46 protein-coding genes and 4 pseudogenes are annotated in these 56,430 nt (G+C 70.6%); 27 read left to right on the top strand and 23 right to left on the bottom strand.

Going from position 1 to position 56,430, the window contains the following annotated elements; all coding sequences use genetic code 11:
* Together ACWD0Y_RS20185 and ACWD0Y_RS20180 are read left to right on the top strand one after the other, a co-directional pair.
* Positions 1-251, top strand: a pseudogene (locus tag ACWD0Y_RS20185) (DEAD/DEAH box helicase); the annotation flags it as partial.
* Between the two features lie 74 nt (positions 252-325).
* Positions 326-634, top strand: a complete 309-nt coding sequence (locus ACWD0Y_RS20180) for an SCO5918 family protein (RefSeq protein ID WP_450261692.1) — start codon at positions 326-328, stop codon at positions 632-634.
* A gap of 111 nt (positions 635-745) precedes the next feature.
* Here the strand turns inward: ACWD0Y_RS20180 and ACWD0Y_RS20175 are convergent, their stop codons facing one another.
* Positions 746-1,690 carry a DUF3048 domain-containing protein gene (locus ACWD0Y_RS20175; RefSeq protein ID WP_450261691.1) on the bottom strand — a complete coding sequence of 315 codons (945 nt, stop codon included), beginning with the start codon at positions 1,688-1,690 and terminating at the stop codon, positions 746-748.
* A gap of 199 nt (positions 1,691-1,889) precedes the next feature.
* Here ACWD0Y_RS20175 and ACWD0Y_RS20170 point away from each other — a divergent pair, with 199 nt between their 5' ends.
* Positions 1,890-3,974 carry a SpoIIE family protein phosphatase gene (locus ACWD0Y_RS20170; protein WP_450261690.1) on the top strand — a complete coding sequence of 695 codons (2,085 nt, stop codon included), beginning with the start codon at positions 1,890-1,892 and terminating at the stop codon, positions 3,972-3,974.
* A 147-nt stretch (positions 3,975-4,121) separates the two neighbouring features.
* Here the strand turns inward: ACWD0Y_RS20170 and ACWD0Y_RS20165 are convergent, their stop codons facing one another.
* Entirely contained in the window at positions 4,122-5,897 is a 1,776-nt protein-coding gene (locus tag ACWD0Y_RS20165; protein WP_450261689.1) for a ThuA domain-containing protein, read from the bottom strand.
* A gap of 22 nt (positions 5,898-5,919) precedes the next feature.
* Positions 5,920-8,799, bottom strand: a complete 2,880-nt coding sequence (locus tag ACWD0Y_RS20160; protein ID WP_450261688.1) for a PQQ-dependent sugar dehydrogenase — start codon at positions 8,797-8,799, stop codon at positions 5,920-5,922.
* Between the two features lie 442 nt (positions 8,800-9,241).
* Between ACWD0Y_RS20160 and ACWD0Y_RS20155 the strand changes: the two are divergent.
* The 5 genes and pseudogenes from ACWD0Y_RS20155 to ACWD0Y_RS20135 form a co-directional block, all read left to right on the top strand.
* Positions 9,242-9,874: pseudogene (locus tag ACWD0Y_RS20155) on the top strand (ATP-binding cassette domain-containing protein); the annotation flags it as partial.
* A 210-nt stretch (positions 9,875-10,084) separates the two neighbouring features.
* Positions 10,085-10,825 (top strand): annotated as a pseudogene (locus tag ACWD0Y_RS20150) (ABC transporter permease).
* A 28-nt stretch (positions 10,826-10,853) separates the two neighbouring features.
* A pseudogene (locus tag ACWD0Y_RS20145) lies at positions 10,854-11,416 on the top strand (ABC transporter permease).
* 63 nt (positions 11,417-11,479) lie between these two features.
* Positions 11,480-12,502, top strand: coding sequence for a LacI family DNA-binding transcriptional regulator (locus tag ACWD0Y_RS20140; protein ID WP_450261687.1), 1,023 nt, complete (start codon positions 11,480-11,482; stop codon positions 12,500-12,502).
* Positions 12,503-12,849: 347 nt separating this feature from the next.
* Entirely contained in the window at positions 12,850-13,260 is a 411-nt protein-coding gene (locus ACWD0Y_RS20135; protein ID WP_450261686.1) for a hypothetical protein, read from the top strand.
* Positions 13,261-13,531: 271 nt separating this feature from the next.
* Here ACWD0Y_RS20135 and ACWD0Y_RS20130 read toward each other — a convergent pair whose 3' ends face one another.
* Positions 13,532-13,981 carry a subtilase-type protease inhibitor gene (locus ACWD0Y_RS20130; protein ID WP_450261685.1) on the bottom strand — a complete coding sequence of 150 codons (450 nt, stop codon included), beginning with the start codon at positions 13,979-13,981 and terminating at the stop codon, positions 13,532-13,534.
* Between the two features lie 433 nt (positions 13,982-14,414).
* Here ACWD0Y_RS20130 and ACWD0Y_RS20125 point away from each other — a divergent pair, with 433 nt between their 5' ends.
* Positions 14,415-15,965: an extracellular catalytic domain type 1 short-chain-length polyhydroxyalkanoate depolymerase gene (locus tag ACWD0Y_RS20125; protein ID WP_450261684.1), complete on the top strand. Its 1,551-nt coding sequence runs from the start codon at positions 14,415-14,417 to the stop codon at positions 15,963-15,965.
* A 24-nt stretch (positions 15,966-15,989) separates the two neighbouring features.
* On the opposite strand, the gene ACWD0Y_RS20120 is transcribed toward ACWD0Y_RS20125, so the two are convergent.
* The 5 genes from ACWD0Y_RS20120 to ACWD0Y_RS20100 form a co-directional block, all read right to left on the bottom strand.
* Entirely contained in the window at positions 15,990-16,229 is a 240-nt protein-coding gene (locus ACWD0Y_RS20120) for a hypothetical protein (RefSeq protein ID WP_450261683.1), read from the bottom strand.
* 10 nt (positions 16,230-16,239) lie between these two features.
* Positions 16,240-16,920: a TNT domain-containing protein gene (locus ACWD0Y_RS20115; RefSeq protein WP_450261682.1), complete on the bottom strand. Its 681-nt coding sequence runs from the start codon at positions 16,918-16,920 to the stop codon at positions 16,240-16,242.
* Between the two features lie 107 nt (positions 16,921-17,027).
* The gene (locus ACWD0Y_RS20110) at positions 17,028-19,067 is read right to left on the bottom strand and encodes a CocE/NonD family hydrolase (RefSeq protein WP_450261681.1); all 2,040 of its coding nucleotides are present in this window, start codon (positions 19,065-19,067) and stop codon (positions 17,028-17,030) included.
* A 37-nt stretch (positions 19,068-19,104) separates the two neighbouring features.
* A complete protein-coding gene (locus ACWD0Y_RS20105) occupies positions 19,105-20,415 on the bottom strand; it encodes an ATP-grasp domain-containing protein (RefSeq protein ID WP_450261680.1) in 1,311 nt (436 codons plus the stop codon).
* 216 nt (positions 20,416-20,631) lie between these two features.
* The gene (locus ACWD0Y_RS20100; protein ID WP_450261694.1) at positions 20,632-21,648 is read right to left on the bottom strand and encodes a LacI family DNA-binding transcriptional regulator; all 1,017 of its coding nucleotides are present in this window, start codon (positions 21,646-21,648) and stop codon (positions 20,632-20,634) included.
* A gap of 285 nt (positions 21,649-21,933) precedes the next feature.
* On the opposite strand from ACWD0Y_RS20100, the gene ACWD0Y_RS20095 reads away from it, so the two are divergent.
* The 4 genes from ACWD0Y_RS20095 (at position 21,934) to ACWD0Y_RS20080 (ending at position 26,874) form a co-directional block, all read left to right on the top strand.
* On the top strand, positions 21,934-23,244 hold the full coding sequence (locus ACWD0Y_RS20095; RefSeq protein WP_450261679.1) for an ABC transporter substrate-binding protein: 1,311 nt from the start codon (positions 21,934-21,936) through the stop codon (positions 23,242-23,244).
* 99 nt (positions 23,245-23,343) lie between these two features.
* Entirely contained in the window at positions 23,344-24,363 is a 1,020-nt protein-coding gene (locus tag ACWD0Y_RS20090) for a carbohydrate ABC transporter permease (RefSeq protein ID WP_450261678.1), read from the top strand.
* 14 nt (positions 24,364-24,377) lie between these two features.
* Entirely contained in the window at positions 24,378-25,304 is a 927-nt protein-coding gene (locus tag ACWD0Y_RS20085) for a carbohydrate ABC transporter permease (RefSeq protein WP_450261677.1), read from the top strand.
* Positions 25,305-25,395: 91 nt separating this feature from the next.
* A complete protein-coding gene (locus tag ACWD0Y_RS20080; protein WP_450261676.1) occupies positions 25,396-26,874 on the top strand; it encodes a GH1 family beta-glucosidase in 1,479 nt (492 codons plus the stop codon).
* Between the two features lie 84 nt (positions 26,875-26,958).
* Here the strand turns inward: ACWD0Y_RS20080 and ACWD0Y_RS20075 are convergent, their stop codons facing one another.
* The 5 genes from ACWD0Y_RS20075 to ACWD0Y_RS20055 form a co-directional block, all read right to left on the bottom strand.
* Positions 26,959-27,942, bottom strand: a complete 984-nt coding sequence (locus tag ACWD0Y_RS20075) for an aldo/keto reductase (protein ID WP_450261675.1) — start codon at positions 27,940-27,942, stop codon at positions 26,959-26,961.
* Positions 27,943-27,994: 52 nt separating this feature from the next.
* Positions 27,995-28,984 carry a Gfo/Idh/MocA family protein gene (locus ACWD0Y_RS20070; RefSeq protein WP_450261674.1) on the bottom strand — a complete coding sequence of 330 codons (990 nt, stop codon included), beginning with the start codon at positions 28,982-28,984 and terminating at the stop codon, positions 27,995-27,997.
* Between the two features lie 489 nt (positions 28,985-29,473).
* The gene (locus tag ACWD0Y_RS20065; RefSeq protein ID WP_450261673.1) at positions 29,474-30,097 is read right to left on the bottom strand and encodes a class F sortase; all 624 of its coding nucleotides are present in this window, start codon (positions 30,095-30,097) and stop codon (positions 29,474-29,476) included.
* A gap of 3 nt (positions 30,098-30,100) precedes the next feature.
* On the bottom strand, positions 30,101-30,781 hold the full coding sequence (locus tag ACWD0Y_RS20060) for a DUF4142 domain-containing protein (RefSeq protein WP_450261672.1): 681 nt from the start codon (positions 30,779-30,781) through the stop codon (positions 30,101-30,103).
* 217 nt (positions 30,782-30,998) lie between these two features.
* Complete coding sequence (locus ACWD0Y_RS20055) at positions 30,999-31,415, bottom strand: MerR family transcriptional regulator (protein ID WP_450261671.1); 417 nt, start codon at positions 31,413-31,415, stop codon at positions 30,999-31,001.
* Positions 31,416-31,480: 65 nt separating this feature from the next.
* Between ACWD0Y_RS20055 and ACWD0Y_RS20050 the strand changes: the two genes are divergently transcribed.
* Together ACWD0Y_RS20050 and ACWD0Y_RS20045 are read left to right on the top strand one after the other, a co-directional pair.
* Positions 31,481-32,698, top strand: coding sequence for an MFS transporter (locus ACWD0Y_RS20050; protein ID WP_450261670.1), 1,218 nt, complete (start codon positions 31,481-31,483; stop codon positions 32,696-32,698).
* A gap of 405 nt (positions 32,699-33,103) precedes the next feature.
* Entirely contained in the window at positions 33,104-33,265 is a 162-nt protein-coding gene (locus tag ACWD0Y_RS20045) for a hypothetical protein (RefSeq protein ID WP_176710211.1), read from the top strand.
* Positions 33,266-33,796: 531 nt separating this feature from the next.
* Here ACWD0Y_RS20045 and ACWD0Y_RS20040 read toward each other — a convergent pair.
* Positions 33,797-33,970, bottom strand: coding sequence for a hypothetical protein (locus tag ACWD0Y_RS20040; protein ID WP_450261669.1), 174 nt, complete (start codon positions 33,968-33,970; stop codon positions 33,797-33,799).
* 183 nt (positions 33,971-34,153) lie between these two features.
* Here ACWD0Y_RS20040 and ACWD0Y_RS20035 point away from each other — a divergent pair, with 183 nt between their 5' ends.
* From ACWD0Y_RS20035 to efeB, 3 genes are all read left to right on the top strand, one after another.
* Complete coding sequence (locus ACWD0Y_RS20035; RefSeq protein WP_450261668.1) at positions 34,154-36,004, top strand: glycoside hydrolase family 15 protein; 1,851 nt, start codon at positions 34,154-34,156, stop codon at positions 36,002-36,004.
* 163 nt (positions 36,005-36,167) lie between these two features.
* Positions 36,168-36,752, top strand: coding sequence for a hypothetical protein (locus ACWD0Y_RS20030; protein ID WP_450261667.1), 585 nt, complete (start codon positions 36,168-36,170; stop codon positions 36,750-36,752).
* 536 nt (positions 36,753-37,288) lie between these two features.
* Positions 37,289-38,539, top strand: coding sequence for an iron uptake transporter deferrochelatase/peroxidase subunit (gene efeB, locus ACWD0Y_RS20025; RefSeq protein ID WP_450261666.1), 1,251 nt, complete (start codon positions 37,289-37,291; stop codon positions 38,537-38,539).
* Positions 38,540-38,567: 28 nt separating this feature from the next.
* Here the strand turns inward: efeB and ACWD0Y_RS20020 are convergent, their stop codons facing one another.
* The 3 genes from ACWD0Y_RS20020 to ACWD0Y_RS20010 all read right to left on the bottom strand — a co-directional run bounded on the left by ACWD0Y_RS20020 (position 38,568) and on the right by ACWD0Y_RS20010 (position 40,930).
* On the bottom strand, positions 38,568-39,737 hold the full coding sequence (locus ACWD0Y_RS20020; protein ID WP_450261665.1) for a type III polyketide synthase: 1,170 nt from the start codon (positions 39,735-39,737) through the stop codon (positions 38,568-38,570).
* 43 nt (positions 39,738-39,780) lie between these two features.
* A complete protein-coding gene (locus ACWD0Y_RS20015; protein ID WP_450261664.1) occupies positions 39,781-39,933 on the bottom strand; it encodes a hypothetical protein in 153 nt (50 codons plus the stop codon).
* 169 nt (positions 39,934-40,102) lie between these two features.
* Positions 40,103-40,930, bottom strand: coding sequence for a GntR family transcriptional regulator (locus tag ACWD0Y_RS20010; protein WP_450261663.1), 828 nt, complete (start codon positions 40,928-40,930; stop codon positions 40,103-40,105).
* A gap of 192 nt (positions 40,931-41,122) precedes the next feature.
* On the opposite strand from ACWD0Y_RS20010, the gene ACWD0Y_RS20005 reads away from it, so the two are divergent.
* The 5 genes from ACWD0Y_RS20005 (at position 41,123) to ACWD0Y_RS19985 (ending at position 47,138) form a co-directional block, all read left to right on the top strand.
* Complete coding sequence (locus tag ACWD0Y_RS20005) at positions 41,123-42,379, top strand: extracellular solute-binding protein (protein WP_450261662.1); 1,257 nt, start codon at positions 41,123-41,125, stop codon at positions 42,377-42,379.
* 25 nt (positions 42,380-42,404) lie between these two features.
* On the top strand, positions 42,405-43,298 hold the full coding sequence (locus ACWD0Y_RS20000) for a carbohydrate ABC transporter permease (protein ID WP_450261661.1): 894 nt from the start codon (positions 42,405-42,407) through the stop codon (positions 43,296-43,298).
* A gap of 104 nt (positions 43,299-43,402) precedes the next feature.
* The gene (locus tag ACWD0Y_RS19995) at positions 43,403-44,152 is read left to right on the top strand and encodes a carbohydrate ABC transporter permease (RefSeq protein WP_450261693.1); all 750 of its coding nucleotides are present in this window, start codon (positions 43,403-43,405) and stop codon (positions 44,150-44,152) included.
* 8 nt (positions 44,153-44,160) lie between these two features.
* Positions 44,161-45,678: a beta-N-acetylhexosaminidase gene (locus ACWD0Y_RS19990; protein WP_450261660.1), complete on the top strand. Its 1,518-nt coding sequence runs from the start codon at positions 44,161-44,163 to the stop codon at positions 45,676-45,678.
* Positions 45,675-47,138 (top strand): cellulose binding domain-containing protein, encoded by a 1,464-nt coding sequence (locus ACWD0Y_RS19985; protein WP_450261659.1) that lies wholly within the window; start codon positions 45,675-45,677, stop codon positions 47,136-47,138. The genes ACWD0Y_RS19990 and ACWD0Y_RS19985 overlap by 4 nt, the downstream gene beginning before the upstream one ends.
* A 275-nt stretch (positions 47,139-47,413) precedes the next feature.
* On the opposite strand, the gene ACWD0Y_RS19980 is transcribed toward ACWD0Y_RS19985, so the two are convergent.
* Positions 47,414-49,303 carry an ABC transporter ATP-binding protein gene (locus tag ACWD0Y_RS19980; RefSeq protein ID WP_450261658.1) on the bottom strand — a complete coding sequence of 630 codons (1,890 nt, stop codon included), beginning with the start codon at positions 49,301-49,303 and terminating at the stop codon, positions 47,414-47,416.
* A gap of 565 nt (positions 49,304-49,868) precedes the next feature.
* On the opposite strand from ACWD0Y_RS19980, the gene ACWD0Y_RS19975 reads away from it, so the two are divergent.
* From ACWD0Y_RS19975 to ACWD0Y_RS19965, 3 genes are all read left to right on the top strand, one after another.
* Positions 49,869-50,339, top strand: a complete 471-nt coding sequence (locus ACWD0Y_RS19975) for a GNAT family N-acetyltransferase (RefSeq protein WP_450261657.1) — start codon at positions 49,869-49,871, stop codon at positions 50,337-50,339.
* Between the two features lie 349 nt (positions 50,340-50,688).
* The gene (locus ACWD0Y_RS19970) at positions 50,689-50,940 is read left to right on the top strand and encodes a DUF397 domain-containing protein (protein WP_093803829.1); all 252 of its coding nucleotides are present in this window, start codon (positions 50,689-50,691) and stop codon (positions 50,938-50,940) included.
* A gap of 73 nt (positions 50,941-51,013) precedes the next feature.
* On the top strand, positions 51,014-51,940 hold the full coding sequence (locus ACWD0Y_RS19965) for a helix-turn-helix domain-containing protein (protein ID WP_450261656.1): 927 nt from the start codon (positions 51,014-51,016) through the stop codon (positions 51,938-51,940).
* A gap of 27 nt (positions 51,941-51,967) precedes the next feature.
* Here the strand turns inward: ACWD0Y_RS19965 and ACWD0Y_RS19960 are convergent, their stop codons facing one another.
* Together ACWD0Y_RS19960 and ACWD0Y_RS19955 are read right to left on the bottom strand one after the other, a co-directional pair.
* Positions 51,968-52,783, bottom strand: a complete 816-nt coding sequence (locus ACWD0Y_RS19960) for an SAM-dependent methyltransferase (RefSeq protein WP_450261655.1) — start codon at positions 52,781-52,783, stop codon at positions 51,968-51,970.
* A gap of 219 nt (positions 52,784-53,002) precedes the next feature.
* On the bottom strand, positions 53,003-53,494 hold the full coding sequence (locus tag ACWD0Y_RS19955; protein ID WP_450261654.1) for a sigma factor-like helix-turn-helix DNA-binding protein: 492 nt from the start codon (positions 53,492-53,494) through the stop codon (positions 53,003-53,005).
* Positions 53,495-54,288: 794 nt separating this feature from the next.
* On the opposite strand from ACWD0Y_RS19955, the gene ACWD0Y_RS19950 reads away from it, so the two are divergent.
* Entirely contained in the window at positions 54,289-54,720 is a 432-nt protein-coding gene (locus ACWD0Y_RS19950) for a PPOX class F420-dependent oxidoreductase (RefSeq protein ID WP_450261653.1), read from the top strand.
* Between the two features lie 99 nt (positions 54,721-54,819).
* Here ACWD0Y_RS19950 and ACWD0Y_RS19945 read toward each other — a convergent pair whose 3' ends face one another.
* Positions 54,820-55,254, bottom strand: a complete 435-nt coding sequence (locus tag ACWD0Y_RS19945; protein WP_450261652.1) for a protein-tyrosine phosphatase family protein — start codon at positions 55,252-55,254, stop codon at positions 54,820-54,822.
* Positions 55,255-55,322: 68 nt separating this feature from the next.
* The coding region (locus tag ACWD0Y_RS19940) for an amidohydrolase (RefSeq protein ID WP_450261651.1) at positions 55,323-56,430 on the bottom strand (1,108 nt) is incomplete at its 5' end.

Below are 56,430 nucleotides of genomic sequence, written 5' to 3'. Positions count from 1 at the left end.
GCATCACCCCGCACACCGCCCAGGTCCGCTCCGGCGACGCCGAGCTGACCCGGATCACCGGCGCGCAGGCCCCCTCCGGCATCCCCGTCACGATCGTCGCTCCCGTGGTGGAGCGCCCGAAGCGCGGCGAGTCGTCGTCCCGGGGCCGACGTGGCCGTCCTGCCCGCCGCCCCGTCGGACCGGCCGGAGCGCCCCAGGGGCGTACCGGCGGAATGCCGCAGCGCCAGGCGCCGCTCTCCCGCGCCGCATGAGCCTCGTCCCGTCGTTCGCCCCGTCCGTGAGGACGGCCCGTCCTTCCGGCTCTTCCGAACCCTGCTGAGGCACTATGCGCTGCGTCATCGCCCGTTTCCCCTTCGACCTGTTCAAGAGCGACGTGCAGGATTCGATGAAGGGCATCAAGCCCGAACCCGTCACGGGCGAGTCCGTGATCATCGGCCGTCGTCACTACCCGGTCAAGCAGGTGGGAGAAGTGATCACCAGGCAGGACCGCCGCGACTTCAGCGCCAGTGAAGTGACCAGGGCGCTGACCCGCCTCGGTTTCACCTGCCGCGCTGTTCCCGCAGTGGTCCAGCCCCGTGTCCTCACGCCGCTCGAGACCGCGACGGCACTGCTCGGAGCGCCGGAACGCGTGTGAGGCCGGACAGCAGACCGGACAACGACGAGGGCCCCGACCGGAGAGAAACCGGTCGGGGCCCTCGCCCGTCCCGCCGGACCGCCTTGCCGTGCCGACCGCCCGGCGACGGGGTCACCGTGCCGCGTACACGATCCACGTCTGACCGGAGGCGAACGTCATCCGTTTGCCGTCCGGGGTCGTGAACGAGGTCCGGGATCCGGCGGAGTCCCGTCTCCATTCGGTGTCGTACGCCTTTCCGTCGCGCAGCACGACCGCCGAACCGGAGCCCACGGTCTCGGTGTACGGAGACGCGTTGCCCCACCGGTCCTTGAAGACCGACGGACGCACGGTCACCTGCTGCACGACGACCGTGGCCGCGGCGAGCCGCTGCCCGTCGGCCGTACGGGACGGCGCGCCGTCCATCTCCACCAGCCACTTCTGCCGGTCCGCGGACCAGGTGAAGGCGAAGCGCGCCGACGGATAACGGACCGTGTGCTCGTCGGTGGGTTTCCCGCCGGACGGCGGCGGGCCGAAGCGGAGTCCGAGGTCCTCGGCGGCGTTCGTGCCGGAGGGGGTGTGCGGTATGTTCCCGGGCCTCAGGTAGAGGTTGTGCGGCGCGGCCCGGTCGTCGCTGCGGAAGTACGCGTCCGGTGCCTCCGAGGGGGACAGCGCGTTCAGCGGCGCCGCCTCGATCAGCGGATTGAGTCTGCTCTGCGCGCCGGAGTAGGCGAGTGTCGGCCGGTCGAACTGCCGCAGCAGCTCCAGGTCCGTCTCGCGGGCGCTGCGTACCGGGCCGATGACGGGCGGCACGGTGGACGAGTAGACGGCGAGTATGCGGCTGAGGCCGGCCTCCACCTGTTCGACGTAGACGAGGTCCGCCTTGTCCAGTCCGGTCGGAGGCCGGGCCGCCACGACGTTGTCGATCTTCACGGCGAGGACGCGGGCGCCGGACGGAACCCGGCCGTCCGGCGAAGGAGAGGTGTCCGCCCCTCCGGAGCCGCCGCACGCCGCCACGACGAGCAGCGCCAGTGCCGCGAGTGACGCTGCGACTGATCTCTTCCCTCTGGCTGCCTGCATGGCTGCCGCCCTTCGGAGTCGGACCGCGGTAGGCACCCCGCCGCCCCTCGGCCACAGCGGCGGCGGCTTCCCCTCCATCATCACGCCGTAGCGGGGTTCCCGGTTCACGGCAGGCCGTACGTGTCCGGGCAGAGGATGCGGTCCCAGCCTGGGTAGAGAGACGATGGGAGATACCGGCGGCGGGCGGAAGGAGCCCCGGATGCGTGCGACCGACTCCGTCTCTGCCAGCCCTGACCAGCCGGAGGGCGCTCGGCTCGCGTCGGGAGGGCTGCTGGATCTGCTGAGCGTGGCTGCCGTCGTGCTGGACGCCGACGGACGGATCGTGCTGTGGAGCCCCCAGGCAGAGGAGCTGTTCGGTTACTCCGCGGACGAGGCCCTCGGCCGGTTCGCGGGCCGGCTGCTGGTCCAGGAGCGGCACCTGGAGCTGGTGGGCCGGCTGTTCGCCCAGGTCATGGCCGGCAAAGGAGGGTCGAGCTGGGCGGGGGTCTTCCCCATGCGCCACAGAGACGGCAGCACCCGGCTGGTCGAGTTCCGCAACATGCGGCTGGAGGACGACCGCAAGGACCTCTACGCCCTGGGCCTGGCGACCGACCAGGCGACCTTGCGAAAGGTGGAGCGGGACCTCGCGCTGTCCACCCGGCTGGTGGCCCAGTCCCCGATCGGACTGGCGGTGGTGGACACCGACCTGCGGTACGTCACCGTCAATCCGGCACTCGAACGCATCAACGGCCTGTCCGCTGCCCAGCACGTCGGCCGGAACGTGCACGAGGCACTGCCGTTCCTGGACACCGAGGCCATCGAGACCTCGATGCGCCGGGTCCTTGCCACCGGCGTCCCGATCCTCGATCAGGAGTCCGTCGGGCGTGTCCCCGCCGACCCGGACCACGAGAACACGTGGTCGGTGTCCTTCTACCGGCTGGAGGCATCCAACGGGAAGGTGCTCGGGGTGGCCGCCTCCGTCGTCGACGTCACCGAGCGGCGGCGCGCCACCATCGAGGCCGCGCAGGCCCGCCAGCGCCTCGCCGTCGTCGCCGACGCCTCCATCCGCATCGGCACCACCCTCGACCTCGACGAGACCGCCCGCGAACTCGCCGAGGTGTCGGTGCCGCAGCTGGCCGACGTGGCCGCCGTGGACGTACTCGACAGCGTCCTCAACGGTCGCTCGGCCGCGACGACGCAGACAGGGCCCGCGGTGTTCCGTGCTCTCGCCGTGGCCAGCGCGTACTCCAGCGAGGCAGTGCACGCGGCCGATCCGCCCGGCGAGGTGGCCAGGTACGAGGCCGACCGGCTGGTCACCCAGTGCGTGAACACCGGCCGCCCCGTCCGGGTGCCCCACGTGAAACGCGAGGACCTGCCGTGCATCGCCCGCAGCCCCGAAGCCGCCGAGCTCCTGGGGGCCGCGGGGCTGCACTCCTACCTGGCCGTGCCGCTCATCGCGCGCGGCAAAGTCCTCGGCGCCCTCGACCTCAAGCGCACCCGTAACCCGGAACCGTTCAGTGACGACGACGAGATCCTGGCCGGCGAACTCGCCGCACGGGCGGCCGTGTGCATCGACAACGCCCGCTGGTACCGGCAGGCACGCAGCACCGCCCTCACCCTCCAGCGCAGCCTTCTTCCCCAGCGGCCACCGGACCAGCCCGGCCTGGAGGTCGCCAGCCGCTACCAGCCGGCCCAGGCGGCCGACGAGGTGGGCGGCGACTGGTTCGACGTCATCCCTCTGACGGACGACAGGAGCGCCCTCGTCGTCGGTGACGTCATGGGCAGCGGTGTCAGCGCGGCCGCCACGATGGGCCAGCTCCGCACCGCCACCCGCACCCTGGCCGAACTCGGCCTCGACCCGGCCCAGGTGCTGCACCACCTCGACCGCATCACCGACCGCATGGGTCAGACCATCACCACGTGCACCTACGCCGTCTACGATCCCCACCGGGCCGAGTGCCGCATCTCCAACGCCGGGCACCTGCCACCCGTCCTGGTACGCCCCGGCCGGGCCGCCGAACTGCTCGACCTGCCCACCGGCGCCCCGCTCGGCGTCGGCGAAGTCACCTTTCACACCACCACACTCGCCCTGCGTCCCGGCGACCGGCTGGTCCTCTACACCGATGGCCTGGTCGAGACGCGCGACCAGGCCATCGACGAGCGGCTGGACGCTCTCCTCGCCCACCTCACCGAACCTCCGCAGTCGCTGGAAGAGACCTGCGACCTGCTCCTGCACGCGCTGCGCCACCCCGGAGACCACGACGACGTGGCGCTGCTCATCGCCCGCGCGACGGAGCTGACGTGAGGCACGCGCCCCGGGGGCTGTCATGCGCCACGGGCGCCCGGCGCCGAAACCGGGTGCCCGGGGCCGGCCTCCGGCGGGTCCCGGTTCCCCGCAGGGACCGGAACCCGCCGGCCCGGGGCCGCCGCCCCGGGCGCTGTGGCCGACCCGTCAGGGAAGGGTCCACTTCTGGTTGGGGCCGGTGTGGCAGCTCCACAGATGGACGCGGGTGCCGTCGTTCCAGGTGGCACCCTCGGCGTCGAGGCACTTGCCCGACTGCGGGTTGCGGACGGTTCCGCCCGGCTGCGGCTGCCACTGCTGCGCGCCGCTGCCGTTGCAGGTCCACAGCTGGATCTTCGTGCCGTCGGCGGTTCCTCCGCCGCTGATGTCCAGGCACTTGCCCAGCGCGCGGAAGGTGCCGTCGCCGGGCAGCGTCCACTTCTGGGGGCTGTTGCCGTTGCAGGTCCACAGCTGGACCTGGGTGCCGTCACCGGTCGCGCCGCCGGCGACGTCCAGGCACTTGCCGTTGACGCCCTTGACCTCACCCGCGAGGGGACCCGGCTGCGTGCCGCCGGATGTCTTCATCCGGACGTTGCGGAAGGACACCTGGTCGCCGTCGCCGTGGTTCTGGATCCCGATGTGCCCCTGCCGCAGGCTGCGGACGGGATCGGTGTTGGTGAAGTCGTTGATCTTGCGGCCGTTGAGGAAGACCTCCAGCCGTTCGCCGGTGACACGGAGTTCGTACGTGTTCCATTCGCCGGGCGGGTTGAGCGCGGCGTCGCGGGCGGCGATGTCGGCGGACTTGAAGCCGTACACCGCTCCCGTCGTCCGGTCGGCGCTGTCCGTGGCGTCGATCTGGATCTCGTACCCGTTGTCGACCGCCGACCACGGGTCGTCGGAGGCCGGGAACCCCAGGAGGATCCCGGAGTTGTCGTCGCCGTCCATCCGCCAGTCGAGCTTGAGGGAGTAGTCGCCGGTGTACTCCTTGGCGGAGTACCACAGCATTCCGAGCCCGCCCTGCGAGGTGAGCGTGGAGTCCGCCAGCGTGAACGAACCGGGTCCGGCCTGCTTCCAGCCGGTCGTGCCCGAACCGCTGAACAGCGGTGTGTATCCCGTCTCCGGACGGCAGTCCGCCTCCGTCATGCCCGCCGCCCAGCGGATCCCGCCGAGCAGGTGCCGGCGGAACGCCGGTTCGGTGTACGACTCGTCGGTGTGACCGCCACCGGTGTAGAAGGCGCGGCCGCCCTCATAGCCCTTGCACCAGGAGATCGGGTGGTCGCCGGACATGTTGCCGCCCGAGTAGCTGGACTCGTCGAGCGAGGCCAGCACGTGAGCGGTCGTCCGCGGGTTGGTGCGGTAGTTGTACCACTCGTCGAAGCGCTGCCAGGTGGTGCCGAGATGGGCGGTGGCGTCGTGCGCCCGGTCCTCCACCTTGACGGTCGCCGTCTGGTTGTGCGGGTGGGAGTGGAACAGGGCTCCGGCGAGACCGGCGTAGAACGGCCAGTCGTACTCCGTGTCGGCGGCCGCGTGGATGCCGGCGTAACCGCCGCCGCCCTTGATGTACTGCTCGAACGCCGTCTGCTGGGTGCCGTTGAGCACGTCACCGGTCGTGGACAGGAAGACGACGGCCTTGTACTGCGCGAGGTTGCCGGTGGTGAAGGCCTGCGCGTCCTCCGTCGCGTCCACGGTGAAGTTGTTCGCGCCGCCCAGCTCGCGCAGCGCGGCGAGACCGTCGTCGATGGACCCGTGGCGGAAGCCCGCCGTCTTGGAGAACACGAGGATCTTGTACGCCGGATCGGCCGCGCTCACGGCTGCGGTCACGTCCCGGACAGCGGAGCGGACGGGGTCGCCCGGTGCCTGGGCGCCCGCGGCCACGGCGGGCGCGGTGGCCGCGCAGAGCAGTGCTCCGGCGAGCCAGCAGCCGGCCTTGGTGAGAGTGTTGCGCATATCGGTTGTGCCTCCTCTCCTGCTACGGCAGGGTCCATTTCTGGTTGGCGCCGGTGTGGCAGGTCCACAGGTGGGTGCGGGCGCCGTCGTTCCAGGTGCCGCCTTCGGCGTCGAGGCACTTGCCGGACTGCGGGTTGCGGACGGTGGTGTCGGCCTGCGGCGCCCACTGCTGCGCGCCGCTGCCGTTGCAGGTCCACAACTGGATCTTCGTGCCGTCGGCGGTTCCTCCGCCGCTGATGTCCAGGCACTTGCCCAGCGCACGCAGCGTCCCGTCGCCGGGCAGCGTCCACCGCTGGGCGCCGCTGCCGTTGCAGGTCCACAGCTGGACCTGTGTCCCGTCGGCGGACGCCCCGTCCGCGACGTCCAGGCACTTGCCGTTCACGCCCTTCACCTCACCCGTCCGCGAGCCGCTGCCGCTGCCCGAGGTGGTGAAGTGGAAGTCGTCCACATCGAAGAGCGAGCCGCTGCCGCCCTTGAAGACGAGGTGCAGCGTGGTCGTACCGGCGGGCCGGTTCGACAGCGTGGTGCTGACCTCCTGGTAGGTCTCCCAGCCACCCGTCACGGGAACCGCCGCCGTGCCCAGGAGAGTCCCGGCGGGAGAGCCGGCCCGTACCTCGATCGTGCCGCCGACACCTCCGGAGGCGACCCGGGCGGTGAACCGGGTGGCGTCGTCGAGGGCGTACGGCCTGAAGGAGATCCAGTCGCCGTTGTCGATGTGGCCGACCGCCTTGCCGCCGTGGGCCGGCGTGTGGCTGACGACCTCGACGCCCGACGAACCGCCGTAGTGCTCGCCCTGCCGATGGCTGGGCTGGCTGATGTGCTGGGTGTGGGTGGTCAGGGCGGGCTGGCCGTTCGCTCCCTTGTCGGTGTACTCCGCGTCCCAGACGCCGAAGATGTTCGCGTTCGGGTCGTGCTCGCCGTCCGCGATGGTCTGCACCGTGCCGGAGCAGCCGGTCGCGGAGGTCTGCGGGTGGCCGTGGCTGTCGTGCCCGATGATGAAGGTGATCTTCACCTTGGAGCAGTCGACGGTGCCGTCCTCGGGGTCGGTCACCGTCACCTTGTACGGCACGGCCGCACCCGGGTCGATGATCCGGCCCTCGGCCGGCAGTTCCAGCCTCACGGTCGGCGCGGTGTTGCCGACGGTCACCTGCACCGAGGCGGTGGCGCTCTTGCCGGTGGTGTCGGTGACGGTGAGGGTGGCGGTGTACTGGCCGTTGGCCGTGTACGTGTGGGACGGGTTCGCGGCGGTCGACGTTCCCCCGTCGCCGAACTTCCACGCGTAACTCAGCGCGTCCCCGTCCGGGTCGGAGGTGCCGGCCGAGGAGAACGCGACGGCGAGCGGCGCCTTCCCGGAGGTGCGGTCGGCCTTGGCCTGGGCGAGGGGGGAGCGGCCGTCGGTGAGGTGCTCGATGCGGTACAGCGCGGAGTTCGCGTCCCCGCTGAAGTAACCGGTGCCGTAGTCCAGGACGTACAGCGCGCCGTCGGGGCCGAAGGCCATGTCCATCACCTGGGTGCCGCTCCAGGGGAAGGCGTTGACGGACTGGACGGTACCGTCGGTGCCCTGCGCGATCCGCTTGATCCACTTGCGGCCGAACTCCCCGGCGAAGAAGTTCCCGTCGTAACTCTGCGGGAACTTCACGGCCGACGTGGAGGAGGCGTCGTAGCGGTAGACCGGTCCGCCCATGGGGGACTCGGAGCCGCTGCCGAACTCGGGTACCGAGCCGCCGTCGTACGGGATCCAGGCGGGCTGGGCCGGGGGCAGGTCGGTGAGTCCGGTGTTGCGGGGGGAGTTGTTCTTCGGTGCGGCGCAGTCGAACTTCGCGCCGGAGGCGGCGGTGGCGAAGTTGTAGTCGGTGTACGCGTCGTTCTTGCCGGTGCAGTACGGCCAGCCGAAGTTTCCGGCCTTGGTGATGCGGTTGAACTCGACCTGGCCGGCGGGGCCGCGGGCGGCGTTCGCCGTTCCCGCGTCGGGCCCGTAGTCACCGAGGTAGACGGTTCCGGTGGCCTTGTCGACGCTCATCCGGAACGGGTTGCGAAAGCCCATGGCGTAGATCTCGGGGCGGGTCTTCGCCGTGCCGGGCGCGAAGAGGTTGCCCGGGGGAGTGGAGTACGAGCCGTCCGCGTTCACCTTGATGCGCAGCACCTTGCCGCGCAGGTCGTTGGTGTTGCCCGAGGAGCGCTGGGCGTCGTACGCCGGGTTGCGGGACGCGCGTTCGTCGATCGGCGTGTACCCGTCGGACGCGAAGGGGTTCGAGTCGTCTCCGGTGGTGAGGTACAGGTTGCCCTGCGCGTCGAAGTCGATGTCACCGCCCACGTGGCAGCAGATTCCGCGCGAGGCCGGTACGTCGAGGATCTTCTTCTCGCTGGCGAGGTCCAGGGTCCCGTCGGCGGCGAGGGAGAAGCGGGAGAGCCGGTTCACGCCGTCGAAGGGAGCGAAGTCGGCGGCCGTGCCGTCACCCGGGGCGTCGCCGCCCGGAGTGCTGAGCTTCGGGGCGTAGTACAGGTAGACGAGGCGGTTGGAGGCGAATCCGGGGTCCACGCCGACGCCCTGGAGCCCTTCCTCGTCGTGGCTGTAGACGTCGAGCTTTCCCGCGACCTTCGTCGTGCCCGCGGCGTCCGTGAGCCGTAGCGTGCCGTCGCGTGAGGTGTGCAGTACCGAGCGGTTGGGGAGGACCGCCATGGTCATCGGCTCGCCGGTCTCCGCGACGCCCTTGGCGAGAGTGACCTGCTGGAACTCCTCGGCTGCGGCAGGGGCCGCGGCTGCCGAGGTCTCCCGGTCCGCGTCACGGGGAGCGGCCGCGGCGGCCGCGGCGGACCCGGCGGGTGCCAGGAAGCCCGCGGTGAGCAACGCGGTGAGCAGTAACGCGGGGATCTGACGGGGTCTGAACGGTTTTTTGCGCACAGAAGTCTCCCAACGGGGTGGGGGTGTCCGGCGGGCCGGGAAGTAAGTCCCGCCGGGGGAGCCAGGCGCGCGCCGTCGCGCCGGAAGGTCACCGGCCATGCGTGCATGTCCGGTTCATTTCAAGGAAGTTAGCGGGCCTGGTCTCACCGCGTAACCCCTTTCGCATCCGCTTTCGCAACTTCTTCCGCGGTCAGGACAAAGCGGGGGAGGGGCCGCCTCTCTCTGGTGGAAACTGTGGCCGCGGGCCTGTTGTGGTGCGCTTGGGGCTGTGGCTGAATGTTCGACTGCGTGCCGCACCTCATGGGTGCGAAGCGCTTTCGGTCCTTCGGTGAGGACGGCGGCTCGAACCTCCTCACTCGAACCGCGCGAGGTGCAGACCCTCTTCGGGGTCATCGCGAGCCTGCGCGGCCAGGGCATCGCCGTCCTCTGCGTCAGCCACCGGATGGACGAGCTCTACCGGATCCGCGACCGCGTCACCGTGCTCCGCGACGGCCGCCACCTCCACACCGGCGACCTCGCCGGCCTCGACCGGATGCGGCTCGTGTCGATGATGCTCGGCCGCGACCCGGCCGAGGCCGGACGCACCGGCCTGACCAGCTTCGCCGCCGAGGGGCACAACGCGTCCCGCGTCCCCGTGCTCACCGCCACCGGTCTCTCCAGCCGCCACCAACTCCACGACGTGTCGCTGTCGTTGTACGGCGGTGAGGTGCTCGGCCTCGGCGGCCTCCTCGGCTCCGGCCGCAGCGGGACGGCGAAGGCGCTGGCCGGAGCACTGCGCCTGGACTCGGGAGAGATCACCGTCGGCGGCCGCACGCTGCGCCGCCTCACCTCGGCGGGCGCCGTCCGCGCGGGCATCAGCCTGCTGCCCGAGGACCGCAAGGCCGAAAGAATCGTCCCCGGTCTGTCCGTGCGCGAGAACATCGTGCTGGCCGCCATGCCCCGCCTCTCCCGTGCCGGCGTGGTCTCCCGTGCCAAGCAGGACCGCATCGTCGACCTCTTCATGAAGCGACTGCGGATCAAGGCGTCGAGCCCCGAACGGAAGGTCGGCGAACTCTCCGGCGGCAACCAGCAGAAAGTCCCGCTGGCCCGCCGGCTCTGCCTGGAACCCGAGGTCCTCCTGCTGGACGAGCCGACCCGCGGCATCGACGGCGGCGCCGTCGCGGGCGAACCGGCGGGAGACGACGTCGGAGAGAGCCGGCTCACCGACGCCCGGAGAGAAGGCCGCCCCGGCCCCGGCCCAGGACCAGACTCCGGCCCCGGCCCCGGCCGCTCAGGAGGACCCGCGATGACCGCCCAGGCCACCCTCCCGCCCGCACGCCCCCTGGCGCGGCTGCGTGATCCCGCCTGGTACCAGGGATACGGCGTGTACGTGGCCGTAGCCGTACTGCTCCTTTTTTAATGCGCTGTTCACCGAGCACTTCATGACCGCCGACAACCTGCGCACCCAGCTCGTCCAGGTCGCCCCCCCGTCGTCATCGTGGCGCTGGGCATGGCCCTGGTCATCGGCACCGAGGGCATCGACCTGTCGGTCGGCTCGACCATGGCACTCGCCGCCGCGTTCCTGCCGCTCTGCCTCGGGTACGGGCTCGTCCCGGCGCTCGTCGTGTCCCTCCTCGCCGGCGCGGTCGTCGGAGCCGTCAACGGTTCCCTGGTGTCGCTGGTCGGGCTGCAACCCATCGTCGCCACCCTCGCGCTGTTCGTCGGCGGCCGGAGGCTCGCCCTGGTGATGGCCGACGGACAGCTCAAGCAGATCGTCAACCCCGACCTGCTCGCCCTGGGAACGGGCTCCTTCCTCGGCGTCCCCCTGGTCGTCCTCGTCGCCGGGGTGCTCGCCGCCGCCGTCGCCTTCCTGGTCCGGCGCACCACCTTCGGACGCCAGGTCGTCGCCATCGGAGGCAACCGCTCCGCCGTCGCGCTCGCCGGACTGCCCGTCAAGCACGACCTGCCCGGCTCCACCGCACAGATCGCCCAGGCGGCCATCATCATCGCCGCCGTCTACGTCGCCCGGGAGCGTCGGTCCCGATGAACGAAACCACCCCGCACCCGGCTCTCCGGTGCGCACACCGGTGAAGACGCCCGCCCCGGCCGGCGGCAGCGCCCCGGGCCCGGCGCGCGCCGCCGAACCGGCCGTCAAGCGGCGCGTCGCGGAACTCCTGCGGCGCCAGGGCGTTCTCGCGGTGCTGCTGGCCGTCGTGCTCATCGCCTCGCTGCCTCGTTCGTCTACCCGACGTTCGCCACCCTGGACAACGCCCGCGGTGTGACCGTGCAGGCGTCCTTCCCCGCCGTGGTCGCCCTCGGCATGACCCTGGTCGTCATCACGGGCGGCATCGACCTGTCGGTCGGCTCCGTGTTCGCGCTCGGCGGCGTCCTCGCCGCCTGGGCGTCGCCGTGGGGGTTCTTCCCCGCGCTGCTGGTGCCTCTGGTGGTGGGCGGCGCGTTCGGCCTGCTCAACGGGTTGCTCATCGCCCACGCCGGGATGGCGCCCTTCATCGTCCAGAACCTGATCAACGAGATCGGCTCGCTGAACTCCTCGTACCAGTCGGTGGCCAGCGGAGGCTTCCTTATCGTTGTCGTCGTGGCACAGCGCTACCTGGCACGCAGCCGCAGAACCACCTGAACCATCCGAACCACCTGGAGCGCCGGATCCGGTACATCCGGCCGGGCCGAGTCAAGGAGAGCCGTGGGCGTCAGCCTCAAGGACGTTGCGCAACGGGCGGGCGTGTCCATCAAGACCGTGTCGAACGTGGTCAACAACTACCAGCATGTCACCCCCACCATGCGGGCCAAAGTGCAGCAGGCCATCGACGAACTCGGCTACCGTCCCAACCTCACCGCACGCCACCTGCGCAAGGGCCGTACCGGCATCATCGCCCTCGCCGTGCCCGAGTTCGGCAACCCGTACTTCGCGGAACTGGCCGGCGCGGTCGTCGACGCGGCCGCCCGGCACGACTACACCGTCCTCGTCGACCACACCGCCGGACTGCGGGAGAAGGAACTCCTGGTCAGTCAGGGTTTCCGGTCCCATGTGATCGACGGCCTGATCCTCAGCCCCATCCACCTGGAGACCGAGGACCTGATGGCGCGTGAGGAGACCGCGCCGCTGGTCCTGCTGGGCGAGCGCGAGTACGAAGCCCCGTACGACCACATCGCGATCGACAACGTGGCGGCGGCCAGGACCGCCGTACGGCACCTCGTCGACCGGGGGCACCGCCGCATCGCCTTCCTCGGCTCGCGCACGGGCCGCGAACGCCAGCCGGCCCACCTGCGGCTGCGCGGCTGGCGCGAGGAGCTCGCCGCCGCGGGCATCACGCCCGACGAGGCACTCGTGGTGGTCACCGACGGGTACGGCCGCGAGGACGGGGCCGCGGCCATGGCGTCCCTCCTCGACCGCGGGGAACGCCCCGACGCGGTCTTCGCGTACAACGACCTGATCGCCGTCGGGGCGATGCGCACGCTCACCGAGCGCGGGCTGAGCATCCCGGCCGACGTCGCCGTCGTCGGCTTCGACGACATCGAGGAGGGCCGGTACGGAACCACCACGCTCACCACGATCTCGCCGGACAAGGAGGCCATCGCCCGGCTCGCCGTCGACAGCCTCGTGGAACGGCTCTCGGGAAGCCCGGTGCCCGAACCCCGGCGGGCCCGCCCCGGCTACCGCCTCGTCGTCCGCGAATCGACCACGCCCCGGCGGGCCGGAACGTGAGGGACGGCCGATGAGCCCGTCCCGGCCGTCCACCCGCTCGCTCGTCACGAGGATCCCCGGCGCCCCGCCCCACCGTGCACCGCGAGCCGTCCGGCACTGTTCCCGGGGACCGGCCCCCGGAACCCGCCTCGCCACGGCCCTGGCTTTGAGGGGCGCCGGGTGACGTGACACCAAGGCGCCTCTGCTCGTACGACGGCCCCGTGACGACGGCGGTGGCGGCGCCCCGTAGCACCCGTCCATGACGAGCGTGGTGCTGACTCCGTGGTGGCGACACCGGCGACCCGCCGCGCCCCGGGCCGACGGGAACCGGGGCTCCACCGCGCCGACCGCGGTCCTCGACTGGCGTCATGCGCGGGTCCGGCGACTGCTCGCGGACGCCCGGTCCGCCGCCGGTGAGAGCGGGGACCGTCCGCGACACGGTCCTCCTGGCCTGGCCGGAGTTCCGGCTCGGGCGGGAATGGGCGGGCGTGTCCGAGCTGTACGCGCCCCTCGGCGCGCTCGGCGCGGCCAACCCGGCGGGCTTCACCAACACGGGACCACAGACCCTCTTCGATGCCCTGGCCTCCACCGCCGTGGACTGGGACGGCTGGACCTGCGGCGCGGACGGCTGCTCCTCGTTCGGCCTGTCCGCTCTGGTGCGGCAGGACCTCGGGCGCTTCTCCTCGCGGGACGCCCTCTTCGCCGCCCGCGGCCAGACCCTGTGCCCGCCCGCCCGGATCGTCGCGGGCGCGTTGCTCGGCCGCCGCTCCGCCGCCTGACAGGACCGGAGCCGGGTCGCGCCGGCCAGTGGCGCACATCACGCCGGAACCCGGGAGGGAGCGGAACATCCGCAGGTGGTTGGCCGTTCAATCATGTGTGGGTACGGAGGGGACAGTGTCCCCGGGCCTCACCTCAGGCCCATGGGGAAGATCGTTCGGCTGAAGCCCCATGGAGTCACTCGCCGAGAGGCGACCGCCCTCCGCTCCCGCACCCTTGCCGCCCCGGCTGGTTTCCCCCGACCAGCCGGGGCTTTCCCGTGCGCGGGGCCGGTCAGAAGGAGAACAGCGCGCTCTCCGTCAGGCCTCCCTCCATCTCGCATACGTTGCCGAAGGTGGTCGACCAGGAGACCGGCTTGCCCTGCCACACGCCCTGGGCGGTGATGACGACCGGGTCCCACTCGCGCGTGCAGCTCCGCTGCGGCGACGTGTCGACCAGCCCGGAGAACTCGCCGTGCGCGGCGCGCAGCTCCTCGCAGGCGGCCCCGGGGGACGGGTGGGTGCCGCCGGGCAGGGGGGCGCAGCTCAGCGTCACGGCCCGTCCGACGGTCGCCGTGGCGGCTTCCTCGCCCGTGCCCATGGTGAGTACCAGGGCGGACGGTGCGTAGAGGCCGGTCGCCCCGGCGGCCGGCTGCGCGTGCGCGGTGCCCGTGGTGACGGCGCCCGTGAGCGTCAGGGCGGCCGCCGCGCCGACGGCGCCGAACGTGTTCCGGATGTGACGCATGGATGGTTCTCCTCTGGTTTCAGGCCGGTTACGGGGTTGTTGCGCTGTGGAGTGTTGCTGATGCGGACGGTGAACGCACACCGATCGCCCCATTCCGGCCGCGGGCGGCCGGGCGGCGGTGACCGAATGGTCGTTCGGGCAGCTCGGGGACGGTGCGCATGCCGTACGGCGGGGTGTCCATCATGTGGACAAGCGTCGGTGGTACAACGCAAAACGACCGTCTGACCTGGTCTTATGCTCAGGTGGTTCATTCTTCGGTCATGCCGCTTCGACTGAAAAACATCGCTGTGCGGGCCGCTTCGCGCGGGACGGCAACGTGCCCGGACCACATCGCGCGTGCCGGGTGAAGGTGGCGTCGCCCCCTCCTGCGCGGCGTACGGCCGGCCCTACAGTCCCTCTCCGGACGGGGGCCCTTGTGAAGGAGCGAGCCGCCATGGATCCACACCCACCTCGTACGCAGAAGAGACTCCCCGCCGTCGCGGTCCTGCTGGCACTGCTGGCCGCACTGCTCGGCACCGGCTGGACGGCTTTCGCGCCCACCGCCCGGGCCGCGTCGCTCACCGAGGTCACCGGCTTCGGAACGAACCCCGGCAACCTGCGCATGTTCCGGTACGTTCCGGACGGCCTGCCGGCCGGCCGCCCCCTCGTCGTGGCACTGCACGGCTGCACGCAGTCGGCCGCCGCGTTCGACACGGAGACCGGCTGGACGACCTGGGCCGACCGCTGGGGCTTCGCGCTCCTGCTGCCGCAGCAGCAGTCCGGCAACAACCTCAACTCCTGCTTCAACTGGTTCGAGTCCGCGGACATCAGACGCGGCTCGGGCGAGGCGCTGTCGGTCAAGCAGATGACCGACCGGATGAAGACGGACCTGGGCAGCGACCCCTCCCGCGTCTACGCCACCGGACTGTCCGCGGGCGCGGCCATGACCAACGTCATGCTGGCCGCGTACCCCGACGTCTTCGCCTCCGGCGCCCCCGTGGCCGGCCTGCCGTACGCCTGCGCGACCTCCGTCGCGGCCGCCTACGGCTGCATGAGTCCCGGAACCGATCTCTCGCCCGCCGCCTGGGGCGACAAGGTCCGTGCCGCGTACCCCGGTTACACGGGCCCCTGGCCGACCGTCTCCGTCTGGCAGGGGACGCGCGACACGACGGTCGTGCCCGCCAACATGACGGAGACCGTCGAGCAGTGGACCCATGTCCACGGCGCGGACACGGCGCCCGACACCACGGACACCGTGGCCGGCTACCCGCACGCCGTGTACCGCGACAGTGCGGGACGGCCGGTGGTGGAGACCCACTCGATCACCGGCATGGGCCACGGCCAGCCCGTCGACCCCGGGACCGGCGCGGAGCAGTGCGGCGTCGCGGGTGCCTACGTACTCGACGTCAATCTGTGCGCCGCGTACCGCATCGGACAGTTCTGGGGCCTCGGTGGCGGCGGAACACCGCCGCTTCCCGGAGACGGCACGAAAACGGTGGTGCTGCCGAGCCGGGCGGCGGACGACGGATACGTGAAGGCGTCGGCCACCGGCGGCGCACCGGCAGCCGGCACCCTGGAGGGCACCTACGGCGTGGCCGTGGGCCGGGGCGCGGACGGGCTGCACAACCGCGCGCTGTTCTCGTTCGACACCTCGTCCGTCCCGGACGGGGCGACCGTGAAGCGGGCCTTTCTGACCGTGACGTACGGCAGCGGCAGCGGTGACCCCTGGGCGTCCGGAAACCGTATGCTCCTGGACGTCAGGTCCGGCTGCTTCGGCGCGGGCTGCGCGACGGCCGCCGACGACTGGAGCGCCGCCGCGTCGGCGTCCGGGGTGGCGGAGATCGGCCGGTTCGCCTCCGGCACGCAGACGTCGGCCGGCTTCACGGCAGTCGACGTCACGGGGACGACCCAGGTGCGCCTGCGCCTGGCATCCGCGCCCGCCACCACGGCGTACGTCTTCCTGAAATCCGGGACCTCCGCCACGCTGACGGTGGAATGGGAGTGACCGGGACCGCAAGGGCCGCGAGGGTCAGGTGAGCAGACGCAGCAGCTGCGCGCAGGCCTCGGCCTCGCTCGCGTGCCGGCTGACGGGCTCGTAGACACCACGCTCGTACGCACCGGTCTCCCACGCCCCGCCGCCGTCCTGGCTCTTCCTCAGGTACAGGAAGTCGGGGGGCGTGGGGACCGGCTCATGGACGCCCTCGATGCGGAAGCAGTCGTCGGGCACTCCCGCCGCGCTCAGCGCGGCCCGCAGTTCGTGGCGATCCATGGGGACGAGGCTACGCGCCGGCCGGTTCGAGGTAGCCGTGCTCCAGCAGCCACTTCACATTCAGCCGCTGCCCCTCACCCGGGTTCAGGAACACCGGGTCGAGCTTGATCTGCTGCCCGCCGCCCGGCTGCTCGAACCAGGGCGCGATGCTGCCCTGCCACACCCAGAACGGCTTGGTGACTTCGTAGACGCGGTAGTCGCACGGCGCCGACGGTTCACGGGTGTTCAGGTTCTGCGGGGGCAGCGCGCGCTTGGCGTACGGGTCACCGGCAGGCGCCAGGTAGGAGCCGTACTCCGAACCGAAACGGTCCAGGCGCTGGCCGTCGCGGAGCTTCGTGGGCTCCTTGTCCACCTCGCCGTTGACCTCCCCGAACCCGTCGTTGGGCGGGTACTTCCAGCCGCCCGAGTCGGCGGGACCCTGCCAGTACTCCTTCAGGAAGTCCTCCGACGACAGCTTCCCGGTCCGCTGGTAGCCCTTCAGCAGCGGGCCCACCGGCTTCTCGTGCTTGCGCGGAAGCCACTCGGGCCCGAGCCGTGCGTCGTCCCGGAACGAGCCGGTGCACGGCTCGGGCCGGAACGCGCCGGCGGCCGGCCGTTCCTCGTGCTGCTGCGGGACGGCGCTCGCGGCGGGTGCGAGCGCCGTCGCGGCGGTGATGCCGAGCGCGGCGAGTACGGTACGGATGCGGTTCACTCAGGGTCCCCTCGGGTGTGCGGTCCACCATGCGACGCGGCGCAGCGTAGTTGATTGGCCACTCTCCGCGTTGCATGTTGGCGCAGATCACCCCGAAGGGGGACTGTTTACAGCCCGTCCCGTGGCAGTGTCTCGTTCCAGGTGCGGGAGAAGACCCGCCGTTCCCCCTCGTAGCCGTCGAGGGTCGCGTCGACGAAGAACTCCGTCTCGCTGCACCGCAGTTCGGTGCGGGTCTCCACGCGTACGTCCCAGTCGTCCCGCCGGAACCGCATCGTCCAGGCCGATTCCCCGCCGACGGAGGTGAAGTCGTCGGCCGTGGCGGTGTAGCGCTCGTACGCGCGGCAGCCGACGTCGAGACCGATCCCGTCGATGCGCACGGTGCCCCGGTCCTTCACGATCTCCAGGGCGGAGTCGTACCCGATCAGGTCGCGCTTGACCTCCCAGCGCTGCTCGGGAGGCGACAGCCGGGTGGTGGTGAGGGGCGGGGCGCCCTCGGGCTCGCCGAAGGGGCGCTGCGGCAGTTCGTCCGGCTCGTCCACCGGGCGCACCGGCAGCGTCAGGGTGCTGGACCCCTCGTGGACGCTCAGCAGGGCGGGCCTGGGCGGTGGCCAGGCCAGCGGCCAGTACGACGTGGACAGGGAGAGCCGGATGCGGTGGCCGGGCGGGAAGACCTGGGCCACGCCGTTGAGCTGGACGGTGGCACGGTAGCGCCGGCCGGGCTCCAGCGGTTCGGGCTCGCCCGTGCCGTCGCGGTGCGTCAGGTTGAGCACGCCGTAGGTGACGCGTGTGGCACGCCCGTCGGGTGCGACGTCGGAGAGGCGGGCGGCGACGGTGGCCACCGGTTCGCTGACGGACAGGTCGAGCTCGACGGTGGGGGAGCCGAGGATCTCGACCGGCTCGTCCAGCGGTCCGGTGTCGAAGACCAGTGAACCGCCGTCCTCCTCGCGCTGGTCGTACGGCAGGTCCGGCGGGGCGTTGTACGAAGCCCACTTGCCCGCGAACTGGCCGACGGACAGCGGTGACTGCACGGTCATCGCGTCCTCGCTGCCACTTGCCGGAGGCGTCGCTTCCCCCGGCATGACGATGCGGTGGCGCAGCAGCGGATGCGCGACGGGCCGGATGTGCGGCGAGGGCCAGTCCGGTTCACCGACCCACCGGCCGGGCCGCTCCTCGTACGACGTCGAGGGCGGCACACTGTCCTGCATCCACGCCTGGAGCATGGGGCCGTCCATGACGCCGTTGTCGACACCCTTGAGCCAGTGGTCCCACCAGCGCACGACCTCCTGGAGGTAGCCGATGGCCGGGCCGGGCTCGCCCAGGTGCGGGAACTTGTGGGACCAGGGCCCGATCAGGCCCTTGCGCGGTACGTCCAGATTCCCCAGCAGCCGTGTCACCGCGTTGGAGTAGCCGTCGGCCCAGCCGCTGGACGCGAGGACGGGGCAGCGCACGGCCGCGTAGTCCTCGCAGACCGAGGCGTGCCGCCAGTAGTCGTCGCGTCGCTGGTGGCGCAGCCACTCCAGGACCCACGGGCGGGTGTGCTCCATGCGTTCGTGCCACATGTCGCGCCAGCGGTCGCCGACCACCGCGGGGTCCGGCGGGCAGGTCGCGTACGCGAACATCGTCCCCGCCTCGGCGAGGTTGTCCGACAGCATCGCGCCGCCCATGTAGTGCATGTCGTCGGCGTACCGGTCGTCCGTGAAGGACGCGATGACGACGGCGCGCAGGCTCGGGGGCTGCCGGGCCGCGGTCTGGAGGGCGGCGAACGCACCCCACGAGATGCCCATCATGCCGGTGGCGCCGTCGCACCAGGGCTGTTCGGCCAGCCAGGCGAGGACCTCCTCGGCGTCGGCCTGTTCCTGCTCCAGGTACTCGTCGGCCAGCACTCCCTCGGAGTCGCCGGTGCCCCGCAGGTCCACGCGTACGCAGGCGTAGCCGTGGCCCGCGATGTAGGGATGGTTGACCGAGTCGCGGACCGCGGTCAGGTCGCGTTTGCGGTAGGGAATGTACTCCAGTACCGCAGGCACCGGCTCCCCGTCCGAGGAGACCGGACGCCAGACGTGCGCCGACAGGCGGGTGCCGTCGGACAGGGGAATGACGACGTGCTCCTCTTCCTTCGTCTCGTACGGCAGGTTGCTCACGAAACGCATACGGCGGGACGCTCCTTTCCCTCGGGTCCCCGGGTCCTCAGACGTTCTTCTGGTCGCGGCCGCCCGGCGTGGTCTCGTCGAAGGCGAGGCCCAGAGCCGCCACGCAGCGGTCGTACTTCTCCCGCAGCTCCTCTTCGCTGTTCCCACCGGTGAAGATGTGGGCCAGTTCGTAGCTGTAGCTGTCCTGGTGCGGGGTCTCCGACAGGCGCTGCCCCTCCTCGGGCACCACGTCGACCCGCACGCCCGGGATCTCGCGCTCGATCCGTTCGATGTCCTCGGGCGTGGGCACCCGGCGGGCCGCGCCGTCGGCGAACCACCGGTAGTACCACTTGGCGGCCACCTTGTACGGGCCGGCCCGGTGCGGAAGGGACGGGTCCTTGCCCAGGGCGAGGCTGAGCATGCAGTGGTGGTTCGGGACGCCGTCGACGTACTTGAACAGCTCCGCGTGCGACTGGGAGTGCCGCGGGTTGATCTCCAGCAGATTGATCCCGTCGGTCCGCGGGTCGTAGAAGAACTCGATGCTGAAGGTCGCCGAGTCCATGCCGATCTGCCGCATCACCCGCTCGGACACGTCGTGCAGCCGGCGTACCACCGGCTCGGGCAGGGTCGAGGGGTACTGGTGACGCAGGAAGCTGGAGGAATCCGGGTAGTTGATGGAGTCGAGGACGCCGTAGACGGTGACCTCACCGTTGTGGACGTACCCCTCCACCGCCACCTGGATTCCGGAGAGGGCCTCCTCGGCCAGGCAGACCTGACCGCCGACACCGGCCATCTCCTCGGGCAGGTCGAGCCGGTCGAGGATGTACTCGAAGGGCCGGCCCACCCGGGCGACGCCCTTGCGGATCTCGGCGACCGCTTCGAGGAACTCCTCCTGGTCCTTGACGCCGAAGGCGAGTTCCGACGAGTACGACAGGGCGGGCTTGAGCCACATGGGGAAGCCCACGCCCTCGGGCGGGCGCGGATCGTCCGCCTCCAGGTCGACCCGGCCGAAACGCGGATGCTCGTCGACGACCTTCTGCTGTTCCAGCCGGCTCCAGTACTTGTGCTCGCACTTGACGACGGACTCCAGGCTGGTGCTGCGCGTGCCGTAGCGCTTGCTGAGCATCGGTACGAGCGTGCTCACGGGGAAGTCCCAGTAGCCGACGATCGCGTCGATGCTGCCGTCGAAGGCGTCGAGCACCTTCTGTGCCTTCTCGAACAGCTCCGCCACCGACACCTCGCCGTGCTGGAGTTCCTCGATGGTGAGCAGAGGGTGGAACTCGTACTGCTGTGCGTCGGGCACGGCCCGCAGAGTCGGCAGATTGGCCTCGTCCAGGCCGATCACGAATATGTTCTTGCGTGCGCTCACTTGCTCTCCTTGGCCGGCTCGTTCCGCTTCGTCGCCTGGTGTGCAGCGTTCCCTCACGGGGCGCTGACGGCGCGAGCGTCCTGATCGCCTTCCTCCTCAGACCCGTCTCACACATCTGATCAACGGGTATGCCTGAGGGTGGGGAGGTGAGTGCACGGGGTTACGGTCTCCGGCGCCCGCTGCTCCGGGGGACGGAGCCGTCACCGGCCGGCCTTCTCACGAGGAGTCGCGGACGACGAGGTCCGTGGGGAGCAGGATGTGCTGCCGGGGCGCTTCGGGGTCGGCGATCTCCTCGAGCAGGATACGGGCGATCATCGTGCCGATCTGCTCTATGGGCTGGCGCACACTCGTCAGCGGAGGGTCGGTGTGGCGGGCGAAGAACGAGTCGTCGAAGCCGACCACGGCCACGTCGTGCGGAACACGCCGCCCCTGCCTGCGCAGTTCCATCATCGCGCCCGCGGCCATGACGTCGGACGCCACGAAGACGGCATCCAGGTCAGGCGCAGCTTCAAGAAGTGAACGCATCGCCTGTTCGCCTCCGGCCTCGGTGAAGTCGGCCGAGGCGACCAGTCGTTGGCCGGTGTCACAGCCTGCTTCCTCCTGCGCGTCCCGCCACCCCTGCAGCCGGGTACGGCCCACGTCCATGTCCAGCGGGCCGGCGATCGTGGCGATCGTCGTCCGGCCGCGCTCCAGCAGATGCCGGACCGCGGCCGTCGCACCGCCGAGGTTGTCGCAGTGGACATGGCTGAGGGACTCGGTGGGGGAGCGCCGGCCGGCGAGCACGGTGGGCAGGCCCATGTCCTCCAGCAGGCCGGGCAGCGGATCCTGTTCGTGCACCGATACCAGCAGCACACCGTCCACGCGCCGTTCGGCGACCGAGTCGGTCAGCCGGTCCCGCTCGCCCTTGTCCCGTACGAGCATGAGCTGCAGCTGGGTCCTGGTGTCGGCCAGGCCGGTACTGACTCCGCGGATGACGGCCGAGAAGTAGGGCTCCGAACCCAGGCGGCTCTCGGACTCGGGGATCACGAGCGCGATGGAGTTGGTCCTGCTGGTGACGAGGCCGCGGGCAACGGAGTTCGGTACGTAGTTGAGTTCGTTGATCGCGGCCAGGACCGCGGCCCGCGCCTCTTCGCTGACGAGCGTCGAACCGTTGATGACACGTGAGACGGTCGTACGCCCCACACCGGCTTTCGCGGCCACGGTTTTGATGGTCGGGCGTCGCCTTCCCTCCATGGCTTCCTCCTCGTAGAGCGGCGTCCGGGCGCCGTTCACCAGCGCATTGTGCCAGACAGTAACCGAGCTTCGCGGTTCCGAGCAGATTGTCGACGACATCTGTCTGCAACGAAGTGGATTCAAGTTCTTGACAGACCCAACGCCCGCCGGTCAGTCTTCGTGAACCGTGGTGGGCACGTTCCCACCACCAAGTGGGAACGTACCCACTCCATCATCGAAGCCGCAGAGCGGACCGGCCGGGGGGCTTGCACTCCGGTGCGTCGGCGCCGCCACTGGGAGGGCTAAATGAGCAGGGCTCACAAGCTGTTGCGTACGAAGGTCGTGTCGGCCGTTTCGACCGTGGCCGCACTCGGCCTGGTCGTCGGATGCAGCGGCAGTGACAGCGGCGGCACCGGCGGCGGTGTCAAGGACGGCAAGGTCACCATCACGATGGGGCTGTTCGGCGTCATGGGCATCAAGGAGACCGGTCTCCTCGACCGTTACATGAAGGAGAACCCGAACGTCGTCGTCAAGGCCGAGGTCGCGGGTGACGAGCAGACGTACTACACCGCGCTGCAGACCCGCCTCGCCGCCGGCAGCGGCCTGAAGGACATCCAGGGCATAGAGATCGGCCGCGCCAAGGAACTCGTCGACACCCGGGCCGACAAGTTCGCCGACATGTCCAAGGTCGAGGGCGTGGACCACTTCCTGCCGTGGAAGCTCAGCCAGGTCACCACCCCGGACAAGAAGGTCATCGGTCTGGGTACGGACATCGGCCCGATGGCGGTCTGCTACCGCAAGGACCTGTTCGAACAGGCCGGTCTGCCGACCGACCGCGAGGAGGTCGCCAAACTGTGGGAAGGCGACTGGGCCAAGTACGTCGAGGCCGGCAAGCGGTTCAAGGCGGGCAACAAGAACAAGAAGGTCTCCTTCATGGACGCCTCCTCCGGCCTGTTCAACGCCAGCATCTACGGCAACAGTGAGCAGTTCTACAACAAGGACGGCGAGCTGATCTACCAGGACAGCCCCGTCATCAAGGAAGCCTGGGACCTGGCCGTCGAGGCCGGGCAGGCGGGCCTGAGCGCCAAGCTGCCGCAGTTCCAGAAGGGCTGGGACCCCGGTCTGGCCAACAGCACCTTCGCCTCCACCGTGTGCCCGGCATGGATGCTCGCCCACATCAGCGAGAAGGCCGGCCCCGCGAACAAGGGCAAGTGGGACGTCGCCAAGGCTCCGAAGGGCGCCAACTGGGGCGGCACCTTCCTCGGCGTCCTGGAGAGCAGCCCGGTGAAGGAGGAGGCCAAGAAGCTGGTCGCCTGGCTCACCGCGCCCGAGCAGCAGGCGTACATCTTCAGCAAGCTCGGCAACATGCCCTCCTCCAAGGAGGCGCTGGGCAAGCCCGAAGTCACCAGTGTCAAGCACGAGTACTTCAGTGACGCGCCCACCGGCCAGATCTTCGGCGCCGCCGCGCAGGAGATCCCCGACGAGCAGGTCCTCGGCCGCAAGGACGGCGCGATCAAGGACATCTTCTCGCAGGGCCTCCAGCTCGTCGACAAGGGCACCGAGCCCGGCAAGGCGTGGGACACCACCGACGAGCGCATCAAGAAGGCCGTCGGCTGACCTCCTGTCCTGATGTCCCCGGCGACCGCGGATGTGCCGCACCGGCCGTCCCGGCCGCCGGGGACCGCTTCTGCCCACTCTCAAGGAAGGAGGCCTCCGGTGGCCACCCCCACCTCTGCCCCCCACACCGAAGGAGCCCGGCCGGCTCCGGCCGGTGGTACGAAGAAGAACAAGGCCAGTGGTGAAGGGGGCCGTCCTCAGCAGGGCCGGCGCAACCTCCTGCACCGTCTGGATCTGAAGGGCGCCCCGTACAGCTTCGTGGCGCCGTTCTTCCTCATCTTCGCGGCGTTCAGCCTTTACCCCCTGCTCTACACGTTCTGGATCTCGCTCCACAAGGTGGAGCTCGCCACTCTGGACATCATGGAGTGGAAGGGGTTCGGCAACTACACCGAACTGATCCAGGACGACCAGTTCTGGAACGCCTTCGCCAACACCTTCACCATCGGTGTCATCTCCACGGTGCCGCAGCTCATGCTGGCGCTGGGCCTGGCGCACCTGCTCAACTACAAGCTGCGCGGCTCGACCTTCTTCCGGGTCGCCGCGCTCGCGCCGTACGCCACCTCGGTGGGCGCGGCGGCACTCGTGTTCACCATGCTGTTCGAGCGTGACTTCGGCATGATCAACTGGTTCATCGAGCTGTTCGGCGTCGACGGCGTCGACTGGGAAGACTCCAAGTGGCCCGCTCAGTTCGCCATTTCGACGATCGTCATCTGGCGCTGGACCGGCTACAACGCGCTGCTGTACCTGGCCGCCATGCAGGCCATCCCGCGCGACCGCTACGAGGCCGCGGCGATCGACGGCGCCTCGCGCTGGCAGCAGTTCCGCCAGGTCACCGTCCCCGGCATCCGCTCCACCATCGTCTTCACGATCGTGCTGTCGACCATCGGGGCGACCCAGATCTTCGGTGAGCCGCTGATCTTCGGCCAGGGACCCAACGGCATCAGCGGCGGCGCCGACAACCAGTACCAGACGCTGGGTCTGCTGCTGTACGAGGCGGGCTGGAAGAACTACCAGATGGGACGGGCCGCCACCGTCGCGTGGGCGATGTTCCTCATCGTCATCCTCGTCTTCCTGCTGCAGCGTCTCCTCCAGCGCCTCACGTCGTCCCGCTCATCCTGACCAGGAGCCAGCCCATGACCACCGACAGCCTCCAGGCCCGGCCGGACGAGCTCGCCCCGCGTACGACCACCACGGCATCCGGCGGCCGCAGCCGCCGCCGGCTGCTGCGCACCGGAGCCGGGCGCCAGCACCACGCGGGCCCCCTCGCGTACATCCTGCTCGGGATCGCCGCGCTCACCTCGCTGTTCCCGCTGTACTTCACGATGGTGGCGGCCTCGACGGACAACACCCGTGTCACACAGACCCCGCCGCCGTTCCTCCCCGGCCCGAACCTCTTCTCCAACCTGGCCAAGGCGTGGGAAGACGCCGCGATGGGCAAGGCGCTGCTCAACAGCCTGATCGTCGCCGGCTCCATCGCGACCGCCACGGTGCTGTTCGCCACCCTGGCCGGGTTCGCCTTCGCCAAACTGCGCTTCAAGGGCCGCAACCTCCTGCTGATGCTCGTCATCGGCACGATGATGGTCCCGCCGCAGCTCAGCGTCGTGCCGCTGTTCATGATGATGAGTGACCTGGGCTGGGGCCAGAAGCTGCCCTCCGTCATCTTCCCCACCCTGGTCAGCGCGGTCGGCGTGTTCTTCATGAGGCAGTACCTCAGTGAGGCACTGCCCGACGAGCTCGTCGAGGCCGGCCGGGTGGACGGCGCCCACTCGCTGCGCATCTTCTGGAGCATCGTGCTGCCGGTCGCCCGCCCGGCGATGTCCGTCCTCTTCATGATCACGTTCGTGCACGCGTGGAACGACTTCTTCTGGCCGTTCGTCGCGCTCAACATGGAGAACCCGACGGTGCCCGTCGCGCTGACCCAGCTCAGCGCCGGATACGTCAAGGACCAGTCGGTCATCATGGCGGGCGCGCTCCTCGGCACACTGCCGCTGCTGGCGATGTTCATCGTCTTCGGCCGCCAGATCGTCGGCGGCATCATGCAGGGAGCGGTCAAGGGCTGAGCGCGCGGCGCCCCTTCACCTCCTCCTCTCTCCTTTCTCCCAGCACGACCTCTCACGCATCTGACATCCCCTTCCGGAAGGACTTACGTACGTGGTCACCGCAGTCCGACGCAGCGAGCCCGCTCCGCAGACCCCCGACACCCGCACCTTCCCCCCGGGATTCCTCTGGGGCACGGCGACCGCCGCGTACCAGATCGAAGGAGCGGCGACGGAGGACGGGCGCACCCCGTCCATCTGGGACACCTACTCCCGCACCCCGGGCAAGGTCCGCAACGGCGACACCGGGGACATCGCCACCGACCACTACCACCGGTGGCAGGAGGACGTCGCCATCATGGCCGACCTCGGTGTGGGTGCCTACCGCTTCTCCCTGGCCTGGCCCCGCATCCAGCCCACCGGCCGCGGCCCCGCGGTGCAGAAGGGGCTGGACTTCTACCGCAGGCTGACCGACGAGCTGCTGGAGAAGGGCATCAAGCCCGTCGCCACGCTCTACCACTGGGACCTGCCGCAGGAACTGGAGAACATGGGCGGCTGGCCGGAACGCGCCACCGCCGAACGCTTCGCCGAGTACGCCGCCCTGGCCGCCGACGCCCTGGGAGACCGGGTACGGACCTGGACGACCCTCAACGAGCCCTGGTGCAGTGCCTTCCTCGGCTACGCCTCCGGCGTCCACGCACCGGGCCGCACCGAACCCGTCGCCGCCCTGCGCGCCGCCCACCACCTCAACCTGGCCCACGGCAAGGCCGTGCAGGCACTGCGCGCCGCCCTGCCCGGCGACGCGCAGATCTCCACCACCCTCAACGTCCACCACGTGCGGCCGCTCACCGAGAGCGCCGAGGACGTGGACGCGGCCCGCCGTATCGACGCGCTGGCCAACCGCATCTTCACCGGCCCCGTGCTCGGCGGCGCGTACCCGGCCGACCTGCTGAGCGACACGGCCCACCTCACCGACTGGTCCTTCGTGCAGGACGGCGACACGGCCGACATCCGCCAGCCGCTCGACTTCCTGGGCGTCAACTACTACACGCCGACCCTGGTCTCCGCCGCCGACGGCGAGGCCGCCCACGGCTCCGACGGCCACGGCAACAGCGCGCACAGCCCGTGGCCGGGCGCCGACAACGTGAACTTCCACCTGCCTCCGGGCTCCACCACGGCGATGGGCTGGGCCGTGGACCCCAGTGGCATGTACGACCTGCTGCTCCGCCTCAAGAAGGACTTCCCGGGCCTGCCCCTCATGATCACGGAGAACGGCGCGGCGTTCGACGACTACGTCAACCCGCAGGGCGAGGTGATCGACCCCGACCGGGTCGCCTACCTGCACGGCCACCTCACCGCGGTCCACCGGGCGATCCAGGCGGGCGTGGACGTCCGCGGCTACTTCCTGTGGTCCCTGCTCGACAACTTCGAGTGGGGCTACGGATACAGCAAGCGCTTCGGCGCCGTCTACGTCGACTACCCGACGGGCCGGCGCACCCCGAAGGCGAGTGCCCGCTGGTACGCCGGTGTGGCGCGCACCGGCACGCTGCCGGCGACGGACGCGCTGCCGGTGACGCAGGAACCGGCCAAGTAGCCGTATTTTACTGGTTGTTCGACGACTGGGCCCGGCGTGCGCACAGCACGCCGGGCCCAGTCGTGCGCAAAGGACGCGGAGCGCCTACCAGCGGTGGTGCACCTGCGCGCGGATGCGCTCGTCGTACAGCTCCCGTACGGAGTTGAGAGTCGCCTCGGGCAGCGCCGGAAGCGCAGCGGCCGCCGCGTTCGCGCGGGCCTGCCCGGCCGAACGCGCGCCCGGGATCACACTGCTCACACCGGGCTGCTGGATGATCCACCGCAGGGCCGTCTGCGCGGGCGTCGCCCCGTGCGGAGCGAGAGCGGCGAACTCGGCGGCGGCCTCGACACCGGTCTCGAAATCGATGCCGGAGAACGTCTCCCCCTGGTCGAACGCCTCGCCGTGCCGGTTGTAGGTCCGGTGGTCGTCACCGGCGAAGACGGTCTCCTTGGTGTACTTCCCCGACAGCAGGCCCGAGGCGAGGGGGACCCTGGCGATGATGCCCACGCCGGCCTCGGCAGCGGCGGGGAGCACCTCTTCGAGCGGCTTGAGGCGGAACGGGTTGAGGATGATCTGCACGCTCGCCGTACCCGGGCGCGCGATCGCGGCGAGGGCCTCGGCGCACGTCTCGACGCTCACGCCGTAGGCGGCGATCCGCTTCTCGGCCACCAGGGTGTCCAGCGCGTCGAAGACCTCGCCGGAGGAGTGGACCGAGGACGGGGGGCAGTGCAGCTGCACCAGATCCAGGGTGTCCACGCCGAGGTTCTGGCGTGACCGGTCGTTCCAGGCGCGGAAGTTGTCCAGCACGTAGTTCTCGGGCAGCTGTTCGGCGCGGCGGCCCATCTTGGTGGCGACGAACACACCGGCGTCCGGCCGCTCGCGCAGGTAGCGCCCGATCAGCTGCTCGCTGCGCCCGTCCCCGTACACATCGGCCGTGTCGAAGAACGTGACCCCCTCGTCGACCGCCGCGTCCAGGACGCCGAGGGCGTCCTCCTCCCGTACGGCGCCCCAGTCGGCACCGAGCTGCCACGTACCGAGCCCGACGACGGAGACGCTCCGGCCGGTCCTGCCCAAAAGTCGCTGTTCCATGGGGTGCATCCTAAATTCGGCCGGGTGGGGGACATGCGCGTGGTTCACTCGCTCACTCGCCCGGATAGCGCAGACCGACGAGTTCGCGGACCTTGTCCAGCGTGCCCATGACCTCGAGGGTGCCCCGCAGCGGGACCAGGTCCGACTGGGTCTGCTTCTCCCGCAGGCAGCGCATCACTTCCCGTGCCTGGTGGCCGTAACCGTTACCGCTCTGCGGCTCCGCGACGAGCGTCTGCGGGTCGTGTCCGTCGCGCCGCAGGACCAGGGACCGCGGGTTGTAGAAGTCGGCGGGTATCTCGATCCGGCCCGCGGTGCCGTGGACGACGGCGCTGCGCGCGCTGTCGGCCGCCAGCGAACAGGACAGGACGGCCATGGCCCCGCTGTCGTAGCCCAGGACCATCGCCGTGCTCTCGTCCACCCCCTCGTCGGTGAGGTCCGCCCAGGCCGCCACCCGGTCGGGCGGACCCAGCAGCAGGTGGGCGAACGACACGGGGTACGTGCCGAGATCGAGGAGGGCACCGCCGCCGGCGGCGGGGTCGCGCAGCCTGCTCCCGGGGACGTGCGGGACCCGCCCGCTGAAGTCCGCGTGCACGGAGCGGACTTCACCGATGAGGCCCTCGTCGACCATGGAGCGGACGCGCCGGACCAGGGGGTTGAGGGAGGTCCACATGGCTTCCATGAGGAAGAGGGAGTGACGCTCCGCCAGCGCGGCCATCGACGCGGCCTGCGCCCGGTTCAGGGCGAACGGCTTCTCGCACAGCACCGCCTTGCCGCCGTCGAGGCAGGCGGTGGTGGCCGCGAGGTGATGGGCGTGCGGCGTGGCGACGTAGACGACGTCGACCTCCGGATCCGCCGCGAGAGCTTGCCAGCTGCCGTACGAGCGGGGGATGGAGAACCGGTCGGCGAAGAGCCGGGCGGAGTGCTCGGAGCGAGAACTGACGGCGACCACCTCCGCCTCCGGGATCAGGGACAGGTCTTCGGTGAAGGCGGCGGCCATGGGGCCGGTGGCCAGGATGCCCCAACGGACCGGACGGTCGGACATGTGCTGTCTCCTGTTGCGCGGGTGCGGCGAGGCCCGGGCGCTTGCGCTCCCCGGCCGAATGGGAACGTTCCCATCGGACGCTCGAAGACTCACCCACGGCTTCACCCGCTGTCAAGGACGAAGATCTTGCGCGGACGGGGCGGCACGGAAACCGGCGCCGCCCGCGCTCACGGGGATGGTTCCGGCGGCGTACGGACGTCGCGCCCGGCCCGGACGATCTCCCCGGTCCGCGGGCGGTCGCGGCCGGTTGCCTGTCCCGCGCCGGAGTCCGGACCGGCGGGTCCGCGTCGGGCCGGGGCGGACGGCTCGCGGCGGCCACCGGCGCCGCCCCGCCGAACCGGGCGTCGAGCCCCGCCGTCCTCGTGACCGGACCGCACGGTTTCGGCTCCGACGCGGCCGGGGCTGTCACGCCCGGTGTCGCGCGAGGCCGGTGCTCGCGCGTTCCGTCCGCGGCCCGGTGGCCTCGCGCCCCGCGGTCGCACGCGGACGTCAACGGCGCTGCGGCAGGGAGGGCGCAGTGGCGGGCATACCGTACAGGACCAGGTTGTCCTCGTACCGGCCGGTGGCGTGGTCGTAACCTCCGGCGCATGTGACCAGCGCCAGCCGTGCGACGCCGCCGGAGTCGAACAGATCGCCCGGCAGAGCTTCCTGCCGGTAGCTGCGGCGGGCCGTGATCCGGTAGGTGTGGGCGCGGCCGTCGGCGCCGGTCAGTACGACGCGGGCGCCCAGCTCGAACTCGTGCAGCGCCGCGAACGCTCCCGGCCCGCTTTCGCGGGTGTCGAGGTGCCCGGCGACCAGGACGGTTCCGCGGGAGGCGCCCGGGGCGGCGCCCAGCGCCCACCACCCGCCGGTGCCGGGCTCTTCGGGCAGGACCAGTGCTCCGTCGGCCGCCGCGGCGACCGGCACGAGCGCGGCCTCGAACCGTCCCGGGCCGCGAATGCTCTGGGGCGGGGACGCCGGCGCGCCGTCGCCTGCCGTCGCGGGGCCCCGAACCGGCGACAGCGTGCCCGCGTCCCGGAGGCGCGGCTGCGGGCCGCTGACCAGCACCCATCCGGCTGCCATCGCGCCCAGGCCGCACAAGGTCAGCACGGTGGCGAACCGGCGTCCCACCATGACCTAAGGGCGCTCGGGGGAGCGGCGTCGGTCGCGTACGAGCCAGAGGGCTCCGCCTGCGGCGAGCAGCCCACCGCCGGCCAGACCGGCGACGCCCGCCACGGCGAGCGAGTCCTCGCCGGCGGCCAGGTGCCCGCCGCTGCCGGCCCGGACCTTGCCGGCGTCCTTGCCGGCGTGGCAGACGCCTCCGCGCACCATCGCCAGGTGCATCGCCACCACGGGCCGCGCACTGCGGGCAGCGGCCTTGACCTCAGCGTTCTTCCCCACGGACAGTTCCTTGTCGATGAGCGCCAGGGTCGCCGTGTGCGCGGCCTCCTGGACCTTCAGCCAGGCCTTGTCGTAGGCGGGCGTACCGGCCTTGGCCCGCACGGCGGCCAGCTGCTTCTTCTGCTCCGGGGTCGGGGACCCCGGCAGCGTCACGTTCAGCTTGGCCGCCAGTGCCTTCACGTCCGCGTCCAGTTTGGTGTGGTCGCGTACCAGCACCGCCCCGACCTTCTTCACACACGCGGTGGTGGCGTTCTTCCGGGCGTCCTGCCCGGCGGCGATCTCCGCAAGGTTGCCCTGATGGGCCGCCTTCACGAACATGGAGTCGCCGGCGCTCACCGGTGCGGCATACGCCGACGTCATCGACATGCCGGAGAGGACCATCGCGGCCGCGGTGACAGGCACGAGTCGTCTGTGCATGAAAACTGCTCCCTTCTCTCCGGTGGGGCAGCGAGCGATCACGCCACCGCACCGGTTCCCGGAACGGACGCCGATACAGCGCCCAGCAGCCATCCCTCCCACGGACACGCCGAAATCCCTGCTTCGTTCCCGGATTTCACGCGAACAGCCGACACGGCCGCTCAGGGCGCCCCCGGAAACACCGCGGGCGGAAACCGCACGTACTCGTCCCGCTGGTTCAGACCGTGGCGGGCGCGGCCTCCCGGTCGCCGGACGCGCGGGCGGTGTCCGGAGGGTTGTCGCCGCGCACCGCCTCCAGGTATTCGGCCATGGCGTCCCTGTTGCGGGTCAGGCACTCGATGCGTTCGGTGAGGCGGTCGCGTTCGAGTTCCAGCGTGGCGAGCATCTCCGGTGTCGCGTCGGGGAAGTGGATGGTCCGGGGCTTGTCGAGGCACGGGAGGATCTGTCTGATGATCCGGGTCGGCAGTCCGGCATCGAGCAGTCCCCTGATCTGCGCGACCCGGTCCACGAAGCGTTCGTCGTACTCGCGGTAGCCGTTGGGGGAGCGGTCGGCGGCGATCAGCCCCTGCTCCTCGTAGTAGCGCAGCAGTCGCCGGGGTGTGCCGGTGCGCTCCGACAGCTCTCCGATACGCATGTGATCCACCTCACGGCTCGCCGCGTTGACCCTCACATCGATGTGAGGGATCGAGCATACTCGGCATGCGGAACCACACGACCGAACTCACCCGCCCCGATGCCGGGACCACCCACCAGAAACTCCCGTTGCCGGCGCTGCTGGCTCTGGCCACCGCCGTCTTCGTCACCAGCCTGACCGAGACCCTGCCCGCGGGTCTGCTGCCCGCGATGAGCGCCGACCTGGGCGTCAGCGAATCGGCCACGGGGCAGACGGTGACGGTCTACGCCGTCGGAACCGCGCTCACGGCGATCCCCCTGACCGCCGCCACCGCCCGGTGGCGGCGCAAGCGTCTGCTGCTGACGGCGATGGCGGGATTCGCCGCCGCCAACACGGTCACCGCGGTCTCGTCCGACTACTCCCTGACCATGGTGGCCCGGTTCGTCGCCGGGGTCGCCGCGGGCCTGGCCTGGGCCCTGCTGGCCGGATACGCCCGCCGCATGGCGCCCGTACACCTGCAAGGCAGAGCGATCGCGATCGCCATGGCCGGCATCCCGGTGGCCCTGTCGCTGGGGGTGCCCGCGGGAACCTTCCTCGGCAAGGTGCTCAGCTGGCAGGTGGCGTTCCTGACCATGACCGCCCTCACCGTCCTCCTGCTCGCGTGGATCACCGCTGCGGTTCCCGACTACCCCGGGCAGCGGCAGGACGGCCGGACCCCGGTCCTGCGGACCCTGCGCATCCCCGGGGTGACACCGGTCCTGTTCGTCACCCTGGTGTTCGTACTGGCCCACACCATCCTCTACACCTTCATCGCCACGTTCCTCGACCGGCTCGGCATGGGCGACTCGACCGACCTCGTACTGCTGGTCTTCGGCGCCGCCTCCCTGGCGGGCATCTGGATCGTGGGCGCTCAGATCAACCGCCGGCCGCGGACCCTCACCATCGCCGGCACCGTCCTGGTCGCCGTGGCCGCCGCCATCCTGGCGGTGCTCGCCGACAGCCCCGCCATGGTCTACCTCGCCGTGACACTGTGGGGGCTCGGATGGGGAGGCGCCCCCACGCTGCTGCAGACCGCCGTGGGCGACGCGGGCAAAGACTCGGCCGACGCCGCGCAGGCCATGCTCGTCACGCTGTGGAACGCGGCCATGGCGGGCGGCGGAGTCGTCGGCGGGCTCCTCCTCGACCGCTTCGGCTCCACCTCCTTCCCCTGGAGCGTCCTTGTGCTCCTGGTGCCGGTCCTGCTCGTGGTGGTGGCCGCCCGCACCCACGGCTTCCCCGCCCAGCGGGTGAGCGCCACTTCGTGAACACCGACGCCGAACGCGCCCCGGTCCGGATGGTGACGGACCGGGGCGCACCCGTCGTGAGGGGCCGCTGCCCGGGAGCGCCTTCGACGGTGACGCCGCTCCGGAAGGAGACAGATCCCACACGCAGGTCAGTGCGCGGACCGGGAAATCCCCTTCCCGGAACACGTCCGCGCCGCGTCCCGCACGCGAGTTCACCATGCGGCGGACGGTGTCACGCCCCACTGACACCGTCCCGGTGGGCCGGGCGGGCCGGAGCCGCACGACGCTCACGCCGTAAGCTGCGGGTCGCGAAGCCCGGACACGGGGGCGGTCTGCTCCGGCACTCCACAGACCCCCTACACTCGTCCTCCGTTTCCTGCCGCCGCCAGAAACCGCACACGTACCGACTCGAAGGGCCCTCATCACGTGAGTTCCACACACCATGCCGAGGCACCGATCTACGCAGGTCTCATAGAGGAGCGAGGCGACGTACCCGCCGAGGTGCGCCAGATCGCCGAGCAGACCCTGCGGGAGGTGGAGCAGGCCATGGACTTCAGCTCTGTGCGCGCGACAGCGATGCGCTGGTAGGCCGGTCCGGCACGGGCAGGGGAGCGCGCCGAAGCGAAACCGTGCCGCCGCGCCCCGGCGCTGCCCGTCATACGCCGTTTCGTCGGGCAGGGCCACATCCGGGGGCCTCACATGGGCCGGAACGGCACTCAGCGATCGCAGGGCCGGGACATGCTCACGCAGCCGACACCGGTCGTGGACGGCTCGCCGGCGGACACCCACGTACGCATGTCACCCGGCACCGGGTGGCTCCGCTCCCGGTTGCCACCGGATCACTCCGTCGTACGCCCCGGTCCGCGCGGCCACGACATGGTCGGCCGAACCCGTCACGGACGCCGGTCCCACGTCGCCACACACCTGGTACCCGGGCAGTGCTGCGCAGACGGGGCCGGAGGTGCACAAGGACTGCCGTGCGGTCCTCGGTGCCGACCGTGAGCACGACGATGCCGGCCGCGAAGCGGGGCGACGGGCACGACCGGGCCGAGGGCCGGCCGGAAGACGGCCCCTGACATGGCGGCCTGCTGCCCGGCACCGGTCCGGCCTCCCGCGCGGTCAGCCCGAATCCCGCTCGTCCCCGTACGTCGGCTCGTGCGCCTTTTCGGACGGCTCCTCGGACTCGGGGCCCCGGCCGGCGGAATCCCGGCTCCGGTCCTGCTCCCGGGCGGTCCGCTTCTCTTCCTCCAGCCGCTTGCGGACCTCTTCCGGCTTGTCTCCGAGCTGATTCATCACCGTCTCCTCCCGTCGGTGAGGCATGGTCCCGCGGCAAGAGTCACACAGCCCCGCCACGGCTGCACGCCGACGGCCGGACCGTCCCGGTCTCCCGGCCGCAGCGGGTCCCGCACCGGCGCCGGACCGGCGCCGAGCCCCGCCGGCTGATCCTCTCCGCGCTCAGTGGGTACAGGGCCAGGTATGAACGAGCGGTCGCGACTGCCCCGGGACGGGTACCTGCCGATCGAGGACCACGGTCTGATAGGAGACGGCCGCGGGTGCGCCCTGGTGGGCCGCGACGGCGCCGTCAGTTTCATGTGCGTCCCCCGCTTCGACGCTCCGCCACTGTTCTGCTCACTGCTCGACCGGCACTGCGGCGGTTCCTTCCTGATCGCACCGCAGGGACTGCGGGAAAGCCGTCAGTACTACGTCGAGGACACCGCGGTCCTGGTGACGGAGCTGTTCGCGGACACAGGAGTCGTCGAGGTCACCGATGCGTTCCTCCTCGAAGCGGGTGCGCACCTGGAGGAGGACGCCCCCGCAGGCAGGGGGGAACTGGTCCGTCACGCGAAGGTCGTGCACGGCAGCGTCGACCTGACCGTGGCGGTACGGCCGTACGGCGGTGCCCGGTCCGGGAGCACCGCCGGGGGCTGCCGGCTGGCCTGCCCGCGTCAGTCCCTCGAGCTGTATCTGAGCGCCTCCCGGCCGTTGTCCGGCCCCCAGTGCACAGTGCCTCTCGGCGAAGGGGAGGAGCTCCGGGTGGGCCTGCGCTGGAACGGGCAGTGGGACCGGGGGGCCTCCCGCCCGGGTCCGCCGGCCGACAGTTGCATCACCGGCACCGTGGAAGCGTGGCGACGCTGGTCGGCGAGCATCGTGCACGACTCTCCCCGCGCCGACCTGGTACGGCGCTCGGCCATCACCCTCAAGCTCCTGGAGCACGTCGAGAACGGCGCCATCGTCGCCGCCCCCACCTCGTCGCTGCCCGAATGCGTCGGAGGAGACCGCAACTGGGACTACCGCTACGCGTGGATACGTGATGCCGCGTACACGGTGTTCGCCCTGCGCCGGATCGGCCTGACCTCCGAGGCCGGCGGCTTCCTCCACTGGGCGCTCACCGCCGCCGGGCGCGAAGGGCGGCTGCGCGTCCTGTACGCCGTGGACGGCCGGCCGGCGCCGGTCGAAGTCGTCGACGAGGAACTGGAGGGGTACCGCCGTTCCTCACCCGTGCGCTGGGGCAACGCCGCGGCGGAGCAGGTGCAGCACGACGTCTACGGAGAACTCCTGGACTGTGCCTTCCAGTGGGCGGCCACCGGCAGAACGCTGAGCGACGGCCTGTGGCACCGCCTGGCCGGCCTGGCCGAACAGGCCCGCACCGCCTGGAGGGCGCCGGATCACGGCATCTGGGAGGTACGGACCCCGGGGCGCCCCTTCACGTACTCCGCGGCGATGTGCCAGGTGGCACTCGACCGCGCGGCGCGGCTCGTCACCCGTTTGGGCCTGCCGGGCGACGCCACCACATGGGCCACGGAGGCCCGGCACCTCACCGAAACGATCATCCACGACGCGTGGGACGAGCGGATGAACTCCCTCACCGAACACCTCGGCCGGGGAGGCGGACTGGACGCCTCACTCCTCGCTCTGCCGCTCAGACGTGTCCTGCCCGCCGACCACCCGCGCATGGTCGCCACCACACGGGCGATCGCCGAACGGCTCGGTGCGGGCGACGGTCTGCTGTACCGCTATCTCCCGCAGGACTCACCCGACGGACTCGACGAGCCGGAGGGCGCGTTCCTGCTGTGCAGTTTCTGGATGGTGGACAACCTCGCAGGCCAGGGCCGCGTCGACGAAGCCTCCGAACTCTTCGAGAAGTTGTGTTCCTACGCCAGTCCGCTCGGTCTGTTCGCCGAGCAGATCTCCCCGGGAGACCTCTCCTTCCTCGGTAATTTCCCCCAAGGACTCAGTCACGTCGGGCTCGTATCGAGCGCTGTCGTCCTCGCCCGCGCCCAGCACGGTGTACGCCCGGAACTCTCCACCCACGCATGGTTCCAGTGAGAACATCCGCCCCGTTCTGACGGGCGGTGTGCGGGACGAACGTCGTGCGCGTCGGCGCGATGCGTGGGTTGTTTGCCGGTGACGTAAATCCCACGAGGTTCTGAAGAGCAACAAATGTGAGTAACATCCGCCTCCAACAGACGTGCAAGGAAAGCGAGTAGTCATGCCGGAAAGCAATCCCACTCTGCAGACCCAGTACGCCAAGCAGGTCGACGCCGATCTGGAGCGCAACACGAGGGAGCAGGAACGCATCAGGTCCGAGGTGGCCACTCTCCAGGCGCAGCTCGAAGCCCTGCAGAAGGACCACGAACTGCTGGTGAGCATGCAGGCGGCCCTGGGCACTCCTCCCGTGAAGAAGGCCAAGGCGGTCAAGACCGCGACAGTTCCCAGGGCGCGGCGCGCAAAGGCAGGCTCCGACAACGACAAGCGTCCCAGGAAGGCCGCGGAACCGAAGAGCGGGGCAAAGACCAACAAGAACGTGCCCCCGCTGCGGGAACTCGTCGTCGCCGTTCTCGCCAGGCACCAGGAACCGCGGTCGGCGGCCGAAGTCGCCCAGGAACTGGCACAGGAACACCCCGAACGCACGCTGAGCGTCACAGTGGTGCGCAACGCCCTTGAGGCGTCGGTCGCCAAGAACCAGAGCGAACGAACCAAGCAGCAGAAGTCCGTCTACTACAGGGCCGTCAAGGACGGATCCGCCACGGAACAGCCGGCTGCCGTGCCGAGTACGGGAGCCGAAGGCGCGTAACGATCCGCCGCCGGCAGGACGTGAAGCGTCGCTGGAGGGCAGTGTGTGACGGGGCGCGGGTGACGAGAACGGGTTCCCCCGCAGGCGCAGTTGTGTGCTCAGCAGCGAACGGGTCCTTTGTCGCGGTCCGGCGCGGTCCGGCGCGGTACGGCGAGCGGAGCGGCCGGTAGCCGGAGTCACGACGCCCTGGCCGGCCGGCGGGTCCATGACGGTCCACCGGGCGGACTCTCACTGAGCCGCGCCCGCTGCGCGAGGCCGCCTCCCGTGCTCGTGGAGGCGGCCTCGCGCAGTTCAGGGGGCGAGCCCGGGGACCTTCGGGCGACGTACGACCGGCCCGGGGCCGGTAGTCCAAGCGGACGACAGGCCGGCACACTCCTGCATGAATCCGCCAGTCGGTGAAGTGTTGGTCCACCTCTTTGACCAGCGATGTTCCAGAATCGCGCACGGATGCTGCAACCGGGCACCGGGTTTCCACGCCGGGTCGCTCCACCGGGGCAGCGAGTCAGCGGGTCGTGCGACGACAGGACGGCGGAACCATGGGACGTGACCAGGTCGATGCGCGGCGGCAGGACGACGGGCGGCGGAGATTTCTGCGACGGGCCGCCACCGTCGCCGGTGCGGCGGCCACCGGCTTCGGAAGCCTGGAAGCGTACGCCGCGCAGCCGGCCGCGTACGGCGCCCCGGCCGCCGGGCCCTGCCGCAAAACCGTGCGCCGCTACCCGTTCCACGGCGCTCACCAGGCGGGGATCATCACCGAGCAGCAGGCCTTCGCCGGGTTCATCTCCTTCGACGTCCTGGCCGAGGACCGCAAGGAACTCAAGGAACTGTTCAAGACGCTCACCGAACAGGCCCGCCTTCTCATCCGGGGTGTGAAGCCCAAGGACGTGGAAGTGGCCGCCGAGCCGCAGACCCAGGACGGTCTGACCATCACGCTCGGCGTCGGCGCGTCGCTCTTCGACGACCGTTTCGGTCTCGCCGGCCGCCGGCCACGGCTCCTCACCCCGATGCCGGAGTTTCCCGACGACCGTCTCGACCCGGCGACCTGCCACGGTGATCTCTCGCTGCAGATCTGCGCTGAGCACCCGGACGCCGTCGTACACGTCATCCGGGAACTGGCGCGCCGGACCGACGGAAGGATGCGGCCCCGCTGGCGGGCCGACGGCTTCCACAATCCGGCGCGGCCCTCGGGTGCCTCACGCACCTTCGTCGGCTTCAAGGACGGGATCATCAACCCGGATACGGCCTCGTCCAAGGAGATGGACCGGCTCGTATGGGTGAAGCCTTCCTCCGGCGAGCCGGCCTGGACCGCGGGCGGCTGCTACCAGGTGCTCCGCCTCATCCGCTTCCGCGTGGAATCCTGGGACAGAGTGCCGACCGCGACCCAGGAGAAGATCTTCGGCCGCCGCAAGGCGTCCGGCGCTCCGCTGGACGGCCGCCGTGAGGAGGACCTGCCGGACTACGGCAAGGATCCGCACGGCAAGAAGACCCCGCTGGACTCCCACATCCGGCTCGCCAATCCACGCACGGCCGAGACCGCCGACTCCCTCCTTCTGCGCAGGAGTTACAACTACGACGGCGGATTCGACACGGACGGCAGCCTCGACCTCGGACTGGTCTTCTGCTGCTACCAGCAGGACGTCGCGCGGCAGTTCGCCACGATGCAGAAGCGGCTCGCGGGCGAGCCGCTCGCCCGGTTCGTCTCACCGACCGGCGGCGGGTACTTCTTCGCGCTGCCCGGGGTGCGCGACGCCTCCGACTGGTTCGGTTCGGCCCTGCTGAAGACCTGACCCGCCCGTGTCCTTGTGACCGGAGCCCCTACCTCACCGGCCGGGCAGTGGCGGGCGGACGAGCGGAGGCGGGGGCGTGCCGGAGCCCGGAGGGCAGTACGTCGCGTTCGGAGAAGACGGCCGTCTCGTCCGCCGTGCCGACGACGGGTGATGTCCCCGTCCAGCGGCCCAGGGCGATCTCGGCGGTGATGCCGGGACCGAACCCGGCGATCAGACCCGTACCGGAACCGGCGACCCGGCCTTCCTCGAAGAGGCGGTCGAGGGCGTCGAAGACGACGGCGCTCGCGATGTTCCCACGCTCGGTGAGCGTCGCGCGGCTGAACCTGAAGGTCTCCGGCGGGAGGTCCAGGAAGTGGGAGAGGTCGTCCAGGATGCGCGGACCACCGGCATGGACGATGTAGAAGTCCAGGCCGGAGACGTCCCAGAGATGCTGGTCCGCGAGCGTACGCAGTGCGGGCGCGAGCATCTCCATCGTGCCCGGGACCCGCTTGTCCAGGAGGAAGTGGAAGCCGGTGTCGCGGACGCTGTAGGAGATCCAGTCCTCCGTGTCCGGGACCAGGTGCGAGCCGTTGCGCTCCAGCGCCACGCCCGTGCCGCCCTCGCCGCGTACGACGGCCGCGGCGAGGGCGTCGCCGAACAGCCCGTTGGACAGCAGCGACCCCACTCCCAGGTCGGTCGGCTGGTAGCACAGCGAACAGAACTCGCAGGCGACGATGAGCACGTTGGACTGCGGGTAGGCGAGGCAGAAGTCGTGGGCCCGGTTGATCGCGGCACCGCCGGCCGCACACCCGAGCTGGGCGATGGGCAGCTGGCGGGTGTTGGAGCGGAACCCGAGCGAGTTGATCATCCATGCCGTCATCGAGGGCATCATGAACCCGGTGCACGAGACGTAGATCAGCAGATCGATGTCCCGGGCCTTCAGTTCGGCGTGGTCGAGCGCGCGTTCGACCACGTCGGGGACGCGTGACTTGGCCTCCGCGGTGTACAGCAGGTTGCGCTGCTCGAATCCCGGATGGCGCAGGGTGTCGGCGATCGGCTGGACGATGTGCCGGGTGAGTACGCCGGTGTTCTCGATCAGCCGCAGTGCCAGGCCCAGTTGCTCGTGGCCGGAGTGCAACTGCCGGGCGAGTTCCAGTGTTTCGTCGAGAGTGATGATGTGGTCAGGGACGGCGATGGCCGGCCTGCACAGGGTGGTCATGGCTGCTTCCCTCCGCGACTGCGGTCGATGGGTATCGTCGGCGTCACCGGACGACCGGGAGGGTCCGGGGGCGGCGCCGGATCGAGGCGGTGCTCCAGGCGGTCTCGTCCCCGAACGCCATGTGACGCGGTGTGCCGTGCTCCAGGCCCTTCGTGTGGTCGGACAGGCAATGCCACGCACCGGCGGCAGAACTCATGTGCGTACTCCAGTCCTGGTTTCACGGGAACCTGCTCATATAGACCCCGGGGCGGTCGCCGGGAAACACGCCATGCCGCCTTGTCCCTCGCACAGCCCACGCAACTGGCCCCGTTCGGGTCATGGCGGAACCCGGCCCCTCCCGTGAGGGCCGGCCCCCGTCGCGCCGGTCAGTACGCGTCTCCCGTCGTCGACGACGTGATGATGTCGCCGTGCGCGAAGTCGCCGGGCGGAATGCCCGGGTGGTGCCCTTCGGCACGTGGACGCGGGGCGGAAGTCCCGAGGGCGAGCCGGGAGACGATGCGGTAGCGGTCGCCGCGGTAGACCGAGTGGACGTACTCGACGGGATGGCCCGCGGTGTCGGTGGTGAGGCGCTCCACCAGCAGGGCCGGGGAGAGCACCGGAACGTCGAGCACGGCGGCCTCGGCCTCGTTGACGACGGTCGGCTCGATCGACTGCACCGCCTGGTCGACGTACACCTGGTGCTGCTCCCGCAAGTGGTCGTACAGATCGCCCGCCTCCAGTTCCTGCGGGCTGAGGGAGGGGACCAGTTCGGCGGGGATGTGGAGGTGCTCGATGGCCATCGGCGTCCCGTCGACCAGCCGCAGCCGGGCGATGTAGACCACCTCGGCCGCGGGGGAGACGCGCAGCTTGCGGCCGATGCGGGCGCCCGCACGGATGGTGTCGAGCTTCAGCAGCCTGCTGGACCAGGCGCCCGCCGCACGGGGCACGGCCAGCGCGGCGTCGCCGGAGACCAGTTCCTGGGTGATCTTGGCGGGGGCGACGAACATGCCGCGGCCGTGTTCGCGTACGAGCTGCCCGGTGGCGACGAGTTCGTCCACGGCGGCGCGCAGGGTGGGGCGGGAGACGCCCAGTTCGGCGCTGAGAGCGCGCTCCGAGGGGATGGCGTCGCCGGGACGGCGTGTCTCGATCAGCCCGAGGAGGAATTCCCGGACCCGCTCCCGCTTCAGTACGGCGCCTGAGGAGCTGTTCTCCATGGACCTGACCTCTCTGCTCCGTCGTCGATGACTGGTCTGGTGGTAAAGGCTAGTTCAATCGAAGAAGCGCGTCATGGCTGCCTCAACATCCTTTGATTACAAGAGGGTTGACGCGCCCATTGGTCTATGCCACCTTCTAGCCACGTCGTTGTCCAGTTGGCCAACTGGTCAACTCTCTTACGAGGTGACCCCGTGAAGATCCGCTTCATCGCCGCTGCCTCAGCTCTCGCAGCCGCTACCGCGCTCACCGCCTGCAGCACCTCGTCGTCCGGCTCCGATGCGGCGGCAGGCCCCGGCAGGCTCACCGTATGGATCATGAAGGACAGCGTCTCCGACGCGTATCTCCAGCGATTCGAGAAGGACTTCGAGCAGCGGCACAAGGACACCGACCTCGACATCCAGATACAGGAGTGGGACGGCATCGGTGAGAAGATCACCGCCGCGCTCGCGAGCAAGGACGCCCCGGACGTCATCGAGGTGGGCAACACCCAGGTCGCGCAGTACGCGCAGAGCGGCGGAGTGCTCGACCTCAGTGACAGGACGGGGGACCTGCGGGGCGGCGACTGGCTGCCCGGTCTTGCCGAACCGGGGAAGGTCGACGGCAAGCAGTACGGCATCCCCTGGTACGCGGCCAACCGCGTCGTGATCTACAACAAGGATCTTTTCAGGAAGGCGGGCATCACCTCCCCGCCCAAGACCCGTGACGAGTGGCTGCGGATCACCGCAGAGCTCAACCAGGGCAGGACACAGGGCATCTACCTCCCCGGACAGAACTGGTACACCCTCGCCGGCTTCATCTGGGAGGAGGGCGGCGAACTCGCCCAGGAGAGCGGCGGCAGCTGGAAGGGGGCGCTCGACAGCCCCGAGGCACTCAGGGGCATGGACTTCTACCAGCGGCTCCAGGCGCTGGGCAAGGGCCCGGAGGACTCCGACGAGGCCAAGCCGCCGCAGGCGGAAGTCTTCGCCAAGGGCGACGTCGCCCAGATCATCTCGGTCCCCGGCGGCGCGAAGATCGTGGAACAGGCCAATCCGGCCCTGGCGGGAAAACTCGGTTTCTTCCCGATCCCCGGCAAGACGGCAAGCAGGCCCGGAGCGACCTTCACCGGTGGCTCCGACCTGATCGTCCCCGCCGCCTCCGCCCGCCAGGACGCGGCGTACCAGGTGGTCAAGTCGCTCACCGGGGAGAAGTGGCAGACGGATCTGGCCAGGACCATGAGCTACGTCCCCAACAGGACGTCGCTGGCCGGGGTCATCGAGGACAACGAGGGCACCGCAGCCATGGCCGCCGCGGCCGCGCAGGGACGTGCCACGCCCAACTCCCCGCAGTGGGCCGCCGTCGAGGCCACCAACCCGATCAAGCAGTACATGACCGCCGTGCTGACCGGAAGCGACCCGGAGAAGGCCGCGAAGGACGCCTCGGACGCCATCAGCAAGACCCTCCGCCCATGAGCGGGGCCCGGCCGGGGAAGAGATCATGAGGCGTCCCGGAGCTCTGTGGCCCTATCTGCTCATCGCGCCCACCGTCATCGGCGTCGTCCTCCTGCTCGCCTACCCCTTCGCCCGCAACCTGCTGATCTCCCTCCAGCACTACGGGATGGCGGAACTGATCCGGGGGGACGCGGGCTTCGCCGGCCTGGAGAACTACCGGGAGATCCTGCGCGACGGCGAGTTCTGGCAGGTGGTCCGCCGCACGCTGGGGTGGACCGCGGTCAACGTCGTCCTCATCATGGTGATCGGCACGGCCGTCGCGCTGATGCTCCAGGCGCTGGGCAAGCGGATGCGGACCCTGGTCCTGAGCGGACTGGTGCTCGCCTGGGCCAGCCCCGTCATCGCCACGACCACCGTCTTCCAGTGGCTCTTCTCCTCCCGTCTGGGGGTGGTCAACTGGCTGCTGGTCCGGCTCGGGTTCGACTCCTTCGAGAACTACTCCTGGCTGGCGCACGGACCGGCGGCCTTCACCGTCCTGGTCCTGCTCGTCGTATGGCAGTCCGTGCCGTTCGCCGCCATCACCCTGCACTCCGCGCTGACCACGGTCCCCACCGAACTCTTCGAGTCCGCCCGCATCGACGGCGCCGGCGGCTGGCGGATCTTCCGCTCCATCACCCTGCCCGTCCTGGCACCCGTCTTCGGCCTGGTCCTCAGCCTCGAAGTCATCTGGGTCTTCCGGTGCTTCGCCCAGATCTGGGCCGTCACCAAGGGCGGGCCCGGCGGAGCGACCACCACCCTGCCGGTCTACTCCTACCAAGTGGCGCAGTCGCTGCACCGCTACGACCTCGGAGCGGCCGCGGCGACCCTCACCGTACTCATCCTGGTCGCCGCGCTGATCCTCTACTTCCGTCAGATGTTCCGGCAGGAGGCCGAGCTGTGAGACCTGTCCCCACGTCCGCCTCCGCCTCCGCGGTACTGCGCAGGCTGCCCCTGAACGCGGGCGCGCTCATCGTCTTCGCGCTCTGCGTCTTCCCCGTGTACTGGATGGTCCTCACCGCCCTCAAGCCCACCGCGGACATCCAGGCCGAGACGCCCGTGTTCCTGCCCACCGCGCTGACACTGGAGCACTTCTCCGCAGCGGTGAACGCCGACGGCTTCTGGTCCTTCTGGCGCAACAGCCTCATCGTCACGGCCGGTTGTGTGCTGCTGGCCCTGGCGGTGGCCCTCGGCTCCGCCTTCGCGGTGGCCAGGCTGCGCTGGAAAGGCCGCCGCGGCTTCGTCCTGATGGTCTTCCTCGCACAGGTCGCTCCCTGGGAGGCGCTGCTGATCCCGATGTACGTCATCGCCCGCGACACCGGCATGCTCGACAGGCTCGCCACCCTCACCCTCGTCTACTTCATGATCACCCTGCCGTTCACCATCGTGACCCTGCGCGGCTTCCTCACGGCGATCCCCGTGGAACTCGAGGAGGCCGCCCAGGTGGACGGCTGCACCCGCGCCACCGCGTTCCGGAGAGTCACCTTCCCCCTCCTCGCGCCCGGACTGCTCGCCACCTCGCTCTTCGGCTTCATCACCGCCTGGAACGAGTTCGCCTTCGCCAACATGCTGATCATCAAGAACCAGGACGACCGCACCCTCCCGGTCTGGCTCTCCTCGTTCTCGAACGTCTTCGGCACCGACTGGGGCGCCACCATGGCCGCCTCCACGCTCTTCGCCCTGCCCGTCCTCATCCTCTTCCTGGTGCTCCAGCGCCGGGTCGCCGCCGGGATGACCGGCGGCGCGGTCAAGGGATAGGAGACGCCGTGTCCCTGCCGCGCCCCGGCCTCGGCCTTGTCCCGACACCCTCGCAACTCAGCCTGACCCAGGGCTGGTTCACCTTCGACGACGCCACGGCGATCCGCGCCGCCCCCGGCGCCGAACCGGCGGCCGCGCTGCTGCGCACCCTGCTGGCCCCGGCGACCGGCCTGCCGCTGCCCCTCGCCGCGGACGGCCGGGTCGTTCTCCTCCTCGACCCCGGACTCACCGGTCTCGGCACACAGGGATACGGGCTCACCGTCGGCGGTGACGCGGTCCTGCTGCGCGCCGCCCGGCCCGAAGGGCTGCTGCACGGCGTCCAGACCGTCCGGCAGCTCCTGCCGCCCGCCGCGCTGTCGGCCGAACCGGTACGCGGCACACGGTGGTCCGTACCGTGCGTACAGATCACGGACGTGCCCCGGTTCGCCTGGCGCGGCGCGATGCTCGACGTGGCCCGCCACTTCCAGCCCGTTTCGTTCCTGCGGCGCTTCACCGACCTGCTGGCCCTGCACAAACTCAACGTGCTGCACCTGCACCTGACCGACGACCAGGGCTGGCGGATGCCCGTCGCCGCGTACCCCAGGCTCACCGAGGTGGGAGGGGTGCCGCACGGCGGCGCGTACACCCGCGAGGAGCTGAGCGCCCTGGTGGCGTACGCCGCCGACCGGGGAGTCACCGTCGTACCGGAGATCGAGATGCCCGGTCACGTGCGCGCCGCCCTCGCGGCCTACCCGCACCTGGGCAACCGGCCCGAGCGGCGACTGGAGGTGTGGAACCGCTGGGGGGTGTGCGACACCGTCCTGGGCGTCCACGACGAGGTCCTCGGCTTCTGCCGCACCGTACTGGACGAGGTCATGGAAACCTTCCCCTCGCCGTACGTCCACATCGGCGGCGAGGAGTGCCCGGCCACCGAGTGGCACCACGCGCCCGCCGCCCTGGCGCGCGTCGCCGCGGAAGGGCTGTCCGGGCCCGAAGCCCTGCACGGCTGGTTCATGGAGCGCATCGGCGCCTTCCTGGGCGCGCGCGGGCGCCGGCCCCTGGGCTGGACCGCCACCGGAGACGACCTGCCGGCCGCCTTCACGGCCCTGGCCTGGCGCGAGGGCGACCACGGACTGGCCGCCGCCCGCCGGGGCCAGGACGTGATCATGGCCCCCTACCGCTCCACGTACCTCGACTACCCGCAGTCCGCGCTCCCGGAGGAGCCGCCCGGCCAGCCCGGCGAGGTGGTCGGCCTGCGGACCGTCTACGAGACCGACCCCGCACCCGCCCACTGGGAACCGGCGGCCGCGGCCCGGGTGCTCGGCACCCAGGCCCAGCTGTGGACGGAATACGTCCCCACCCCCGCACACGCCGAGTACCTCGCCTTCCCCCGGCTGTGCGCACTGGCCGACACCGCGTGGTCGGGCGGCCACGACTGGCCCGGGTTCCAGGCACGACTGCACCACCACAGCGCCCGGCTCGACGCCCTGAAGGTGGCGGGCCGTCCCTCCACGATCCGTCTTCGTCCCGAGAGGAACATCAGGTGACCAGCATCAGCACCAGCACAGACGGCAGCGGTACCAGCACCAGTACCGGCAGGAGAGCGCGCACCACACGGACACGCGCGGCCCTGGCCGCCGCCCTCGTGGCCGCCCTGGGCTGCGCCACCCTGTCGGCGGGCCCCGCCGCCGCGGCGGACGAGTCGCTGGCGGTCCAGTACCGGCAGAGCGCCACCGGCAGCGACCAGGCCGAACCCTGGTTCAAGGCCGTCAACACCGGCAGCACCCCGGTCTCCCTCGGCCAGGTCAAGATCCGCTACTACTTCAAGGCCGACGCCGGCGCCTCGTACACCTTCGCCTGCTCCTGGGCGGTCAAGGGCTGCGCGAACATCACCGGCACCTTCGGCACCCTCGCCAAGCCGACCGCCACCGCCGACCGCTACCTGGAGATCGGCTTCACCGCCGGTGCCGGCACCCTCGCGCCCGGCGCGGACACCGGCGACATGCAGCTGCGCTTCCACCGCTCCAACTGGCAGCCGCTGAACCAGAGCGACGACTACTCCTTCGGCCCCGCCCAGACGGCGTACGGGAACTGGTCCAAGGTCACCGCCAGTGTCGGTGGTACGCCGGTGTGGGGCACGGCGCCCGAGGGCAACGGCCCGGGGCCGGACCCCGACCCGACCGACCCGCCGACCGGGGGCGCCACGCTCTTCGACGACTTCGACTACACCTCGCACACCGATCCGGCGATCGGAGCCCACGGCTGGAGCGTACGGTCGAACGCGGGCGGACCGGGGGTGCCGGGGGCGACCTGGGCGGCGCAGAACGTCACCTTCGCCATGGAGGGGACCAACTCCATCATGAACCTGGAGACGTCGACGGCCGGCACCGCCGAGTCGACGAAGCACACCGAAGTCCTCACCAAGGCGACCAAGTTCAAGAACGGCACCTACGCGGCCCGGGTGCGGTTCTCCGACGCGCCGAAGTCGGGGCCTGACGGCGACCGTGTCGTGCAGACCTTCTTCACCATCAACGACCTCAAGGCCCCGATGGCGGACGACTACGCCGAGTACGACTTCGAGTACCTCCCCAACGGCGGCTGGGGCGAGCCGGGCAACATCCTCTACACCACCTCGTGGGAGACCTACCGGCCCGACCCCTGGGAGGCCGTCAACCAGCACTCCGAGGTCCGCACGAGCTACGCGGGCTGGCACGACCTCGTCGTCACCATCGACGACAGCAACATCACCTACTACGTCGACGGGCAGGAGTTCGGCCGTCATGACGCCCGCTATCTGCCCGAGCGGCCGATGTCCATCAACTTCAACCAGTGGCTCATCGACCTCGCGGGGCAGACCGGCACCACACCGCGCGCCTACGACCAGAAGGTCGACTACGTGCTCCATGTCAAGGACCAGACGCTGACTCCGGCGCAGGTCACCGCCCGGGTCGCCGCGTTCCGGGCAGCGGGGACGGCCTTCGAGGACACGGTGCCGGGCGGCCAGTGACCGTACTCCGGCGGACGGTCGGCGGGCGGACGCCGGCCGGGCGACCGCCCGCCGGAGTACGGCCCGGCAGGAACTCCCGCCCCCGGGAGGCGGTCAGGGGTGCGCGCTGTGGTCGTTGCGCCGGTGAGTCCGCCCGGGAGCGGCAGCAGAGGCCCGGCCGTGACCGCGGTACGGGAGCGGCTGCCTGTCCGCCACCGAGTCCATCGCCACGTCGGCCGCGTCGCTGGAAGCGCCCGCGGCGGCGGCTCCCGGCCCCACCGTCACGGGGAGGCACCTCAGCGGACGGGGTGTGCCTCCTCCGCCCCCGGACGGTCGAACTGGGTGCGGTACAGCTCCTGGTACCGGCCTCCGGCGGCCAGCAGTTCCGCGTGGGTCCCGCGTTCGACGATCCGGCCCTCCTCGACGACCAGGATCAGGTCGGCGGCTCGTACGGTCGAGAGCCTGTGGGCGATCACCACGGCGGTACGGCCCTCGAGCGCCTCGTCCAGAGCCTCCTGGACGGCCGCCTCGGAGGTGGAGTCGAGGTGGGCGGTCGCCTCGTCGAGGATGACGACCCGCTGGCGGGCCAGCAGCAGCCGGGCGATGGTCAGCCGCTGCCGCTCGCCGCCGGAGAACCGGTAGCCGCGTTCGCCCACGACGGTGTCGAGGCCGTCGGGCAGCGAGGCCACCAGAGCGTCGAGGCGGGAGCGGCGCAGGGCGTCCCAGATGTCGTCCTCGGTGGCGTCGGGCCGGGCGAGGAGCAGGTTGGCGCGTACGGACTCGTGGAAGAGGTGCCCGTCCTGGGTGACCATGCCGATGGTCTCGCGGATCGAGGCGGCGCTCAGGTCCCGTACGTCGACGCCGTTCAGCCGTACGGAACCGGAGTCGGCGTCGTACAGCCTCGGCAGGAGCTGCGCGATCGTGGACTTGCCCGCGCCGGAGGAGCCGACCAGGGCGACCATCCGGCCGGGCTCGGCGCGGAAGGAGACACCGTGCAGAACCTCGGCGGCGTCACGGGAGTCGAGGGTCGCGACTTCTTCGAGGGACGCGAGGGAGACCTTGTCGGCGGAGGGGTAGGCGAAGGAGACCCCGTCGAACTCCACGGAAACCGGCCCGTCCGGAACCCGGCGGGCGTCCGGCTTCTCGGCGATCAGCGGCTCGAGACCGAGGATCTCGAAGACCCGCTCGAAGCTCACCAGCGCGCTCATCACCTCGACCCGGGCACCGGCCAGCGCGGTCAGCGGGGCGTAGAGGCGGGTCAGGAGCAGGGCGAGGGCGACGACGGCTCCCGGGTCGAGGCTGCCGCGCAGCGCGTAGTAGCCGCCGAGTCCGTAGACCAGGGCGAGTGCCAGGGCGGACACCAGGGTGAGGGCGGTGATGAACGTGGACTGGGTCATGGCGGTACGGATGCCGATGTCCCGCACCCTGCGGGCGCGTGCGGCGAATTCCGCGGACTCGTCGGCCGGGCGTCCGAAGAGCTTGACGAGGGTCGCGCCGGGGGCGGAGAAGCGTTCGGTCATCTGGGTGCCCATGGCGGCGTTGTGGTGGGCGGCCTCGCGCTGCAGCTTCGCCATCCGGGAACCCATCCGGCGGGCGGGGACGACGAACACCGGCAACAGGACGAGGGCGAGCAGGGTGATCTGCCAGGAGATGCCGAGCATCACGGTGAGAGTCAGCAGCAGGGTGACGAGGTTGGAGACGACGCCGGAGAGAGTGTTGCTGAAGGCACGCTGAGCGCCGATGACGTCGTTGTTGAGCCGGCTGACGAGTGCGCCGGTCCGGGTGCGGGTGAAGAAGGCGACCGGCATGCGCTGGACGTGGTCGAAGACCGCCGTACGGAGATCGAGGATCAGCCCCTCGCCCAGGGTGGCCGACAGCCGGCGCGTCAGCAGACCGAGACCCGCCTCGGCGACGGCGATGGCGGCGATGAGGAGCGCGAGCCGGGTGACCGTGCCGGTCTCCCGGCCCTGGACGACCGCGTCGATGACGCTGCCGGCGAGGACGGGGGTGGCCACCGCGAGCAGGGCGGTGACCACACTGAGCAGCAGGAAGCGGTACAGCTGCCGGCGGTGCGGCCGGGCGAAGGAGGCGATGCGGCGCAGGGTGACCCGGGAGAAGGGCCTCCGGTCCTGTTGGGCGTTCATCGCGCTGTGCAGCGATGTCCACGCGGTGACTTCCATGTCCATGAGGTGCCTCCGGGGCTGGTGGGCCGACGCGGTGCCCGTCGGCCGGCGTGGCCCGGGGCGCACACGGAAAGTTAGATCCTGAACCGGACTTGAGGTCAAGGGAAGCCGCGGCCACCGGCCCTTGCACGCCGTTCGGGCCGGTGCCCGGCCACGGGGCTCACCGCTGCCGCGGCGTGGCTGTCCGGTCCTTGACGCCGGTGGACGGGGGAGGCCCGGTGGCGGGCGACGGGGCGCCACACCCGGGCGGTCTCGGCCCGCACCGTGTCGAGCTGCGCGGCGGTCTCGCCCGCCCCGGCGCCCGCCTTGCGCAGAAGGGCGCTTTCCCGGGCCCACCCGGTGACGGTCCGTGGCGTCGCCCCGGGGACACGGCCTCGGAGCCGCCCGGTGCGGGCACGAGGAAGGCGATGCCGTCGCAGCCCGGGCAGTGGACGAGGACCGTGTCCGTGAGGGCGTACGCCGTGTACCGCTGATCGCGGAACCGGGAGGAGCGCGGGGCAGCTGTCGCTGTCCTCGGGGAAGTGTGCGGCGCGAAAAATCACTTGATCACCAGGATTATGGTGCCCGCATGACGACTGCACTCCGCCTGGAGAAGATCACTGCCGGCAATTTCGACGCCGCGATCGGCTTGAAGGTCCGCCCCGACCAGGAGCACTTGGTCGCTCCGGTCGTGAAGTCCCTCGCCGAGGCGTACGTGTACCCCGGCACAGCCTGGCCCCGCCTGATACTCGACGGTGACCGGCCCGTCGGCTTCCTCATGGCCTTCCTCGGCATGGACTTCGCCGGCGACGGCAAGGGCACCGACATCCGCTCGGGCCTCTGGCGCCTCAACATCGCGGCCGGCGAGCAGGGCCGCGGTTACGGCCGCTTCGCGGTCGAGTCCGTGGCCGCCGAAATCCGCCGCCGCGGCGGCACCCGCCTCACCACCACCTGGCACCCGGGCGAAGACGGCCCCGAGCGCTTCTACCTTGGGCTCGGGATCCGGCCGACAGGGGAGATGAGCGGAGACCAGAGGGTGGGGGAACTGGAGTTGGGCTAGGCACGGAACCGCCCGGGAGCCCCTGGGCCCGGCCGCGAGTGGGACGTCACACCCGCGTTTCTCTTTCGAGTGAACTGTCGCGTGTGTGCTGGGGAAGATCGGCGTCGTTTCCGGGCTGGTTTTGTGCGGCTTTCGCATGCCCCAGCACGTTTTCTCCCCTGGGGAATCGCCGGTCGCGCGGCCCGCGAATGGCCGGGTCGTGAAGTTAGTATCCCCACCGTCCGCACGGCGCGTGCAATTGCACGAGAAATCCCACGATCCCCTTCGTAGGCGCGTCCGTTCCCGGGGCCGGAGCGGTCGCCGCAGTCGTGTTGCGGACTTGTTCGAACGGTTCGGCGAGAGAGGTGTTATGCGACAGGTCAGTAATGGAGTTCCGGCCGGTTCTCTGGTGAACGTCACCTGGGTGAAGAGCCGGCACAGCAACGCGGTGGGCAACTGCGTCGAGGTGGCGGCCCTTTCGTGCGGTGAGGTCGCAGTCCGCAACTCCCGCGATCCGCAGGGGCCGGCGCTGGTGTACACGCGTGCCGAGATCGACGCGTTTCTCGCCGGCGTCAAGGAAGGGGAATTCGATCACTTCGCCCTGGAGGGGCGCGCGACATAGCGGATACCGGGCGTGGACCGGGCTGCCGGCTGCAACACTCGTCTTCGACCCCTGTCGTTGAGCTGGAGCCGCTATGTCCGCCCTGCCGAACCGAGTCGTGTCCCTCGAGCGTTACCTGCAACGCCCCGGCCAGGCGCCCGTCCTGCTGAAGAGACTGGTGGGCCGCCACCTGGCAGCCCTGCGCGAGGAGGCGGGCCTCTCGCAGGGGCAGGCCGCCAAGCGCGCCGGGTTCAGCAACTCGAAGATCTGCCGAATCGAGCAGGGCAGAGGGAAGAAGCCGGCCGAGGAGAAGGACGTGGCTCTTCTGCTCGGCCTCTACGGCGCCGGGCCGGACGAGGCATCTCTGATGCGGGAACTGCTGCACCGGGCCGAGGGATCCGTGTGGTGGCAGCGCTACAGCCACACCATGCTGCCCGAGTGGCTCGAGGAGTTCATCGGTCTGCAGGAGTCCGCGGAGACGATCCGTACCTACGAGGTGCAGCTCATCCCCGGGCTGCTGCAGACCGAGAGCTTCGCCCGTACTGTGATCAGCCTCGGTCTTCCGATGGCCGGCCGGGCCGAGGTGGAGCAGCGTACGCAGCTCCGGATGCGCCGCCAGGAGATGCTGGCGCGGCCGAATCCGCCTTCCCTGTGGGCGCTGATCGACGAATCCGCGCTCCACCGGACACTGGGCAGGCCTGACGTGATGCGGGAGCAGCTGCAGCATCTGCTGGACGTCTCCAGGCTGTCGGACGAGAACTCCGCCATCACGCTGCAGGTGGTCCCCCGGAACGCTCCCGAGGCGTTGTCGTCCAACACCCCGTTCACCCATCTCCGTTTCCCCGAACAGGACGTGCCCGACGTCGTGTACCTGGAACAGCTCAACGGCGCGGAATTCCTGGAGCGCCCCGAGGCGACCGTGGAATACCGCGCCCTGCTGGACCGCCTCTCCGCGGCAGCCCTCACGCCCAGAGCCACTCGGGAGCTGCTGAAGAAGACCATCCAGGACCTCTCCGCCTGACGCGGGAGCCCGGAGTGCGCGTACGGATCACCGGATCCGGGCGACACCGCCGAACTCGGTCCACTCGTCGGTCTCCTGGCGCGGAGCCATGTCCGAGTCGGGCCGCCACGTGGAGACCTCCACGAGCCCGGGGGGGAGGATGTCCATACCCTCGAGGAACGCGTGTACGTCGCTCTCCTCGCGGACGCGCCCCCACCTTCCCTGTGTGCTCTCCCGCATGAAGTCGGTGACGAATTCACGCACCGCAGCGTCAGGGCTGACGAGTTGGCACACCACCAAGAAGCTGCCCGGGGCCAGGCGCGACGCCACGCGGCGGACGAGGCCGGCCGGATCGTCGTCGTCGGGAATGCAGTGCAGCACCGACACGAACAGGGCGGCCACCGGCCGGCTCAGGTCGATGAGCCGCCGGGTGTCGGGGTGGCCGAAGATGCCGTCGGTGTCCCGCATGTCGGCGTGGATGACGGCGGTGGAGGTGTTCTCCTCCAGGAGGGCGCGGCCGTGTGCCAGCACGATCGGGTCGTTGTCTATGTAGACCACCCGGGAGGACGGGTCGACGCGCTGGGCGACCTGGTGGACATTGTCACGGGTCGGCAGGCCGGACCCGTGGTCGATGAACTGGCGCACGCCGTACTCCGCCGCCAGGGTCCTCACCACACGCTGCAGAAAGCGCCGGTTGTTCACGGCCAGGGCCTTCGTGCTGGGCACCTGCTCCAGCAGCTGCGCGCAGGCCTTCTGATCGGCGGGATAACTGTCCTTGCCGCCGAGGAGGAAGTCGTACATGCGAGCAACGCTCGGTACGGTCACGTCGATTGATGCGGACAGCGGTCGATCCCCGTGGTTCATCCGGCCCCTCACCGCACTGTTGTGACAGCACGTCGATTCGGTGAAGCCCACATGGTAAGCAAGGCGGAGGCAGCGGAACCAGACCTCGATGGAGGGAAGCGGAGACCCGCGGAAGCGGACTGGTCGTTCGGCATATGACATGCGTGTCGGCGGGCACGCCGGTGGCCGGGCGGGTGTGTGCCGGGGCCTCGCGCGGATCCCGCGGGCCGATGCCGGGACTCAGGCCGTCGGCAGGTTGCGCCGGGCCGCGCTGAGCCAGCTGCTGACTGTCGGCTCCTGCACGCCCATGAGAGCGGCGGCCTGCCTCGGTGTCAGGGAGAGGTGGTGGCACAGGACCACCGCATCGGCCTGGACGGCCGGTAACCGCCCGTGAACGTCCTCACGGCCCGCCGCGGCCGGCGCGGTGTGCTCCACCGACGACGTGATCAGGCGGCCGAGCAGCCGCCAGGCCACGGCGGCCGGGCAGGAACTGCTCAGCGCCGTGGGCCAGATCAGGGCCAGTTGCCCCAGGGCGGCCTCCACCACCGCCCGGCCCGCCTCGGCGTCGGCGAGCCGGGCCTGGGCATAGCGCAGGTACGCATCCCGGTGCAGCAGGCAGAACGCGGTGTAGTCCAGCGGCAGGCAGACCGCCAGTGGCTCCGGCGGCCCGGAGGGGTGGTGGGCCCGTACGCTGCTGCGACCGGACCCGGGCTGGTGAGATGCCCCGGCCATGTTGGTGATCTCCTTCCGGGGTGTCGGCGCAAGCAGGTCGTGGGCCGGGGGAGACGGGCGGTGCCGGGCGGTGTCTCTCGCCCGGACCCGTGGCCTCCGGCACGGGAGGGGAGGGGGGCTGGTCTCCAGCGTGACAGCCGGGGAAATCAGGGCCTGAGTTTTACTGCGGGTGATGGTGGAGTGTGGTTGCCGTGTCCTGCCGCGAACACGGAAGAACCCGCGGTGAAAAATAGGTCACGCATGGGTTTCCTTTCCTTGGTGGTTGTCTCCCCGGAGGCTCCGGTGACTTCACGATTTCCTCCGAGGTTTCCCGGCGTCGCGTATGCCGTGTGAATGAACGGTAGCGCCTGCGCTGTCGAGTCGCCATCAATTCTCTTCCCGCAACAAATGCTTCACCGGCCCGGGAAATGAAATTGCAGAACAACCGGAACCTGTTATTCATGCAATTGCGCTACCTGCTCCGGCATGCGTTACGGCAGGTCGGAACCAGTCACGGTTCGAAATATTATGAACATTTCATGTCGAATCCGGACGGTGTCGCCGACAGGCCGGAGGGTTCCTGCGCGACGGGTGTCCCGCCGCTGTGTGGAACCGCACACCGGCGAAGGCGGGCGACTCGCCGACCCTGACGGTGACGCCGTCGCGGCCGGCCCCCGGCCTGCACCCGCCGGCTCTCAGGAGCCCCGGCGCGGGGTGTTCCGGACGGCTTCCCGAGGGGCACGGCCATGACCGGCGGCGGGCGCGCACGCAGCGCCGGGGAATAACCGGTATCCGGTGACGACTTGTCCCCGGACATGACTGCCATTCCGTTCAACCCGCGCACGCTGCTCGCGGAAAGCAGGCTCGGTGTCCTCGCGACCATCAAGAAGGACGGCCGGCCCCAGCTCTCGCCCGTCATGCCCTCCTACGACCAGGAAGCAGGTGTCCTCTACGTCTCGATGACCGAAAGGTCGGCCAAGACGGCGAACCTGCGCCGGGACCCACGAGCCGCGCTGGAGGTCACCAGCCCCGACGGCACGGCCTGGGCCACCGCCGAGGGCACGGTGACACTCGTCGGGCCGGGAACGGACCCCCACGGCACCGAGGTCGAAGCACTGGTGGACTACTACCGCATCGCCGCCGGGGAGCACCCGGACTGGGACGAGTACCGGTCGGTGATGGTGTCCGACCGCAGGGTGCTCATGGTGATGGCGGTCGACCACGTGTACGGCGCCGACCTGCGCTGAGAGCGCGCCGAGGGGACTCCCCGTATGCCCAGGTCCGCGCCGGCGCCCGGTTCGTCCGGCGGGCAGGCCCACCGGACGAACCGGTGGGACGCGAGAGCGCTACGCGTCTTCGAAGCGCGCTACGAACCGTCGCTGCCAGGGGGTCTCCACAGCGCGACGGTGGTAGTGCCGGCGGACGAACTGTACGGCCCGGTCCGCCGGGACCCCGTCAAGAACGGCCATGCAGGCCAGGGCCGTTCCCGTCCGTCCGCGCCCACCACCGCAGGCGACCTCGACGCGTTCGCTCGCCGCCCGGCTCAGTGCCTCCTCGAAAACGCTCCGAGCCTGCCGGCGGTCCTCGGGAAGCCAGAAGTCGGGCCAGCGCAGCCACCGGGCGTCCCACTCGGTCGACGGGGGCCGCTTTCCGAGCAGATGGACCGCGAAGGACGGAGCCGGTCCTGGAGGGAGGGGGTGACGCAGGCCCCGGCCGCGCACCAGGACGCCCGAGGGGAACCGTATGACCCCGGGCTCTGTCGAACTCCAGTTCTCCGCCATGCGGTCATGCTACCGACGGCCGGCTGAACCCGTCGTCGCACCGCGTGACCCGCCTTCGGAGCCGGACCTCAGCCGGCCGGCTCTCCGTCGCGCGCCACGACGCGGCCGCCGTGCACCACCATGTCGCGCTGCGGCATGTCCACCACGACCTGCGGCAGGCACTCGCCGCGTACGAGAACGAAGTCGGCCGGGGAACCGGGCTCGAGGTCCGCGTGGGCGAGGCCCATGACGTCCGCGCCGCCGTGCGCCGCCACGCGGTAACAGTCCGCCAGTTCGTCGTCGAGGCGGACATCCGTGACCCAGCCCAGCAGATGTGCCCGGTGCAGCATGTCGGCGTTGCCGAACGGGCTCCACGCGTCGCGCACCCCGTCGGATCCGAGACCCACGCGCACGCCGTGCTCCCGCAGCCGCGCGATCGGCAGTACCAGCGAGGCGGACGGCGCCACCGTCGTCAGCGAGATGCCGAGGTCGCCCAGATCGGCGGCGACCGCGTCGAGTTCGCGGTCGGTGAGGCCGGGCAGGCAGAAGACGTGGCTGAGGGTGACCTTTCCGCGCAGGGACAGGGCCCGCGTACGGTCGATGATCCCGCGCAGCTCCGTGAGTCCCTTCTCGCCCCGGTCGTGCAGGTGGATGTCCAGCCCGACACCGTGCCGGTCCGCGATGCCGAAGACCAGGTCGAGCTGCTCGTCGAGCGCCTCGTCGAAACCGATCGGATCGATGCCGCCGATCATGTCGACGGCTCCCGTGCGCGCGGCCTCCTCGAGCAGCTCGGCGGTGCCGGGGGTGCGGACGACGCCGTGCTGCGGGAACGCCACGATCTGGACGTCGAGCGCGTGCCGCAGACGCTTGCGGGCCGCGCCCACGCCCTCGACGCCGGCCAGATCGTAGGCCGGGGCCACGTCCGCGTGGGCGCGCATCGCCCGGGTGCCGCGGGACACGGCATGTGCCATCAGGCCGTACGCGCGTTCCGCGACGGGGCGACGCTGGCTGCGGAACAGCTCCACGTCCTGTTCGACGTAGTCGGCGATGCCGCTCGCCGGCTCGCGCGTCACCCAGGGGCCGCCCCACGTCGTCTTGTCGGGGTGGAGGGGGCGGGGCACACGGCCGTGGTGGTGCTGGTCGAGGGGGTGCCGGTCGGGGTGCTCGCGGTGGAGGACCGGGTGCGCGCCGGTGCGG

The organism is Streptomyces altiplanensis (assembly GCF_053591575.1).
Note: the sequence above shows the minus strand (reverse complement) of the source record. Positions and strands in the feature narration are given on the sequence as shown.

Coding starts and splice junctions, on each gene's coding strand:
- ACWD0Y_RS20135 (WP_450261686.1), top strand. CDS start 12,850: ATGCGCGGGTCCGGCGACTGCTCGCGGACGCCCGGTCCGCCGCCGGTG.
- ACWD0Y_RS20165 (WP_450261689.1), bottom strand. CDS start 5,897: ATGCGCAACACTCTCACCAAGGCCGGCTGCTGGCTCGCCGGAGCACTG.
- ACWD0Y_RS20130 (WP_450261685.1), bottom strand. CDS start 13,981: ATGCGTCACATCCGGAACACGTTCGGCGCCGTCGGCGCGGCGGCCGCC.
- ACWD0Y_RS20075 (WP_450261675.1), bottom strand. CDS start 27,942: ATGGAACAGCGACTTTTGGGCAGGACCGGCCGGAGCGTCTCCGTCGTC.
- ACWD0Y_RS20020 (WP_450261665.1), bottom strand. CDS start 39,737: ATGACCACCCTGTGCAGGCCGGCCATCGCCGTCCCTGACCACATCATC.
- ACWD0Y_RS19960 (WP_450261655.1), bottom strand. CDS start 52,783: ATGAACCACGGGGATCGACCGCTGTCCGCATCAATCGACGTGACCGTA.
- ACWD0Y_RS19995 (WP_450261693.1), top strand. CDS start 43,403: ATGGTCCTCACCGCCCTCAAGCCCACCGCGGACATCCAGGCCGAGACG.
- ACWD0Y_RS20125 (WP_450261684.1), top strand. CDS start 14,415: ATGGATCCACACCCACCTCGTACGCAGAAGAGACTCCCCGCCGTCGCG.
- ACWD0Y_RS20040 (WP_450261669.1), bottom strand. CDS start 33,970: ATGAATCAGCTCGGAGACAAGCCGGAAGAGGTCCGCAAGCGGCTGGAG.
- ACWD0Y_RS19970 (WP_093803829.1), top strand. CDS start 50,689: ATGCGACAGGTCAGTAATGGAGTTCCGGCCGGTTCTCTGGTGAACGTC.
- ACWD0Y_RS20015 (WP_450261664.1), bottom strand. CDS start 39,933: ATGAGTTCTGCCGCCGGTGCGTGGCATTGCCTGTCCGACCACACGAAG.
- ACWD0Y_RS20180 (WP_450261692.1), top strand. CDS start 326: ATGCGCTGCGTCATCGCCCGTTTCCCCTTCGACCTGTTCAAGAGCGAC.
- ACWD0Y_RS19945 (WP_450261652.1), bottom strand. CDS start 55,254: ATGGCGGAGAACTGGAGTTCGACAGAGCCCGGGGTCATACGGTTCCCC.
- ACWD0Y_RS20060 (WP_450261672.1), bottom strand. CDS start 30,781: ATGCACAGACGACTCGTGCCTGTCACCGCGGCCGCGATGGTCCTCTCC.
- ACWD0Y_RS20120 (WP_450261683.1), bottom strand. CDS start 16,229: ATGGATCGCCACGAACTGCGGGCCGCGCTGAGCGCGGCGGGAGTGCCC.
- ACWD0Y_RS20010 (WP_450261663.1), bottom strand. CDS start 40,930: ATGGAGAACAGCTCCTCAGGCGCCGTACTGAAGCGGGAGCGGGTCCGG.
- ACWD0Y_RS20095 (WP_450261679.1), top strand. CDS start 21,934: ATGAGCAGGGCTCACAAGCTGTTGCGTACGAAGGTCGTGTCGGCCGTT.
- ACWD0Y_RS20085 (WP_450261677.1), top strand. CDS start 24,378: ATGACCACCGACAGCCTCCAGGCCCGGCCGGACGAGCTCGCCCCGCGT.
- ACWD0Y_RS19955 (WP_450261654.1), bottom strand. CDS start 53,494: ATGGCCGGGGCATCTCACCAGCCCGGGTCCGGTCGCAGCAGCGTACGG.
- ACWD0Y_RS19950 (WP_450261653.1), top strand. CDS start 54,289: ATGACTGCCATTCCGTTCAACCCGCGCACGCTGCTCGCGGAAAGCAGG.
- ACWD0Y_RS20070 (WP_450261674.1), bottom strand. CDS start 28,984: ATGTCCGACCGTCCGGTCCGTTGGGGCATCCTGGCCACCGGCCCCATG.
- ACWD0Y_RS20035 (WP_450261668.1), top strand. CDS start 34,154: ATGAACGAGCGGTCGCGACTGCCCCGGGACGGGTACCTGCCGATCGAG.
- ACWD0Y_RS20065 (WP_450261673.1), bottom strand. CDS start 30,097: ATGGTGGGACGCCGGTTCGCCACCGTGCTGACCTTGTGCGGCCTGGGC.
- ACWD0Y_RS19980 (WP_450261658.1), bottom strand. CDS start 49,303: ATGGACATGGAAGTCACCGCGTGGACATCGCTGCACAGCGCGATGAAC.
- ACWD0Y_RS20100 (WP_450261694.1), bottom strand. CDS start 21,648: ATGGAGGGAAGGCGACGCCCGACCATCAAAACCGTGGCCGCGAAAGCC.
- ACWD0Y_RS20170 (WP_450261690.1), top strand. CDS start 1,890: ATGCGTGCGACCGACTCCGTCTCTGCCAGCCCTGACCAGCCGGAGGGC.
- efeB (WP_450261666.1), top strand. CDS start 37,289: ATGGGACGTGACCAGGTCGATGCGCGGCGGCAGGACGACGGGCGGCGG.
- ACWD0Y_RS19975 (WP_450261657.1), top strand. CDS start 49,869: ATGACGACTGCACTCCGCCTGGAGAAGATCACTGCCGGCAATTTCGAC.
- ACWD0Y_RS20050 (WP_450261670.1), top strand. CDS start 31,481: ATGCGGAACCACACGACCGAACTCACCCGCCCCGATGCCGGGACCACC.
- ACWD0Y_RS19965 (WP_450261656.1), top strand. CDS start 51,014: ATGTCCGCCCTGCCGAACCGAGTCGTGTCCCTCGAGCGTTACCTGCAA.
- ACWD0Y_RS20055 (WP_450261671.1), bottom strand. CDS start 31,415: ATGCGTATCGGAGAGCTGTCGGAGCGCACCGGCACACCCCGGCGACTG.
- ACWD0Y_RS20110 (WP_450261681.1), bottom strand. CDS start 19,067: ATGCGTTTCGTGAGCAACCTGCCGTACGAGACGAAGGAAGAGGAGCAC.
- ACWD0Y_RS20175 (WP_450261691.1), bottom strand. CDS start 1,690: ATGCAGGCAGCCAGAGGGAAGAGATCAGTCGCAGCGTCACTCGCGGCA.
- ACWD0Y_RS20030 (WP_450261667.1), top strand. CDS start 36,168: ATGCCGGAAAGCAATCCCACTCTGCAGACCCAGTACGCCAAGCAGGTC.
- ACWD0Y_RS20000 (WP_450261661.1), top strand. CDS start 42,405: ATGAGGCGTCCCGGAGCTCTGTGGCCCTATCTGCTCATCGCGCCCACC.